The 56,660-nt window shown below is 71.6% G+C and carries 51 protein-coding genes and 1 pseudogene (2 of these 52 cut by a window edge); 27 read left to right on the forward strand and 25 right to left on the reverse strand.

Annotated features, from left to right (window positions below; all coding sequences use genetic code 11):
- On the reverse strand, positions 1-168 hold the 5' portion of the coding sequence (locus tag D1369_RS02405; protein WP_037902414.1) for an ornithine cyclodeaminase family protein. The gene continues 750 nt to the left of window position 1, outside the view; 168 of the gene's 918 nt are visible here — the first part of the coding sequence; the start codon lies at positions 166-168; its stop codon lies off the left edge, out of view.
- Between the two features lie 10 nt (positions 169-178).
- Positions 179-823, reverse strand: a complete 645-nt coding sequence (locus D1369_RS02410; protein ID WP_007386741.1) for a PAS domain-containing protein — start codon at positions 821-823, stop codon at positions 179-181.
- Positions 824-1,011: 188 nt separating this feature from the next.
- On the opposite strand from D1369_RS02410, the gene D1369_RS02415 reads away from it, so the two are divergent.
- The 4 genes from D1369_RS02415 (at position 1,012) to D1369_RS02430 (ending at position 9,827) form a co-directional block, all read left to right on the forward strand.
- Positions 1,012-4,137 carry a SpoIIE family protein phosphatase gene (locus tag D1369_RS02415; RefSeq protein ID WP_118082215.1) on the forward strand — a complete coding sequence of 1,042 codons (3,126 nt, stop codon included), beginning with the start codon at positions 1,012-1,014 and terminating at the stop codon, positions 4,135-4,137.
- An 85-nt stretch (positions 4,138-4,222) separates the two neighbouring features.
- Positions 4,223-7,015: a SpoIIE family protein phosphatase/ATP-binding protein gene (locus tag D1369_RS02420; RefSeq protein ID WP_240436046.1), complete on the forward strand. Its 2,793-nt coding sequence runs from the start codon at positions 4,223-4,225 to the stop codon at positions 7,013-7,015.
- Between the two features lie 133 nt (positions 7,016-7,148).
- Positions 7,149-8,513: an FAD-dependent oxidoreductase gene (locus D1369_RS02425; protein ID WP_007386737.1), complete on the forward strand. Its 1,365-nt coding sequence runs from the start codon at positions 7,149-7,151 to the stop codon at positions 8,511-8,513.
- 153 nt (positions 8,514-8,666) lie between these two features.
- Positions 8,667-9,827 (forward strand): NAD(P)/FAD-dependent oxidoreductase, encoded by a 1,161-nt coding sequence (locus D1369_RS02430; protein ID WP_037904013.1) that lies wholly within the window; start codon positions 8,667-8,669, stop codon positions 9,825-9,827.
- A gap of 373 nt (positions 9,828-10,200) precedes the next feature.
- On the opposite strand, the gene D1369_RS02435 is transcribed toward D1369_RS02430, so the two are convergent.
- Positions 10,201-11,175, reverse strand: a complete 975-nt coding sequence (locus D1369_RS02435; RefSeq protein ID WP_007386735.1) for an ABC transporter substrate-binding protein — start codon at positions 11,173-11,175, stop codon at positions 10,201-10,203.
- Positions 11,176-11,328: 153 nt separating this feature from the next.
- On the opposite strand from D1369_RS02435, the gene D1369_RS02440 reads away from it, so the two are divergent.
- On the forward strand, positions 11,329-12,714 hold the full coding sequence (locus tag D1369_RS02440) for a hypothetical protein (protein ID WP_007386734.1): 1,386 nt from the start codon (positions 11,329-11,331) through the stop codon (positions 12,712-12,714).
- Positions 12,715-12,724: 10 nt separating this feature from the next.
- On the opposite strand, the gene D1369_RS02445 is transcribed toward D1369_RS02440, so the two are convergent.
- Positions 12,725-13,627 (reverse strand): peptidoglycan-binding domain-containing protein, encoded by a 903-nt coding sequence (locus D1369_RS02445; protein ID WP_007386733.1) that lies wholly within the window; start codon positions 13,625-13,627, stop codon positions 12,725-12,727.
- A gap of 284 nt (positions 13,628-13,911) precedes the next feature.
- Between D1369_RS02445 and D1369_RS02450 the strand changes: the two genes are divergently transcribed.
- The 3 genes from D1369_RS02450 (at position 13,912) to D1369_RS02460 (ending at position 17,373) form a co-directional block, all read left to right on the forward strand.
- Positions 13,912-15,252, forward strand: a complete 1,341-nt coding sequence (locus tag D1369_RS02450; RefSeq protein WP_037902411.1) for a jacalin-like lectin — start codon at positions 13,912-13,914, stop codon at positions 15,250-15,252.
- Between the two features lie 169 nt (positions 15,253-15,421).
- The gene (locus tag D1369_RS02455; protein WP_037902408.1) at positions 15,422-16,798 is read left to right on the forward strand and encodes a glycoside hydrolase family 43 protein; all 1,377 of its coding nucleotides are present in this window, start codon (positions 15,422-15,424) and stop codon (positions 16,796-16,798) included.
- 83 nt (positions 16,799-16,881) lie between these two features.
- Positions 16,882-17,373 (forward strand): lamin tail domain-containing protein, encoded by a 492-nt coding sequence (locus D1369_RS02460; protein ID WP_007386730.1) that lies wholly within the window; start codon positions 16,882-16,884, stop codon positions 17,371-17,373.
- On the opposite strand, the gene D1369_RS02465 is transcribed toward D1369_RS02460, so the two are convergent.
- A complete protein-coding gene (locus tag D1369_RS02465) occupies positions 17,357-18,361 on the reverse strand; it encodes a hypothetical protein (RefSeq protein WP_007386729.1) in 1,005 nt (334 codons plus the stop codon). The two genes, D1369_RS02460 and D1369_RS02465, sit on opposite strands and share 17 nt — an antisense overlap.
- Positions 18,358-18,738 carry a PadR family transcriptional regulator gene (locus D1369_RS02470; protein WP_007386728.1) on the reverse strand — a complete coding sequence of 127 codons (381 nt, stop codon included), beginning with the start codon at positions 18,736-18,738 and terminating at the stop codon, positions 18,358-18,360. The genes D1369_RS02465 and D1369_RS02470 overlap by 4 nt, the downstream gene beginning before the upstream one ends.
- 348 nt (positions 18,739-19,086) lie before the next feature.
- Between D1369_RS02470 and D1369_RS02475 the strand changes: the two genes are divergently transcribed.
- Entirely contained in the window at positions 19,087-20,199 is a 1,113-nt protein-coding gene (locus D1369_RS02475; RefSeq protein ID WP_050789810.1) for a hypothetical protein, read from the forward strand.
- Here the strand turns inward: D1369_RS02475 and D1369_RS02480 are convergent.
- Positions 20,192-20,851: a maleylpyruvate isomerase N-terminal domain-containing protein gene (locus D1369_RS02480; protein ID WP_007386726.1), complete on the reverse strand. Its 660-nt coding sequence runs from the start codon at positions 20,849-20,851 to the stop codon at positions 20,192-20,194. The genes D1369_RS02475 and D1369_RS02480 overlap by 8 nt on opposite strands.
- A 110-nt stretch (positions 20,852-20,961) precedes the next feature.
- Here D1369_RS02480 and D1369_RS02485 point away from each other — a divergent pair, with 110 nt between their 5' ends.
- Genes D1369_RS02485 through D1369_RS02495 form a run of 3 tightly spaced genes read left to right on the forward strand, consistent with a single transcriptional unit; the run spans position 20,962 to position 24,648 of the window.
- Entirely contained in the window at positions 20,962-21,516 is a 555-nt protein-coding gene (locus tag D1369_RS02485) for a 2Fe-2S iron-sulfur cluster-binding protein (RefSeq protein WP_007386725.1), read from the forward strand.
- A complete protein-coding gene (locus D1369_RS02490; RefSeq protein ID WP_118082216.1) occupies positions 21,513-22,505 on the forward strand; it encodes a xanthine dehydrogenase family protein subunit M in 993 nt (330 codons plus the stop codon). Before D1369_RS02485 ends, D1369_RS02490 begins: the two co-directional genes overlap by 4 nt.
- Positions 22,506-22,515: 10 nt before the next feature.
- The gene (locus D1369_RS02495; protein ID WP_118082217.1) at positions 22,516-24,648 is read left to right on the forward strand and encodes a xanthine dehydrogenase family protein molybdopterin-binding subunit; all 2,133 of its coding nucleotides are present in this window, start codon (positions 22,516-22,518) and stop codon (positions 24,646-24,648) included.
- Between the two features lies 1 nt (position 24,649).
- Here D1369_RS02495 and D1369_RS02500 read toward each other — a convergent pair whose 3' ends face one another.
- The gene (locus tag D1369_RS02500) at positions 24,650-25,669 is read right to left on the reverse strand and encodes a hypothetical protein (RefSeq protein ID WP_118082218.1); all 1,020 of its coding nucleotides are present in this window, start codon (positions 25,667-25,669) and stop codon (positions 24,650-24,652) included.
- A gap of 211 nt (positions 25,670-25,880) precedes the next feature.
- Here D1369_RS02500 and D1369_RS02505 point away from each other — a divergent pair, with 211 nt between their 5' ends.
- From D1369_RS02505 to tgmB, 3 genes are all read left to right on the forward strand, one after another.
- On the forward strand, positions 25,881-26,198 hold the full coding sequence (locus D1369_RS02505; RefSeq protein ID WP_007386719.1) for a YkvA family protein: 318 nt from the start codon (positions 25,881-25,883) through the stop codon (positions 26,196-26,198).
- Positions 26,199-26,330: 132 nt separating this feature from the next.
- Positions 26,331-26,522: a putative ATP-grasp-modified RiPP gene (gene tgmA / locus D1369_RS02510; RefSeq protein ID WP_007386718.1), complete on the forward strand. Its 192-nt coding sequence runs from the start codon at positions 26,331-26,333 to the stop codon at positions 26,520-26,522.
- 16 nt (positions 26,523-26,538) lie between these two features.
- Complete coding sequence (gene tgmB / locus D1369_RS02515; protein ID WP_037902400.1) at positions 26,539-27,513, forward strand: ATP-grasp ribosomal peptide maturase; 975 nt, start codon at positions 26,539-26,541, stop codon at positions 27,511-27,513.
- 7 nt (positions 27,514-27,520) lie between these two features.
- Here the strand turns inward: tgmB and D1369_RS02520 are convergent, their stop codons facing one another.
- Both D1369_RS02520 and D1369_RS02525 read right to left on the reverse strand, forming a co-directional pair.
- Positions 27,521-27,736 carry a hypothetical protein gene (locus tag D1369_RS02520; RefSeq protein WP_007386716.1) on the reverse strand — a complete coding sequence of 72 codons (216 nt, stop codon included), beginning with the start codon at positions 27,734-27,736 and terminating at the stop codon, positions 27,521-27,523.
- A gap of 117 nt (positions 27,737-27,853) precedes the next feature.
- Positions 27,854-28,309, reverse strand: coding sequence for a hypothetical protein (locus D1369_RS02525; RefSeq protein WP_037902398.1), 456 nt, complete (start codon positions 28,307-28,309; stop codon positions 27,854-27,856).
- Between the two features lie 180 nt (positions 28,310-28,489).
- Here D1369_RS02525 and D1369_RS02530 point away from each other — a divergent pair, with 180 nt between their 5' ends.
- Positions 28,490-29,464 (forward strand): helix-turn-helix domain-containing protein, encoded by a 975-nt coding sequence (locus tag D1369_RS02530; RefSeq protein WP_118083107.1) that lies wholly within the window; start codon positions 28,490-28,492, stop codon positions 29,462-29,464.
- 24 nt (positions 29,465-29,488) lie between these two features.
- Here D1369_RS02530 and D1369_RS02535 read toward each other — a convergent pair whose 3' ends face one another.
- Positions 29,489-29,731, reverse strand: coding sequence for a DUF5133 domain-containing protein (locus D1369_RS02535; protein ID WP_037902394.1), 243 nt, complete (start codon positions 29,729-29,731; stop codon positions 29,489-29,491).
- 174 nt (positions 29,732-29,905) lie between these two features.
- Here D1369_RS02535 and D1369_RS02540 point away from each other — a divergent pair, with 174 nt between their 5' ends.
- Positions 29,906-30,262 (forward strand): hypothetical protein, encoded by a 357-nt coding sequence (locus D1369_RS02540; RefSeq protein ID WP_037902392.1) that lies wholly within the window; start codon positions 29,906-29,908, stop codon positions 30,260-30,262.
- 309 nt (positions 30,263-30,571) lie between these two features.
- On the opposite strand, the gene D1369_RS02550 is transcribed toward D1369_RS02540, so the two are convergent.
- Positions 30,572-31,114, reverse strand: coding sequence for a hypothetical protein (locus D1369_RS02550; RefSeq protein ID WP_007386710.1), 543 nt, complete (start codon positions 31,112-31,114; stop codon positions 30,572-30,574).
- A gap of 28 nt (positions 31,115-31,142) precedes the next feature.
- Positions 31,143-31,697, reverse strand: a complete 555-nt coding sequence (locus D1369_RS02555; protein WP_037902388.1) for an ATP-binding protein — start codon at positions 31,695-31,697, stop codon at positions 31,143-31,145.
- A 208-nt stretch (positions 31,698-31,905) separates the two neighbouring features.
- On the opposite strand from D1369_RS02555, the gene D1369_RS02560 reads away from it, so the two are divergent.
- Positions 31,906-32,136: a DUF397 domain-containing protein gene (locus D1369_RS02560; protein ID WP_118082220.1), complete on the forward strand. Its 231-nt coding sequence runs from the start codon at positions 31,906-31,908 to the stop codon at positions 32,134-32,136.
- A 129-nt stretch (positions 32,137-32,265) separates the two neighbouring features.
- A complete protein-coding gene (locus D1369_RS02565) occupies positions 32,266-33,183 on the forward strand; it encodes a helix-turn-helix transcriptional regulator (RefSeq protein ID WP_007386707.1) in 918 nt (305 codons plus the stop codon).
- A 60-nt stretch (positions 33,184-33,243) separates the two neighbouring features.
- Here D1369_RS02565 and D1369_RS02570 read toward each other — a convergent pair.
- The 3 genes and pseudogenes from D1369_RS02570 to D1369_RS02580 all read right to left on the reverse strand — a co-directional run.
- Positions 33,244-33,518, reverse strand: a pseudogene (locus D1369_RS02570) (class I SAM-dependent methyltransferase); the annotation flags it as partial.
- Positions 33,515-34,333, reverse strand: coding sequence for an SAM-dependent methyltransferase (locus D1369_RS02575; protein WP_007386706.1), 819 nt, complete (start codon positions 34,331-34,333; stop codon positions 33,515-33,517). The gene D1369_RS02575 and the pseudogene D1369_RS02570, both read right to left, overlap by 4 nt.
- Before the next feature lie 101 nt (positions 34,334-34,434).
- On the reverse strand, positions 34,435-35,292 hold the full coding sequence (locus tag D1369_RS02580; RefSeq protein WP_007386705.1) for an aldo/keto reductase: 858 nt from the start codon (positions 35,290-35,292) through the stop codon (positions 34,435-34,437).
- A 259-nt stretch (positions 35,293-35,551) separates the two neighbouring features.
- Between D1369_RS02580 and D1369_RS02585 the strand changes: the two genes are divergently transcribed.
- Positions 35,552-36,451, forward strand: a complete 900-nt coding sequence (locus tag D1369_RS02585) for a Gfo/Idh/MocA family oxidoreductase (protein WP_007386704.1) — start codon at positions 35,552-35,554, stop codon at positions 36,449-36,451.
- A 155-nt stretch (positions 36,452-36,606) separates the two neighbouring features.
- Here D1369_RS02585 and D1369_RS02590 read toward each other — a convergent pair whose 3' ends face one another.
- Positions 36,607-37,503, reverse strand: a complete 897-nt coding sequence (locus D1369_RS02590; protein ID WP_007386703.1) for a GNAT family N-acetyltransferase — start codon at positions 37,501-37,503, stop codon at positions 36,607-36,609.
- A gap of 332 nt (positions 37,504-37,835) precedes the next feature.
- Here D1369_RS02590 and D1369_RS02595 point away from each other — a divergent pair, with 332 nt between their 5' ends.
- Both D1369_RS02595 and D1369_RS02600 read left to right on the forward strand, forming a co-directional pair.
- Positions 37,836-39,026 carry a beta-1,3-glucanase family protein gene (locus tag D1369_RS02595; protein WP_007386702.1) on the forward strand — a complete coding sequence of 397 codons (1,191 nt, stop codon included), beginning with the start codon at positions 37,836-37,838 and terminating at the stop codon, positions 39,024-39,026.
- A 56-nt stretch (positions 39,027-39,082) separates the two neighbouring features.
- Complete coding sequence (locus tag D1369_RS02600; protein WP_007386701.1) at positions 39,083-40,162, forward strand: PP2C family protein-serine/threonine phosphatase; 1,080 nt, start codon at positions 39,083-39,085, stop codon at positions 40,160-40,162.
- Here D1369_RS02600 and D1369_RS02605 read toward each other — a convergent pair.
- The gene (locus D1369_RS02605) at positions 40,119-42,368 is read right to left on the reverse strand and encodes an MMPL family transporter (RefSeq protein WP_007386700.1); all 2,250 of its coding nucleotides are present in this window, start codon (positions 42,366-42,368) and stop codon (positions 40,119-40,121) included. The genes D1369_RS02600 and D1369_RS02605 overlap by 44 nt on opposite strands.
- A gap of 173 nt (positions 42,369-42,541) precedes the next feature.
- Between D1369_RS02605 and D1369_RS02610 the strand changes: the two genes are divergently transcribed.
- Positions 42,542-42,748 (forward strand): hypothetical protein, encoded by a 207-nt coding sequence (locus D1369_RS02610; RefSeq protein ID WP_007386699.1) that lies wholly within the window; start codon positions 42,542-42,544, stop codon positions 42,746-42,748.
- Positions 42,749-43,012: 264 nt separating this feature from the next.
- A complete protein-coding gene (gene sthA / locus D1369_RS02620) occupies positions 43,013-44,416 on the forward strand; it encodes a Si-specific NAD(P)(+) transhydrogenase (RefSeq protein ID WP_007386698.1) in 1,404 nt (467 codons plus the stop codon).
- Between the two features lie 6 nt (positions 44,417-44,422).
- Here the strand turns inward: sthA and D1369_RS02625 are convergent, their stop codons facing one another.
- Positions 44,423-44,905 (reverse strand): DUF5709 domain-containing protein, encoded by a 483-nt coding sequence (locus D1369_RS02625; RefSeq protein ID WP_007386697.1) that lies wholly within the window; start codon positions 44,903-44,905, stop codon positions 44,423-44,425.
- A gap of 354 nt (positions 44,906-45,259) precedes the next feature.
- Here D1369_RS02625 and D1369_RS02630 point away from each other — a divergent pair, with 354 nt between their 5' ends.
- Together D1369_RS02630 and D1369_RS02635 are read left to right on the forward strand one after the other, a co-directional pair.
- Positions 45,260-46,732, forward strand: coding sequence for an APC family permease (locus D1369_RS02630; RefSeq protein ID WP_007386696.1), 1,473 nt, complete (start codon positions 45,260-45,262; stop codon positions 46,730-46,732).
- A gap of 11 nt (positions 46,733-46,743) precedes the next feature.
- Positions 46,744-47,703 (forward strand): hypothetical protein, encoded by a 960-nt coding sequence (locus D1369_RS02635; protein WP_007386695.1) that lies wholly within the window; start codon positions 46,744-46,746, stop codon positions 47,701-47,703.
- 37 nt (positions 47,704-47,740) lie between these two features.
- Here the strand turns inward: D1369_RS02635 and D1369_RS02640 are convergent, their stop codons facing one another.
- The 5 genes from D1369_RS02640 to D1369_RS02660 all read right to left on the reverse strand — a co-directional run bounded on the left by D1369_RS02640 (position 47,741) and on the right by D1369_RS02660 (position 54,229).
- Complete coding sequence (locus D1369_RS02640; RefSeq protein WP_007386694.1) at positions 47,741-48,913, reverse strand: HoxN/HupN/NixA family nickel/cobalt transporter; 1,173 nt, start codon at positions 48,911-48,913, stop codon at positions 47,741-47,743.
- Positions 48,914-49,086: 173 nt separating this feature from the next.
- Positions 49,087-50,574, reverse strand: a complete 1,488-nt coding sequence (locus tag D1369_RS02645) for a hypothetical protein (RefSeq protein ID WP_162950993.1) — start codon at positions 50,572-50,574, stop codon at positions 49,087-49,089.
- Positions 50,575-50,705: 131 nt separating this feature from the next.
- Positions 50,706-53,060 carry a glycosyl hydrolase family 65 protein gene (locus D1369_RS02650; protein WP_007386692.1) on the reverse strand — a complete coding sequence of 785 codons (2,355 nt, stop codon included), beginning with the start codon at positions 53,058-53,060 and terminating at the stop codon, positions 50,706-50,708.
- The gene (locus D1369_RS02655; RefSeq protein WP_007386691.1) at positions 53,057-53,794 is read right to left on the reverse strand and encodes a beta-phosphoglucomutase family hydrolase; all 738 of its coding nucleotides are present in this window, start codon (positions 53,792-53,794) and stop codon (positions 53,057-53,059) included. The genes D1369_RS02650 and D1369_RS02655 overlap by 4 nt, the downstream gene beginning before the upstream one ends.
- Before the next feature lie 42 nt (positions 53,795-53,836).
- On the reverse strand, positions 53,837-54,229 hold the full coding sequence (locus D1369_RS02660; protein ID WP_037904009.1) for an SgcJ/EcaC family oxidoreductase: 393 nt from the start codon (positions 54,227-54,229) through the stop codon (positions 53,837-53,839).
- Between the two features lie 95 nt (positions 54,230-54,324).
- Between D1369_RS02660 and D1369_RS02665 the strand changes: the two genes are divergently transcribed.
- The gene (locus D1369_RS02665) at positions 54,325-54,966 is read left to right on the forward strand and encodes a nucleoside/nucleotide kinase family protein (RefSeq protein WP_007386689.1); all 642 of its coding nucleotides are present in this window, start codon (positions 54,325-54,327) and stop codon (positions 54,964-54,966) included.
- Positions 54,967-54,982: 16 nt separating this feature from the next.
- Here the strand turns inward: D1369_RS02665 and D1369_RS02670 are convergent, their stop codons facing one another.
- Positions 54,983-56,660, reverse strand: the 3' portion of a protein-coding gene (locus D1369_RS02670; protein WP_007386688.1) for a hypothetical protein. The gene runs 155 nt beyond the window's last position; only the last 1,678 of its 1,833 coding nucleotides appear in the window; its start codon lies off the right edge, out of view — the gene reads right to left on this strand; it ends in the stop codon at positions 54,983-54,985.

Below are 56,660 nucleotides of genomic sequence, written 5' to 3' on the forward strand. Positions count from 1 at the left end.
GGGGAAGGCCGGGCCGTCCACCGTCGCGGCGAAGGCGGCGCGGACCGCTTCGAGGGCCGGGTCCTCGTCGACAAGGGCGCGGGCCGCTTCGAGGGCCAGGTCCTCATCGACGAGGGGCAGGGAGCGGGCGGCCGGTGGCGGGCCGGGGTGCGGTCCGGCGGAGGTCATGAGCAGCCCTTCATTTGCTGTAGTTGTAGACGGTCGCCCGGGACACGCCGAGCAGATCCGCGATCGTCTGCGCGGCGTCCCGCGAGTCGAAGAACCCGTCCCGGTGCAGCCGCCGTACGAGCGCCTTCTTGTCCTGTCTGCTCAGCGACCGGGGCGTAGCGGCGCGTTCCGCGGCCAACTCCTCCACCGTCCGGCGCAGTTCGCGCGTGGTGCGGTCCCGCAGGGTCTCCAGGGGCTGCTGTTCGCGGTACTCGGTGTCCGTGGCCACGAGGTTCGACAGGGCGAGCGTCACGGGTGACAGGACCGACACGTCGAGATTGAGACACAGGGCCGCGATGTACTCACCGGCCTCGTTCCTGATCCCGATGGACGTGCTCTTGGCCGGGCGGCCGTCGGGGAACCGATTGGGATAGTTCTGGAGGACGCTCGGGTACTCCGGATCGGCGATGCGGGCCAGTCCCAGCTCGGTCGCCGAGTCCCCGACCCGGCGGCCGGAGAGGTTGTTCTCGATCGCCCGGATCGCGTGCCGCGGGTCCCGCAGGTCGTGCAGGACCACCTCGCACAGGCCCGGAAACATACGGCCGAGCGCGACAGCGATCTTCTCGGCCTCACCGATGAGGTGCTCGTCCGCACCGTCGCCGACTTCTTTGACCACCGGTACTCCGCTCCCACCCCGACTGGACTCATTGTCTAGATCTGGACATTGAGCCTAAGAGTCCGACCGACGGTTGTCCAGCGCAGTGGGCGAGGTGTACATATGGGCCGCCCGGGTGCGGGCTGGTGTCCTTGTGGCGCATTCTTGCTGTGTCGCCCGCGGGACGGTGCACGGACTAGGTAGGGCCGATGACTGGGAGCGTCGAGGACCCACACCCGACGGCCCGGCGGCTGACGGCACTGCTGATCGACGCTTCGACGGAGGCGGTCAGTGCGGCCGGCGGCCACGCCGGAGGGGTCTATCTGCGCTCCCGCACGCCCGGACTGTTGCGGCTGGCCGTCCTGTCGGGACTGCCCGGACCGCTGTTCCGCCCGTGGTGGCGGCTGCACGTCGACCGTCCTTTCCCCGTCGCGGACGCCTACCGGCTCGGGGTCCAGGTGGTCCTGCCGAACGCCACGGAGACCATGCGGCGCTACCCGCAGTTCGCCGCCGGACTGCCGTTCCAGTTCGGCTCGCTCTACGTGCCCGTCGTCGCCGGTTCCACGACCTTCGGTGTGCTGACCGTGCTGCGCCCGGCCGTCACCGACGCCGCGGAGGTGCTGGCCGGCCGCGACCGTATGGTGCGCCTCGCCCAGGAGCTGGGCGAGGCGCTGCTCGACCTGGAGGACGGGAAGCCGGACCAGGTCGCCTGGGAGGGCGAGCCGGTCTGTCTGCGGCCGCCGACCGCCTCCACGTCCGTGGGGCGCGCCGGGCGCTTCGCCTGGGACCCCGAGACGGCCGGTATCACCCTGGACGAGGACCTGCACACCCTCCTGGGTCTGCCGCCCAGCGAGTTCGCCGGCACCGTCGAAGCGTTCGCCGAGGCCGTGGCCCCCAACGACGCGCACCGCATCCTGGCCACCCTGCGGGACACCGCCTCCGGCCGCCCTCCCGCGCTGCCCCTCTACCTGCGGGACGAGGACGGCGCGCTGCGCCTGCTGGACCTGTGGAACGCCTACGAACCGCCCGCCGCACCAGCGGTCCGGGGCGTCGTCGTGGCCCCTGGCCCCACCCCCACGGCGGACTCGGCGGCCGACCTGCTGCCCGACGGCGTGTTCTGCGTGGACCGGCTGGGCCTGGTCGTCTACGCGAATCCGCGCGCCGCCGAGCTCCTGGGCCGCCCCCGCGCCGAGCTCGTCGGCCGCGACCTGTGGGAGGCCGTGCCCTGGCTGGCCCGCCCCGACTTCGAGGACCACCTGCGGGCGGCCCTCCTCACACCTGACCCGGTCCACTTCCATCTCGTACGACCGCCCACGCGGGAGCCCGAGCCGCAGCCGACTGCCCAGGGCACCGGGGCACTGTGGTCCGCTCAGAGCACGAACTCACCATGGTCCGATCGAGAGGGCGCGCCACCGCGGTCCGACCAGGACGACACGCCACCGCACCCCGGCCGGGAGAACGCCCCACCGCGACCCGACCCAAACCACGCGCCACCGCGGACCGGTCGCGAGGGCGCGCCACCGCGATCCGACCCAAACCACGCGCCACCGCGGACCGGTCGCGAGGGCGCGCCACCGCGATCCGACCCAAACCACGCGTCACCGCGGACCGGCGGCGAGGGCGCGCCACGGCGATCCGACCAGGACGACATGCCACCGCGCCCCGCCAGAGATTTCGGGCCACAGCAGTCCGCTCGCCACGTCGAATCACCACGGTCCGCGCGCCACGTCGAATCACCACGGTCCGCTCGCGACGCCGCACCACCGCCCTCCTGCACCCAGCCACCGCGGTCCGCGCCGGACGCCGATGCCGGGACACCACCGCCCGCCCACCGCACAGGGCCACCACCCGCCGGCCAGGACACCCAGCCACCACCCCTCGCCCGGGACCCCGAGCCACCACCCCCCGCTGGTGACGCCCAGCCACCCCCACGCCCACCCGCACTAGACACCGAGCCCGCCCCGCAGCCGCACGAAGGCGACTGGCTCGCCCTGTCCGTGCATCCCGGTCCCGACCGGCTGACCTGTACGGTCCGGCCCGCGAGCCGGGTGGCGGACAGTCCCGCGGGGCAGGAGACGGCCGAGGGCGCGAGCCCGATGGCCCCGCTGTACCGGCCGATCGCGCTGGCCATCGCCCTGACCGAGGCCGCCACCGCACGGCAGGTGTCCGCGGTCGTGATGCGGGAGCTGCTGCCCGCGTTCGGCGGCCGCCGGCTCGCGATCTACCTGCTCCAGGAGCGGCATCTGTACCTGGAATGGGAGGCCGGCTTCCCCAAGGGCTTCCTCGCCCCGTTCGACGGCGTGGACCTGGGCGCGCACCTGCCCGGCGTGGAGACCCTCACCACCGGCCGTCCGCTGTTCTTCGACTCGATGGAAGAGCTGACGGCCGCCTACCCGGGTATCGCTCTGGACGCCACCGAGGGCGCCCGGGCCTTCCTGCCACTGATCGCCTCCGGCCGGCCGGTCGGCTCCTGCATCCTCGGCTTCGACCGTCCGCGCAGCTTCAGCACCGAGGAGCGCACGGTGCTCACCGCGCTGGCCGGACTCATCGCCCACGCCATGGAGAAGGCGCAGCGCTACGAGTCGGAGACCGTGCTCGCCCGCGGCCTGCAGCAGGCGCTCCTGCCACGCCGCCTCTCGGCGCACCCGCTGCTGGAGACCGCCGGGCGCTATCTGCCGGGCACCGCGGGGATGGAGGTCGGCGGGGACTGGTACGACGTCGTCGAGTCAGGCGACGGGCTGGCCCTGGTCATCGGGGACGTCCAGGGGCACGGCGTGCAGGCGGCGGCCACCATGGGCCAGCTGCGCATCGCGGTCAGGGCGTTCGCGCTCGGCGACCGGCCACCGGACGAGGTCATGAGCAGCACCAACCATCTGCTCATCGACCTCGATCCCGGCCTGTTCGCCAGTTGCTGCTACATCCGCCTCGACCCCGCCACCGGGGTGGCCAGAGCCGCCCGCGCCGGTCACCCGCCGCCCCTGCTGCGCAGCGCCGACGGCCGCACCCGGGTCCTGGACCTGCCCGGCGGCGTGGTCCTCGGGGTGGCCCCACGGGCCCGCTATCCGGTCACCGAGCTGCACATGGAGCCCGGCGCGATCCTGGCGCTCTACACCGACGGGCTGGTGGAGCGGCCCGGCAGCGACATCGACGAGGGGATCACCGCACTGCGGGTGGCCCTCGCGAAGGCGGGCGCTCCGGCCGCCCGGCCCGGCAGCCGGTTCCTCGGGGGCGTGGCGGACCGGCTCACCGCGACCGCCCGGCACGCCCTGGACCGCCCCGACGACATCGCGCTGCTGCTCGCCACCCGGCGCGCGGCACCGTCCGGGTCCCTGTGAGCAGGGTCTGGCGGGTTTGTTCATGTTCTGTCACACCGCGTGACGCCCCTCGCCTCCTGGGGCGCGGCAGTGTAGACATGGGCACATGGTCCGACTCCTGGGCCGCTTCGGGGGCGGATCGGCCCGTCGCCCCAGCGGTCCCCGCCCACCGCAGACACCCGACCACGCTCACGACCGGCACGAGGGCCCGCTGAAGGGCAGTTCGCCCACGCGGGCGGAACGCGACGGGGACCGGACGCGACGGCGGTCAGGAGCCCTGCGGGCCGTGGTCGGCGGTCGCAGTGTGGCCGGACAGGTGTTCGTCCTCCAGGTCGTGATCGTCCTGCTGCTGGTCGTGGCCGCGGTGGTGGCCCTGGTGCTCCAGGTGCGGCACGACAGCACCATCGAAGCCCGCAACCGCTCGGTGGCCGTCGCCCAGGCCTTCGCCAACGCCCCCGGCACCGCGGAGGCCCTCAACAGTCCCCACCCCACCGCGGTGCTCCAACCGCGCGCGGAGGCGGCCCGCAAGGCGACCGACGTGGACTTCATCGTCGTCATGGACACCAACGGCATCCGGTACACGCACCCCAAGCCGGACCGCATCGGCAAGAAGTTCGTCGGGAACATCGCCCCCGCGCTGGCCGGACGGGTGGTGACCGAGGACATCAACGGCACCATCGGACCGCTCGTGCAGGCCGTCGTCCCGATCAAGGCGGACGACGGCAAGGTCGTGGGCCTGGTGTCGGCCGGCATCACCACCGCCAAGGTGGGCGGCACCGCCGACCAGCAGGTGCCGCTGCTCCTGATGGCCGCCGCGGTGGGACTCGCCCTGGCCACGGCGGGCACGGCCCTGGTCAGCCGACGGCTGCTGCGCCAGACGCACGGTCTGGGCCCGCACGAGATGACCCGCATGTACGAGCACCATGACGCGGTGCTGCACGCCGTACGCGAGGGCGTCCTGATCGTCGACGGCGAGGGCCGGCTGCTGCTTGCCAACGACGAGGCCCACCGGCTGCTCGACCTGCCCGCCGACGCCGAGGGCCGGCACGTCCTCGACCTCGCGCTCCCCGCCGACACCGCCGGGCTGCTGGCCTCCGGACGGGTCGCCACCGACGAGGTGCACCGGGTCAAGGACCGCCTCCTGGCGGTCAACCAGCGGCCCACCGACATCCAGGGCGGCCCGCCGGGCAGCGTCGCCACCCTGCGCGACTCGACCGAGCTGCGGGCCCTGTCCGGGCGCGCCGAGGTGGCCCGCGAGCGCCTCGACATGCTCTACGACGCCACCATGGGCATCGGCACCAGCCTGGACGTGACCCGCACCGCTGAGGAGCTGGCCGAGCTCGCCGTGCCGCGGTTCGCGGACTTCGCCACCGTCGACCTGTTCGACGCGGTGCTCAGCGGGGGCCAGCCGGAGGCGGCGACCACCCTGCGCCGCGTCGCACTCAGTGGCATCCGTGAGGACGCCCCGCTGTACAAGGTCGGCGAGCGCATCCCCCTGGTCGACTCCGCTCCGCAGGCCCGCGGCATGAGCAGTGGCCGGGCCGTCCTGGAGGCGCGTCTCGCCGAGGCCACCGGGTGGCACGCGCAGGACGAGCAGCGCTCCGCCCACGTCCTCGAGTACGGCATCCACTCGCTGATCGCCGTTCCGCTGCGGGCCGGCAATCTCGTCCTGGGCACGGTCAGCCTCTGGCGCTCGGACAAGCCCCAGCCCTTCGACACCGAAGAGGTCGCGCTCGCCGAGGAGCTCGTCACCCGGGCCGCGGTCTCCATCGACAACGCCCGCCGCTACACCCGCGAGCACACCATGGCGGTGACGCTCCAGCGCAGTCTGCTGCCGCGTCGGCTGCCCGAGCAGGACGCCCTGGACATCGCCTACAAGTACCTGCCCGCGCAGGCCGGGGTGGGCGGTGACTGGTTCGACGTCCTGCCGTTGTCCGGTGCCCGGGTCGCGCTCGTGGTCGGCGACGTAGTGGGCCACGGGCTGCACGCCGCGGCCACGATGGGCAGGCTGCGCACGGCGGTGCACAACTTCTCCGCGCTCGACCTGCCGCCCGACGAACTGCTCGCCCTGCTCGACGAATTGGTCGCCCGGATCGACCAGGACGAGGCGGAGGAGAGCGGCAACTCCCCCGTCACGGGCGCGACCTGCCTGTACGCCGTCTACGACCCGGTGTCCCGGCTGTGCACGGTCGCCCGGGCCGGCCATCCGCCGCCGGCCGTCATCCACCCCGACGGCAGCGTGGAGTACGCCGACGTGCCCGCGGGGCCCCCGCTCGGCCTCGGCGGCCTGCCGTTCGAGACGGCCGACCTCGAACTCGCCGAGGGCAGCCGCCTGGTGCTCTACACGGACGGCCTCGTGGAGGACCGGGAGCGTGACATCGACGTGGGTCTGGAACTGCTGCGCACCGCCCTGGAGCAGGCGGGACCCTCGCCCGAGGACACCTGCCGGGCCGTACTGGACGCACGGCCGCCGTCCCGGGCCACCGACGACATCGCCCTGATCGTGGCCCGCACCCAGGCGCTCGCGGCCGACCGGATCGCCGAGTGGCAGGTGCCCGCGGACCCGGCGGCCGTCTCGAACGTACGGGCGTCGGTGTCCCGGCAGCTCGCCCGCTGGGGACTGGACGACCTCGCGTTCACCACGGAGCTGATCCTGAGCGAGCTCGTCACCAACGCGATCCGTTACGGCGGCGACTCCATCCACGTCCGCATGCTGTTCGACCGCACCTTGATATGCGAGGTGTTCGACACCAGCAGCACCTCACCGCATCTGCGGTACGCGGCCATGACCGACGAGGGCGGCCGCGGACTGTTCCTCGTCGCCCAGCTCAGCGACCGCTGGGGCACCCGGTACACGCCGGCGGGCAAGGTCATCTGGGCCGAACAGCCGCTGCCCTGACCCGAATCAAGGGCTTTCCCCACTCATAAGGCGATCTTATGAGCTCATAGATTGGACCCGCGTACCGACTTAGGCTTGCCTTAGCTTAGGCTTCCCCCGAGTTGATCTGCCACCGCTCGAAGGGAACCTGATCATGCCCCGCCCCCTGCGGGTAGCCATCGTCGGAGCCGGCCCCGCCGGGATCTACGCCGCCGACGCGCTGCTCAAGTCCGATGCGGCCGCCGAACCCGGTGTGTCCATCGACCTCTTCGAGCGGATGCCGGCCCCGTTCGGACTGATCCGTTACGGCGTGGCTCCGGACCACCCTCGGATCAAGGGCATCATCACGGCCCTGCACCAGGTGCTCGACAAGCCGCAGATCCGCCTGTTCGGCAACGTCGACTACCCGACCGACATCAGCCTGGACGACCTGCGCGCGTTCTACGACGCCGTGATCTTCTCCACGGGCGCGACGGCCGACCGCGAGCTGCGCATACCGGGCATCGAGCTCGACGGCTCCTACGGCGCCGCCGACTTCGTCTCCTGGTACGACGGCCACCCGGACGTCCCGCGCACCTGGCCCCTGGAGGCCGAGAAGGTCGCCGTGCTCGGTGTCGGCAACGTCGCCCTCGACGTGGCCCGCATCCTGGCCAAGACGGCCGACGAACTCCTGCCGACGGAGATCCCGCCGAACGTCCACGAGGGCCTCAAGGCCAACAAGGCGCTGGAGGTCCACGTCTTCGGCCGCCGCGGTCCGGCGCAGGCGAAGTTCTCCCCGATGGAGCTGCGCGAGCTGGACCACTCCCCCAACATCGAGGTCATCGTCGACCCCGAGGACATCGACTACGACGAGGGCTCGATCGAGACCCGGCGCGGCAACAAGCAGTCCGACATGGTCGCCAAGACCCTGGAGAACTGGGCGATCCGCGATGTCGGCGACCGCCCGCACAAGCTGTTCCTGCACTTCTTCGAGTCGCCCACCGAGATCCTCGGCGAGGACGGCAAGGTCGTCGGCCTGCGCACCGAGCGCACCGCCCTGGACGGCACCGGCAACGTCAAGGGCACCGGCGAGTTCAAGGACTGGGACGTCACCGCGGTCTACCGCGCGGTCGGCTACCTCTCCGACAAGCTGCCCAAGCTGCCCTGGGACATCGACTCGGGCACGGTCCCCGACCAGGGCGGCCGGGTCATGCAGGAGAACGGCGAGCACCTACAGTCGACCTACGTCACCGGCTGGATCCGGCGCGGCCCGGTGGGTCTGATCGGCCACACCAAGGGCGACGCCAACGAGACGGTGTCGAACCTCCTGGACGACTTCGCGAACGACCGCCTCCAGACCCCGGGTTCGCCCGAGCCGGAGGCCGTGGACGCGTTCCTCGCCGAGCGGAACGTCCGCTTCACCACCTGGGAGGGCTGGTACAAGCTGGACGCCGCCGAGAAGGCGCTGGGCGAGCCGCAGGGCCGCGAGCGGGTGAAGCTCGTCGAGCGCGAGGACATGCTGCGCGAGAGCGGCGCCTGATCCGCCTGATCCGCACGTGACGCCGGTCGCACCGAAGCCCCGCAGGGGCGGTACGGCCGGCGTCGCGCTGTGCACGGAACCCCCGTCGCCGTCCCGTCGTTCCCTTCGTGTCCGTACGACCGTGCGGGCCGACGCGGGACGAACGGGGTGGGTGTGGCACGCGTACTGGTCATCGGCGGCGGAATCGCCGGTACGGCGACGGCTCTGGCGCTGCACAAGGCGGGTTTAGAGGCCGTCGTGCACGAGGCCCATCCCGACTCGGCCGAGGACATCGGCGCGTTCCTCACCCTGGCGAGCAACGGTATGCGTGCCCTGGCCCAGTTGGACGCCTCCGCGGCGGTCACCGCGATCGGCTTCCCGCTGACCTCGCTGCGGGTCCTCGACGACACGGGCACCGAGCAGGCACACGCCCCCATGGGCGAGGTCTCCGACCCGCTCCTGCAGTACCGGTGCCTGCGCCGCGGCGACCTCAACACCGCGCTCCAGGCGGAGGCCCGCCGCCGGGGCGTCCCCGTCCGGCACGGCGCCCGCCTCGCCTCCGTCGAGGACGGCCCCGACGGGGTCACCGCGCGCTTCACCGACGGCACCACCGCGACCGGCGACCTGCTGATCGGCGCCGACGGCCTCAACTCCGCCGTACGACGGTCGGTCTCCCCGGGCACGCAGCCGTGCTACGCCGGCCAGTACGTCTTCTACGGCTACACGCGCTCCGCGTCTCCGCCCGGCACGGACGCGTGCATCACCATGGTCCGCGGCAGCGGGGCCGCGTTCGGCTACGCGGTGTCGCCCGACGGGGAGGCGTACTGGTTCGCCCGGGTCACCGGCGATCCGCTGCCCGCCGAGGAGTTGGCGCAGGGCACGCCCGCCGACTGGCGCGAACTGCTGCTGCCGCTGCTGCGCAAGGACACCACACCGGCCGCGGACCTCGTCGCGGCCACCGGCGACGAGCTCCTGGTCACCAACGCCACCGAGATCCCCACCGGCACCCCGTGGCGCTCCGGACGGACCCTGCTCATCGGCGACGCCGCCCACGCGGCCTCCCCCGCGACCGGCCAGGGCGCCTCGATGGCCCTGGCGGACGCGGTCGTCCTCGCCAAGTCCCTGCGGGACGCACCGGACCCGGACAGCGCGCTCGCGCTCTACGAGACGCTCCGCCGCCCTCGCGTGGAACACAACACCACCGTCAGCGGCAACATCTCCCGGGGCACGCCCAGCTCCTCGGCCGCCTCCCGCCCCTCCGACGAGGATCTCGCCCGGCTCCTGGAATGGGGCGGAAACCTCTGGGCCGAGCGGCAGGTGGAGAAGGGCTACTGAGGGCGAGAGCGCGACGCCCTCCGGAGCAGCTCGCGGCCGAGAGGCTCGGTGGCTTCCCGGTGCGCCGGAACCGGTTGGCGGCCGGGGCGCACAGCTGCCGGGCCGCGTCCGCGGTGCGCCGCCGCCTGGAGAACTCCGTGCGGCGCGGCCCCGACCTGACCTGACGGCGTTCGTCATGCGAGTCGGAGGCCCCTGCTGAGCCGGGCCGGTCACCCCCCGTGATGGGCTCTTGTGACGGCCGGCCTCAGCCACACCGACTGCCACGGCCTCGCGGTGCGCCCCAGCGAACTCCTCGGCGGCTCCGAGCCCGCCCGCCCCGCGGCTCATCGGCCGGCGCCCCAAGGCCTGGCCCCGGCCCCTCAACCCGGCCCCCTCAGGAGAACAGCGCCTGGATGTCCGGCTTCTTGCCGCCGAAGATGCCGTCCTCCTCACCGAGGGCGGCCAGCTTCTCCAGCGAGGCCACATCGACCTGGGGCGGCCAGCTCGGGAGGATGAGCTTGGCCAGCACATCGCCGCTGATCTTGGTGTAGGCGGTGAGGATCTGCCGTGCCTCGTCCGGGTGGCCGGTGGCGTACTCCAGCGACTCCGTCATGGCCTCGGTGAACTTCTTCACCAGCTCCGGGTTCTGCTGTGCGATCTTCGTCGAGGTGAACCAGGTCGCGACGGTGAGCTTCGGGTCGGTCTCGGCGAAGGGCGAGGCGATGACCCGGGCGCCCTGCGCCTTGGCGACCGTCTGGGCCGGCTCGCCCATCCACGCGGCGTCCACGCGACCGCCGTCCAGCGCGGCCGGCATCTGGTCGAAGGGAATCTCGACGAACTTCACCTTCGCCGGATCGCCGCCGTCCTCGCGCACCGACTCGCGAACCGTGGTGTCCCCGATGTTCTGGAGGGTGTTCACCGCGACCGAGCGTCCGGCCAGGTGCTTCGCCGACTTCACCGGGCTGTCCTTCTTCACCAGGACACCGGTGACGTCGGCCCCCACCTTCCCGTTGGAAGCCGCCCCGTTGACCACGGACTTCACCGGAACGCCCTTGGTCTGCGCGAGCATCAGGGACGTGGTGTTGCTGAAGCCGAACTGGAACTGACCGCTCACCACTCCGGGGATGATGGCCGCACCGCCCTGCGCGGTCACCATCCTCAGCTCGATCCCCCGACGGGCGAAGAAGCCCTGCTTCTGCCCCAGATAGAGCGGCGCCACGTCGACGATCGGGATGACACCGACCGTGACCTGTGTCTTCTTTCCTCCGCTCGCGGACGACGTGCCGCCCCCGGAGTCCGACGACCCACATCCGGCGGCGCCCGCCAGGGTCACCACCGCAACAGCAAGTCCGAGCACGCGCCTTCGCATGGGGCCCTCCTGACGAGGTGACAGAACACCTCACGACCCGTCCACTGATGTTGTGCACATCATTGACGCCCGCAATGTACACGCCTACTTTCGCCGGTGTCAGTCCCCCCGACCGCAGGAAAAACGGACTGCCCAAGGAGCCCACGTCTCGTGATGCACCGCATCCGCACCCGTACGCTCGTCACCGCCGCGGCTCTGCTGCTCGCCGCCCCCCTCGCACCGGCCGCCCACGCCGCCGAGGGCGTCCATGTCGAGGGCCGGCTGCCGTCCGGCGCGACCTACCTCATGGACGTACCGGCCGGCTGGAACGGCACGGTCCTCCTCTACAGCCACGGCTACACACCGCCCGGCGTCCCCAACCCGGCCCGCAACGCGCCCGACGACACCACGAAGTCCCTTCTCCTGAAGGAGGGTTACGCGCTCATCGGGTCCTCGTACGCCACCACCGGCTGGGCCGTCACCGAGGCCGTGCCGGACCAGCTCGCCACCCTCGACACCTTCACCGCCCGCTTCGGCAGCGCCGGCCGGACCATCGCCTGGGGCACGTCCTACGGCGGCCTCGTCACGACCGCCCTCGCGGAACGCCACGCGTCCCGCCTCGCGGGCTCACTGTCGATGTGCGGGCTGGTCCAGGGCGGTGTCGCCAACTGGAACAGCACGCTGGACCCGGTGTTCGCGCTGAAGACGCTCCTCGCGCCCGGATCCGGCATCCGGCTGACCGGGCTGCCGAGCCCGGCCGCCGCGACCCAGGCCTCCGACGCCATGACGGCCGTCCTCGCCGAGGCACAGGAGACCGCCGGGGGACGGGCCCGGATCGCGCTCGCCGCGGCCCTGCACAACATCCCCGGCTGGAACGACCCTTCCCAGCCCCGGCCCGCGTCCACCGACCGGGACGCCCAGCAGTCGAACCAGTACCAGGCCGTCGTCGGGCTGGTGAAGTTCCCCGCGTTCGTCTGGCGCCAGGAGGCCGAGTCGCGGGCCGGCGGCACCATGTCGTGGAACACCGGGGTCGACTACCACGCCATGCTCCGCAACTCCCCCTACCTCAAAGAGGTCAAGGAGCTGTACGCCAAGGCCGGCCTCTCCCTGAAGTCCGATCTCCGCGCCCTCGACAGGGCCCCGCGCTCCCGAGCCGACACGAACGCCGTGGACTGGATGAGCCGTACGAGCTCCTTCACCGGGCGCCTCACCAAGCCCCAACTGAACATCCACACCACCGGCGACGCGCTGATCCCGGTGCAGTCCGAGAGCGCCTACCGCCGGGCCGCCACGACCGCGGGCTCGGCTCCGCTGCTGCGGCAGCGCTTTGTCGACAACGCGGGCCACTGCACCTTCAGCCCCGGCGAGCAGATCGCCGCCCTGCACACGCTGGAGGACCGCATCAGGAGCGGCCGCTGGCTCGGCAGTGACCCCGCCGCGCTCAACTCCCGTGCCACCGCAGCCGACCCGGCCTCACCGGCCCGCTATCTCCCCTACTCCCCGACCGCCTACCCCCGCTCCTACGACCGGGCACACCCTGGCGACGGACACCGGACGTAGCTCGCGGCCGTCACGGCTCCGAGGTCTCGGACTCCAGCGAAGCGCGCGTCGCCCTGCCGTAGACGCCGGAATCGTCCTGAAGGACGAAGCGGGTGACCTGGTAGGTGCGCACGGCACTTTGGACCTGCTGGTCGAAGTCGCCGTCGGCTTCCCCGTCGTAGAGGCCGACCTGCCGGAGCCGGAGCTGGAGTTCGACGACCTCGGGCCCCTTGTCGCCGAGGCTCAGCACGGGAGGCAGGCCGCTCGACACGGTCGGGCCGGGGGCCACCGTGGCGGTGGCGGCGGCACTGGACGGGGCCCCGGTCGGGGTGGCGGCGCCCGTAGGTGACGCACTGTCACTGGACTGCACGCTCGATGAGGAGGAAGGCGATGCGGACGACTGCGTCGAGGACGCCGTAGGAGAAGAAGCGGTCACGGACGGGCCGCTCGACGACGGCGGCGCCTCCGGCACACCCGCGCGTACGCCGCCGGTCACGGAACCGTCCCGTGAAGGTGGGTCGTAGGTGAAGAGTCCGCCGACGAATCCGCCCGTGACGAGGGCGGCGACGGCCGCTCCCGTCCCGGCGAGGAGCACCGTCCGCCGCCGACGGTCCGGGGCGCTGCCTGCCGGGAACACCACGGCCGGCGGCTCGACAGGCTCCTGTCCCGCGTCCGTCCCGACCAAGGTGACGTCGGCCAAGTCCCCTGTGACGTGCGGCAGTTCCGACTCTCCGGCCGGGTCGGCCGGTTCCTCGCCGACCTCCACGAAGGGCCGGATGCGCACCGGGTCGAAGTCCTCCGCCGCGGCCGCCTCTGCCGTACGGGACTCGCGGTGGGCCTCGGAGGCCCGGTGCGCGCAGGCGCAGGCGGGAGTGCCGTCCGCCGCCCTGGGCGCCCCGCACTCCGGGCAGACGAGGACTGGTGGTTCACTCACGCGCGTTCCCTCTCCCTACGACCTTCATATCGTAGACAGATATGCCACGCAGAAATTCCACAACTCGTGTCCCTCGGAAACCCCGGCACCCACAGGGCCGAGATTCAGCCACCGTGCGTGACGGAGAGATGAACGGGGGCGGGCGCGCGGCCCCAACGGCCCGTCAGACGCAGAGCACTTGACGGCCCGGTGCCCTACAAGACCGCGACAACGAGGGGTAACCAGCGGTAACTTCTGTCTCGCCCCGCCCCTCCACCCGCGCCACCCCCCAGGAGACACTCCCCATGCGCAGACTCCTCGCCGCTCTGGCGGCGACCACCGCTGTCCTCGGCGGACTCACTGCGGCCGCCCCCTCCGCCACGGCGGCCGACTCGGGCACCTTCAGCGTCCTCAGCTACAACGTGGCCGGCCTGCCCTCGGCCATCTCCAGCGCGTCGACGCCCCGCGAATCGAGCACCACGGCGATCGGCCAGCGGATCGCGCCGTACGACATCGTCCATGTCGAGGAGGACTTCAACTACCACGCCTATCTCTACGCGGCCGACACGAACCACGCCTACCGCACCCCCACCAGCGGTGGCGCCGGGATAGGCAGCGGCCTGAACACACTGTCCAAACTCCCCTACGACGCCGACGACTTCGAGCGGGTGCGCTGGAACTCGTGCCAGGTGGACTCGGGTGACTGCCTGACCCCCAAGGGCTTCACCTTCATACGCGAGCGGCTCGCCGAGGGCGTGTACGTCGACTTCTACAACCTGCACACCAACGCGGGCACCAACGACGGGGACCTCGCCTCCCGCGCGGACAACCTCAACCAGCTCAGCGCGTTCATCAAGACCCACTCCGCCGGCAACGCCGTCGTGGTCATGGGCGACACCAACACCCGCTACACCCGCTCCGGCGACACCATCGCCGAGTTCGCCGCCGCCAACGGCCTGACCGACCCCTGGGTCCAGCTGATCCGCGGCGGCACCCCGCCCGCCAAGGGCAGCGACGCCCTGGTCTGCGACCAGACAGGGACCACCGTCCCGAACACCTGCGAAGTCGTCGACAAGGTCCTCTACCGCAGCAGCAAGCTGGTCTCGCTGAACGCCACCTCGTACAACAACGAGCACGCCAAGTTCCTCACCAGCGACAACCTGATGCTCTCCGACCACGACCCGATCACCGTCGGGTTCACGTGGTCGCGCAACGCCGCCTACCAGCTCAGCGACCAGTTCGGCGGCCCGCACGGCGACTACTACAACGACATCACCGGCGTCCCCGCCGGCGCCCGCGCCACCAGCATCGGACTGCGCAGCGGCTCCCGGGTCGACCAGATGAGCCTCACCCTGGCGAACGGCACCACACTCGCCCACGGCGGGACCGGCGGCACCGCGTCCTCCCTGACCCTGGGCAGCGGGGAGTACGTGACCGCGGCCCAGCTCTGCCAGGGCGACTACAGCGGCCACACGCGGATCTTCTACGCCAAGTTCACGACCAGCCTCGGCCGCACCCTGTCCGGCGGCACCACCACCGCCGACTGCGTGACCCGCACCGCCCCCTCCGGCTGGCAGATCGCCGGATTCCACGGACGCTCGGGAGACGCCGTCGACAAGATCGGCTTCATCTACACCCAGCGCTGACCCACCCGCCCCGGGGCGCTCCCCCGCGCCCCGGGTGCACAGGAATCACAAAAGAGTGACAGGACGATTGACGCGCTCACGGCCAGGCCCTACTTTCTGATCGATTTACCGAACCTCGTTCGAAATACCGGTCATTGAGGTGCCCCCGCACGCCACCTTGGAGAGCAAGATGAGCGCAAACCCCCACCTGTCCCGCCGCGGCCTCCTGGGCATGACGGCCGCCGTGCCGCTCGCCCTGGCGCTCGGCGCGGGCACCGCGCAGGCCGCCGACTCGGCGTACGCGATGGTCTACTTCACCGAGTCGACCAACCTCGGCGACGGCACCGACTACGGTCTCCACCTGGCCGTGAGCCCCGACGGCCTCAACTGGACCCCGCTCAACCAGAACAACCCCCTGGTCACCCCCACCGCCGGCGCCCTCGGCCTGCGCGACCCGTTCCTGATGCGCAAGCAGGACGGCACCTTCGTCGTGCTCGCCACCGACCTCAAGGGCACCGACTGGAACTACAACAGCCAGTACATCCACGTCTGGGACTCCACCGACCTGCGCACCTTCACCGGCTACCGGCGCCTGAAGCTGCACGACATGACGACCCACAGCTGGGCGCCCGAGGCATTCTGGGACGCGGGCCGGGGTCAGTACGCGGTCATCTACTCCGCGGTCAACTCCAGCGGCCACAACGTCATCATGGTCAACTACACCAGCGACTTCGTCACCGCCTCGGCCCCGCAGGTCTTCTTCGACCCCGGCTACGACGTCATCGACGGCGACATGGCCGTGGGCGTGAACGGCTACAACTACCTCTTCTTCAAGAAGAACCAGACGCTGGTGAGCGCCAGGTCCACCACCCTGAACCCGGGCAGCTTCACCGAGTACAGCGCGGGCGTGGCCCACGGCGGCACCGAGGCCCCCACCGTGGTCAAGTCCCTCACCTCCGGCACCTGGTGGCTGTGGGGAGACACCTACACCCCCAACGGCGTCTTCTACGCCTGGCAGTCGAGCAGCCCCGCCACCGGCACCTGGACCGCCCTGGACCAGAAGACCTACACCCAGCCGGTCAACTCCAAGCACTGCGGCATCGCCACGATCACCACGGCCGAGTACAACAACCTGCTCGCGAAGTGGGGCGCGCCGGCCTGGAACCGGCTCAAGTCCTACAACTACCCGGCCCGTTACGTCCGCCACTCCAACTACGTGGGCCGCATCGACGAGTACCCGATCGAGCCGTACAAGGACTCCCTGTGGACCCTCGTGCCGGGTCTCGCCGACAGCTCCGGCGTGTCCTTCCGGTCGGTCAACTACCCCGACCGCTATCTGCGGCACTACAACTACCAGCTCCGGCTCGACACCAACGACGGCACGTCGACCTTCGCCGGGGACGCGACCTTCTACCGTACGACGGGCCTCGCGGACGCGAGCTGGGCCTCCTTCCGCTCGTACAACAACCCCACCCGCTACATCCGGCACTCCGACTACGGGCTGCGCATCGACCCGGTCTCCACCACCGCCGAGAAGCAGGACGCCACATTCCGAGTCGGTTACTGATTCAACCGAAAAGCCCCCCTGGCGCCCCGCGTTTGTATACGCTCCAGGTCGTCTTCACCAGTTCTTCACAGGGGGGCTTTTCCATGCACAAAGGACACATAGCCGCCGTCGCGGCCGCGGGCGCGCTGACCGTGCTGGCCACGATCCCGGCCCACGCCGCCGAGTACTCGTCGGCGCTGAAGATCAAGGGCGTCCAGTACGACGCCCCGGGCCGGGACTCCAACAGCTGCGCCACCGGCAACACCGACGAGGAGTACCTGACGATCAAGAACTACTCGTCGAGCGCGACCGTGAACCTCAAGGGATACGTCGTCAAGGACGCCACCGGCAACAAGTTCACGTTCACGAAGAACCACACGCTCCAGCCCGGCGACTACGTGAAGCTGCGCGGCGGCCGGGGCACCGACTCCGACGCGCACAACGTCGTGTACCGCAACAACTGCAACTTCATCTGGAACAACGACAAGGACACGATCTACCTCTACAAGCCGTCGGGCGCGCACGCCGACACCCACGCGTACACCGCGAGCGCCAACGACCGGGACGGCAACGGGTACATCACGTACCACGGCTGAGCAGGTCACGTCCGCTCACGACGGCCAGCACGGCGGTCAGTGCGACCAGGGCCGCCGCCTGGGTCAGGACGCCCACCCGCAGCGCCCCGGGCAGGAGGTCGAGCCACGGGTAGACCGCGGTGATCCGGACCGCCAGCAGGAGCAGACCCAGCGCCGCGAGGGCGGCGGCCTCCGCGGCGGGGACGCGGTTCCCGCCGCGGGCGCGGTACAGCAGCCAGGCGAGGGCCGTCACGAGGTAGCACGTCACGAGCGCCCAGACGGTGTCGACCCCGCCGGGCAGCGCCACGACGGAGCCGCCCATCAGCACACAGCAGGCGGCGAAGACCAGACCGGGCGCGCCCGCGGGCAGAGCCGCCGCAGGCGCGTCGCGGTGGTGGGCCGCGCAGAGCGCCAGCGCGGAAGCCCAGGCCAGCACGGCGGCCGCGACGACGTAGGCGGAGTCCGAGGGGGCGAAGTCGCGGGCCCAGAGATCCACCAGCGGCCAGAGCGTGGGCAGGGCCGCGACGAGCGCCGACACCTGGGCGAGGCGGCGGTGGTCGCGCAGCAGGGCGAAGTAGGCGACCGTCCACAGCAGCGGGAAGAACCACTGGGCGACCGCGCCTGCGCCGGCCCACGCTCCGTGGCCGGTGAAACCGTCCGTGAACAGGGCCCACTGGCTTCCGCCACGGGTGGATGCCCAGGTCAGTCCCAGGGCCCGGTCGACGACGGCGGACGCCGCCTGGAGCAGGACGGCGAACAGGGCGAAGAGGCGGACGGCCGAGCCGAGCACGGCGTACCGGCGGGGCGCGCCGCCCGCGCCGAGCCTGCTGCGCACGGCCAGCGCGACGATGCTCGCCACCTCGCCGAGGGTGGGCCGGCTCTGCTCCTGGGTCTCCTGGTCGACGTCCCAGAGGTAGGTCTCGACCATCTCCTCCTCGCGCTCGCGCCGGTAGTAGGCGGGCAGCAGGCGCAGCACGGCGCGGTAACGGGATTCGAGCAGCGTCGTCATGCCAGACCTCCGGCGAATCCGGGCCGCGTGGCGGGCTTGTCGGTCGTTCCAGGTGCACTCGCGGGGGTACGGCGCCCTTCGGCGATCCGCTTCTTCGCGGCGCTCGCTCCGGCGGCCAGCCGCTCCGCCTCGGCGGTCAGGGCCGCGGTCCCCTCGTCGGTGAGGCGGTAGTAGCGCCGGAGTCTGCCCTGCTGCACCTCCTCGCGGTCCAGCACGATCAGCGCGTCGGCGGTGAGCCGGTCCAGTACGCCGTAGAGGGTGCCGACGCGCATCTGGACGGCACCCCCGGAGAGTTCCTCGACCTCGCGCAGGATGCCGTAGCCGTGCCGCGGCTGATCGGCGAGGGCGGTCAGAACGAAGAACGCCGCCTGCGTCATGTTCCTGGGTGCCATGAACACGAATATATCGGCTCCCGATATATTCAGCCAGCCGAATCACGGAGGCGGGCAGGGACGAACAGGGCCCGCCCCAATGCGGATGGTGGGCGGGCCCTGTTCGAGAGGTCATTTTGGCGTGCCGGGTGGCGAACCGGGCACGAGTGAACTGCGGCCACTCGGTGCGAAGCGTGTGCGCCCCGTGTGCGCGGGGCAGATCACGGTAGCGTCCCGTGTCGGCGGACGCCCCCACGTCGTACGAGTCCGCCTGCCGGACCCGCCTGGTCCGCACGGGCCGCCGACGACGATACTTGGCCCTGGCACGCACCACTCCTTCTCACAGATGGACCCATGTCAAGCACTCCCACGGCAGACCCCACGGCACCCTCCACCGTCTGGCTGGCCCACGGCCGCCATCTCGGATCCGACGCGGCCGACGTCCTGCGCCGGAACCTGGAGCTACTGAAGGAGAGCGCGACCCTCGACGACTTCCAGGAACCGCCCGAGACCGGGGACGCCCCGGAGCGGATCTTCGAGGCCCGCTGGCGGGTCGCCGACGAGGTGACCGTCCGGGCCCGGCTCTCCCTCGCCCCCGTGTCGAGCGGCGGACAGGAGTGGGTACTGGCGGCCGAGGCGGAGCAGCCGTGGGATCTGCGGTGGCCGTCGCCCGCGACCATGTTCTGGCCCGACAGCGGGGACGTCTTCTGGGACCGGGACGCCGCCACCGGGCTTCGGCTCAGGGACCTGAGCGTGCTGCCCGAGGAGGACAAGGACGTACGGCGGGTGCTGCGGCAGGCTGTGCGCGGCAGTTGGGCGGTGCATGTCGTCGTCCACGAGGCCATGACCACCGACCAGCGCGGCCGCCGCCCGCTGGCGGACATGATGCCGCCCGGTCTGCGCCACCGGATCGTCGAGCACCGGGCGCTGCCGCACCAGCTGCGGGTCCTGAACTGGGCCGTGAAGGAGTTCGGCGTGGAGGTGCCGCGCGGCGGTGCCGTGGTGCTGCCGGGGACGCCGGTGCCGCCCGGCTACGACGGCCAGGACTTCTCCGTACGCAGCGTGTTCCTCGACGGCTCGGAGCCCACCGAACTGATCGCGACCGTGACGCGCTACGCGGCGATGCCCAAGCCGCTGCCGCAGGGCGGCGAGGCGGCCGTGACCGCGCTGCGGGAGCAGTGGCAGCTGCTGACTCTGGAGGAGGAGCTCGAACGCGAGCGCGCGCTGGTGGCGATGTACGCCGAGGCGCTGGAGGCCATGACGAAGTCCCGGGACCTGTACCGGGAGGCCGCCGAGCGGGCGAACGAGGCGCTGGCGATCTACCGCGAGAACGCCCCGGCACCGGAGCCCCGGACGGATCCGGAGGCCACCTCGCCGTTGCAGCAGCTGTCGAAGACGTTCGGGCGCTGGAAGGGCACCCTGCGGCCTCCGGCCCGCGACGAGGACCCGGACCGGCAGATCAGCTGAAGAGCGGGAAACGGTCCGCGTCCGCCCCGAGAGCGAGTCGTTCGGCCTCCGTGAGCGTCGCGCGTCCGGTGGCCGCGCGGGCGTAGTGCTCGTCGCTCCAGTCGAGCGGGACGGGCCGGCCCAGGAGCCCGTCCAGGGTGGCGCGCACCGCGGCCAGGCCCGCCGCGGACGGTCCTGCGGCCTGAGGCAGGTCGACGACGAGGTCGAGGTGGTGGACGGTGGCCTCGACGGCGAGGGTGAGCATGAGGTCCCCGGCCGTCAGCACCTGTCCCTGAGTGAGGACGGGCAGCTCCGGCGCGGTGTCCGCGACGGCGTTCACGGTGGCCGCGGTGGTCTCCAGGTACAGCTCGCGCAGCTGGCGGAAGTCGAGGAACATGCTGGCGCTCACCCGGTTCCAGCGCCGGCCGTTCGCCGCGCCGACGGGATCCGGCGCCCAGTCCCGCCAGTAGGTCACCGCGTCCCGGTCGGGTGGTCCGGCCGCGGGTGTGTGCAGGGCGACCAGGGCCCGCTGGGCGTCCCCGGCACAGTGGAAGACCAGGTCGCGCACGGCCCAGCCCGCGCAGCCGGTGGGCCGCCAGGACTCCTCGTCGCCGAGGGGGCGTACGACGGCCGCGAAGGCCTCGTAGGCGGCGCGCAGCACGTCGGCGTTCATGGCGCCAGCCTAGGCGGGGCTCCTCCCCGGGTGACAGGAGGTGTCGGAGGGCCGACTGTGGATACGCGAGGGGGACAGCACTTCGGCCCGTCCGGAAGGTCACCGTCATCATGAGCGGCGAGAACAGCGACAGCGCCACCTGCTCGGAGACGACACTCACGGTCAACGGCAAACCCCACACCCTCCTCGTCGACCACCGGCGGGTCCTGCTCGACGTGCTGCGCGAGGACCTGGACCTGTGGGGTGCGAGGAAGGGCTGCGACCACGGGCAGTGCGGGGCCTGCACGGTCCTGGTGGACGGGCGCCGGGTCAACAGCTGCCTGCTGCTCGCGGTCGCCCTGGACGGCAGCGAGGTCCGCACCGTCGAGGGCCTCGGCGGCGACGGGGGCGAACTGCACCCCCTCCAGCAGGCCTTCCTGGACCGCGACGCCTTCCAGTGCGGCTACTGCACCCCCGGCCAGCTCTGCTCGGCGCTCGGCATGCTCGACGAGGCGGCGGCGGGCCACCCCTCGCGCGTCACCGGCGACACGCGCCACGGCGGTCCCGAACCCGGCCGTCCCGTGCAGCTCGATCGGGACGAGATCCGCGAGCGGCTCAGCGGCAACCTGTGCCGCTGCGGCGCCTACCCACGCATCGTCGACGCGGTCGAGGACGTGATCCGGTGAAGACCTTCGACTACGTACGGGCCACCAGCCCCGAACACGCGGCGGAACTCTTCGCCGCCCGGCCCGGCGCCCGCTACCTCGGCGGCGGCACCAACCTGGTCGACCTGATGAAGCTCGGCGTCGAGCGGCCGGACGCGCTCGTCGACGTCAGCCGGCTGCCCCTGGACGAGGTCGAGGAGCTCCCCGACGGCTCGCTGCGCGTCGGCGCGACGGTCCGCAACAGCGACCTGGCGGCCCATCCGGCCGTCCGCACCCGCTACCCCGCCCTCTCCCAGGCCCTGCTCGCGGGCGCCTCGGGCCAGCTGCGCAACGCGGCCACCACGGGCGGCAACCTGCTCCAGCGCACCCGCTGCCCCTACTTCCAGGACGTCTCCAAACCGTGCAACAAGCGGGCGCCGGGCAGCGGTTGCGGTGCACGCGAGGGCGTGCACCGGGACCACGCCGTGCTCGGACACTCCCCGCACTGCATCGCCACGCACCCCTCCGACATGGCGGTCGCGCTCGCCGCACTGGACGCCCGCGTCGAGGTGTACGGCACCGAGGGCGCCCGGAGCCTGCCCGTGGCCGACTTCCACCGGCTGCCGGGTGCACATCCGGAGCGGGACACCGAGCTCCTTCCCGGCGAACTCATCACCGGAGTGCTGCTGCCGGCGGCCCCGGCCGGGCTGCCGTCCGCCTACCGCAAGGCCAGGGACCGGGCGTCGTACGCCTTCGCCCTCGCCTCGCTGGCCGCCGTGGTGCGGGTGACGGACGGGGTGGTCGACCATGCCGGGATCGCCTTCGGCGCGCTGGCGCACCGGCCGTGGCGGGCCCGGCGGGCCGAGCAGGCGCTGCTGGGCGCCGCGCCCACGACGGCCGCGTTCGAGCACGCGGTCGACCTGGAGCTCTCCGCGGCCGAGCCGCTGCGGGACAACGCCTACAAACTGCCCCTGGCGCGCTCGCTCGCCCTGGACGTCCTGACCCGGCTCACCGTGGCCGCCAGGACCTGAGGAGGACGCCATGGATGCCACCACCCGGGACACGACCGCCCCTTCCTCCGCGACCGCGCTGGGCGCTTCCGTCGAGCGCCGCGAAGGGCGGGAGAAGGTCACCGGCACCGCCCGCTACGCAGCCGAACAGCCCTGTCCCGGCCGTACGCACGCCTGGCCGGTGCCCGCCTCGATCGCCCGGGGCCGGGTCACCGGCATCGACACCTCGGCCGCCCTGGAGCTGCCCGGTGTCCTGGCCGTGCTCACCCACGAGAACGCGCCGGAACTGTCCGAGCCGGACGACGCCACGCTCGCCGTGCTGCGCGACTCCCGTGTCCCGCACCGCGGTTGGTTCGTCGCCCTGGTGGTGGGCGAGACGCTGGAAGCCGCCCGCGCCGGTGCCACCGCCGTCCACGTCACCTACGCCGTGGAGGACCACGACGTCACCCTGACCGCCACGCACCCGGACGCGTACGCGCCCGAGCAGGCCAACGGCGGCTACCCGGGGACCCGGGAACACGGCGACCCCGAGGGCGCGTTCGCGTCCGCCCCGGTCCGGATCGACGCCGACTACCGGGTCCCCCCGCTGCACAACCACCCGATGGAACCGCACGCGACGACCGCCCGGTGGCACGACGGCCGGCTCACGGTGCACACCTCCACCCAGGGCTCCACGGCCGTACGCGCCGTCCTGGCCGGCCTGTTCGGCATCCCGGAGGATCACGTCACCGTCCACGCCGAGCACGTGGGCGGCGGTTTCGGGTCCAAGGGCACGCCCCGTCCGGACGTGGTGCTCGCCGCGATGGCGGCCCGGCACACCGGACGGCCGGTCACCCTGGCACTCCCGCGCCGCTTCCTGCCCGCCGTCGTGGGACACCGCGCCCCCACCCTGCACCGGCTGCGCCTCGGGGCCCACCCCGACGGGCGGCTCGCCTCCCTGATCCACGAGGTGACCACCCACACCTCGCGCGTCAAGGAGTTCGTGGAGCAGGCCGCGGTGCCCGCACGCGTGATGTACGCAGCCCCCGACTCCCGTACGGCACACCGCGTGGCGCCCCTCGACGTGCCCAGCCCGTCCTGGATGCGGGCCCCGGGCGAGGCGCCCGGCATGTACGCGCTGGAGTCGGCCATGGACGAGCTGGCCACCGAACTCGGCATGGATCCGGTGGAGTTGAGGGTCGTCAACGAGCCGGACGCCGAGCCCGACAGCGGCAAACCCTTCAGCAGCAGGCACCTGGTCGAGTGTCTGCGTGAGGGCGCCCGGCGCTTCGGCTGGGCCGGGCGGGACCCGCGACCGCGCTCCCGCGCCGAGGGCCCGCTGCTGGTGGGCTCGGGGGTGGCGGCCGCCATGTATCCCGTGCTGGTGCAGCCGTCCACGGCGGCGGCACGGGCGCTGCCCGACGGGACCTTCCTGATACGGATCAACGCCACCGACATCGGCACGGGCGCCCGGACCGTCCTCACGCAGATCGCCGCGGACGCGCTCGGCGTGCCCGTGGACCGGGTGCGGACCGAGGTGGGCAGCAGCGACCTGCCCGCCGCGTCGCTGGCCGGCGGCTCGTCGGGCACCGCGTCCTGGGGCTGGGCGGTGCACGAGGCCTGCGTCCGGCTCGCGGAGCGCCTGGCCGAAGGGCCGCTGCCCGCGGAGGGAATCGACGTCCGTGCCGACACGGCCGGCCAGGCCGACGCCGACAGCCCCTTCGCCCGGCACGCCTTCGGCGCCCACTTCGCGGAGGTCGCCGTCGACACGGTCACCGGCGAGACCCGGGTCCGCCGCCTGCTGGGGGTCTATGCCGCCGGACGCATCCTCAACTCCCGTACCGCACGCTCCCAGTTCGTCGGCGGCATGACCATGGGGCTCGGCATGGCGCTCACCGAGGGCAGCACCATGGACGCCGCGTTCGGCGACTTCGCCGAATCCGACCTGGCCGCGTACCACGTGCCCGCGCACGCCGACGTCCCCGACATCGAGGCGCACTGGATCGACGAGGACGACACCCGGCTCAACCCCATGGGCAGCAAGGGCATCGGCGAGATCGGCATCGTGGGGACGGCGGCCGCGATCGGCAACGCCGTCTTCCACGCGACCGGCGTGCGCCTGCGCGAGCTGCCCCTCACACCGGACCGCGTGCTGAGCGGGCTCCGGGAGCGGGGCGGCTCCTAGGCTAGGGGGCCAGCGGAGCGTCGGCCGCCTTGCGGAGGGCCTCCGCCGTCCGCCGTTCCGCCAGGACGCGTTCCGGCGACGGCGGCGAGGCGAGCTGCACCACGAGGGCGGTCAGTGCGGCCAGCGACGCGCACACGGCCACCGTCCCCAGGAGCCAGGCCGGCGCCAACGGCAGCTCCAGGGCCCGGGAGAGCCCGGCCGAGCGGAACCGTCCGTCGAGCAACTGGCCCGCGGCCACCGTCGCCGGTACGGCGACCGCGAGAGCCAGGACCGGAACGACGGGCCGGACCGTCAGCAGGGCGAGCAGGACGCACAGGACCGACACCCCGAGCGCGAACCCGTACACCTGCACGGACGCCCCGTCCCGGTGTGCGGGGAAGCACAGGACGCCGCAGACCAGCAGGGCCAGGGCGGCGATCCCGCTCGGCCAGGCCGGTGCCCTTCGGGTCGGCGTCGACGCGGGCGGATGCGCCGGCGGGGCCGGATAGGGATCCGCCCCCGGCACCTCCGGTTCGGGCCGCCCCTCCTCGTCGTACAACTCGTGCTCCTCGAAAAGCGGCTGCGGAGGTTCTTCCGTCGCCAGGCGTCCGATGAGCTCGACGAGTTCCTCGACGGGCCTGCCGGTCGCTATCGCGCGCACCGCCTCCTGCCCGCAATGGGGCCGCAGTTCGGACCGGTTCAGCAGGGCCACCAGACGGGTCACATCCTCGACGGGACGGGACTCGACGGCGGCCCGGATCGCCTCGTCGGCGCTGTCCGCGTCCCGCGGCGGCCGGGTCAGCAGGGAGACGAGCCGGGTGACGTCCTCCACGGACCGGTCCACGCCGACGGCACGGAGGGCCGCGACGGTGGCCTGCGCGTACTCGGGCGACTGTTCCAGCAGGGTGATCAGGTGGACGACGTCCTCCAGGGGACGGTCGGCCACGGCGGCACGCACCAGGTCGCCGACGGGATCGCCGTACGACCGGTCCGTCGGTATGGCGGGTTCGTTCGGGTGAGCTGCTGTCGGGCCGGTGGTCATGCTCTGCTCCAGACAAAGAGAGCGGTCACTCCCCTGCGCCCCCGTCGTGCGACCGCGACATTGAGATGACCCATTCGTAAGCGGGTACCCGACGGCGTGCCACTCGGATGAGCCACGGGTGTGAGTGCGGCCCCGGTGAGCCATAGGGCGACCGGAAGCGGGAATCCGTCAGAGAGCGGGCCGTTCGGCGCCCGGAGGAGGAGGTCGGCCCGTGGATTCGACCACAGCACTGATCGTCGTCGTCGTGGTGCTCGCGGCGCTGGCGCTCGCGGTGGCCGTGGGGCTGCTGGTACGGCTCGTGAGAACCCGGCGCGGTCTGCGGCGGGCGGGACTTCCCACCGGGCCCCGCTGGGTCTTCTGGGGTGCCCTGTTGTACTTCGTCCTGCCCACCGATCTGGTGCCGGATCCGGTCTACCTCGATGACATCGGTGTCCTGCTGCTCGCCCTGCGCACCCTGCGCGGTTCCCCGGCAGACCGGGCCGCGCTGCGGCTCGACGAGCGGGGCCCGGAGGCGTCCCGCCGACCCTGATTACGCAGGGTAAGGAAACCAATCACTCGTTCGATTCGTATAAGTCTCTGGAAGCCGAAGGAAGTCGGCTGACCTGACGGCGTCGTGGGGTGGCGTCCGTCTGCGAGAGGCAGTACCGGCGAGGGAGAGACGATGCAACCGTTCGCGCTCAACTACGCACGTCCGGCAGCGACGTTGGAGGCGACCGCTCCGTACGTCTACGACTCCGGCATGCAGTTGAACGTGCTCATGGACGGCCGGGTCGCGGCCCGCGACCACGCGCTGATGAGGGAGCTGGGGACCACCACGAGCACGGCGGGCTCCAAGACACACTTCGACGACTGAACACGGCCGACTGTCGATGACCGTGTTGATTCTTACCTGCGAAGAGGACGTGACGGCCGACATGGTCGTGGTGCACCTCAACGCGACGGGGGTACCGGTGGTCCGGCTCGACCCGGCCGACCTGACCGACGGGGTCGCGCTGTCCGGGGAGTACGTGCACGGCGGCTTCCGCGGCCACCTGTCGGCCGGCGGCCGTCTGGTGGGCATCTCCGGGCTGCGCTCGATCTGGGTCCGCCGCCCGGGTGTCCCGGCGGCGCGGGCGGCCGAGCCCTCTCAGTGGCTGACCGAGGAGTCCGCCCAGGCGCTGTACGGCATGCTCCGGGGCAGCGACGCCCGCTGGATGAACCACCCGGACGCGGCCCGCCGGGCCCGTCACAAGCCCTGGCAGCTGCGGCTCGCCCAGCGCTGCGGCCTGCCCGTCCCGGCCACGATCGTGACGACGTTCCCGCAGGCGGCCCGGGAGTTCGCCGAGCGCTACCCCGACCTGGTGGTCAAGCCGGTCTCGGGGGCACACCCGCAGGACCCGCCGCGGGCGGTGCCGACCAGCCGGGTCGCACCGGACACCGACTTCGCGGCCGTCGCGTTCGGCCCGACCCTGCTGCAACGGCGGGTGGCCAAGCGGGCCGACATTCGCCTGACCGTCGTGGGCGAGACGCTGCTGGCCGCCCGGAAGGTCACCGGGGCGGACGACGAGGTGGATGTCCGTTTCGCCCCGTCCACCTCCTCCTGGCAGCCCACGGAAGTCCCGCCGCGGGTGGCCGCGGCCGTCCGGGACTATCTCCGGGCGGCCGAACTGGCTTACGGGGCGTTCGACTTCGCCGAGGACGGCGACGGGACCTGGTGGTTCCTGGAGTGCAACCAGTCGGGGCAGTTCGGCTTCGTGGAGGTGGAGACGGGCCAGCCGATCGCGCACAGCATCGCCGAATGGCTGGCCCGGCCCGGTCCGGACCCGCGCTCCCGCGCCAACGGCGCCGACTCCGCGGTGTTCTGAGGCCGGATCAGTAGGGCCGCGGGGCGGCCGGCGGCAGGGCGGGCACCCATCCCTGCCCGGGCGAGGCCGGGCGCTCGGGGACGGGCGGGGGCATCAGGGACTGCAGCGGCCGCATGACGTACTCCAGTTCCCTGCGTACGCGCTCGGCCTCCCTGCGGACTAGAGCGGGGACGTCGCCGCGCTCGGCGACGAGTCGGTCGTAGATGGGGGAATCCTGGAACACCCGTCAACGCGCCTTTCGTTTTCGCGGGCCCACGCGCATGGGCACGGCTGACGAGTCTAGGCGCCTCCACGCACCGACGTGCGAATTCCGGAGTCGGGCTTGACGGCCTGCGGGGGGTCATGCGCCGGTGGTGGACCCCGGACGGACGATCATCAGGACGGTCACGGTCGCCCACAGGAGGTTGAAGATGCCCGTGAACATGGCCAGTTGGGCGGTCGCGCGGTGTTCGACGCTCCCCTGCCCGGTCAACTCCTCGAGGAGTTCGCCCTGCCGGGGAAGCACGAAGGCGGCGAGAACTCCCGCGGCCGCGGCCGTCAGAGCCATGGACGTGGTCAGCCAGGCGTCGCCCAGGACGCCCATCGCGGCTCCGGTGGCGATGCCGAGGACGGGGACCGCGATGCCGATGCCCGCGTAGACCCGGCAGATGCGGTGCAGCAGCCGTACCGTGCCGACGTCCGCCTCCTCCGCGTGGGCCCGGCGGGCCGCGGGCGGGAACATGCTGGCCGCGACGGTCACCGGTCCCACGGCGACGATGGCGACGAGGACGTGCAGGGCCAGCAGGAACTTGGTCATGGGGTGGCGTGTCCTTCTGCGGTGCGGTCGGCGGTGCCCGTCCACGCTAGGTACCTGCCGGATGATCACACAGGGGCTGAAACGACAGCTTCCAACGGATTCCCGCCAACGCCCCCGACAGCGAGTTCCGCCTGATCCCGGGTTCCTGGCCGTGGCGGGAATCCGCCTATCGTGGCGGTCATGCATTCCGTGGCGATCCTGGTTCTCGACGACGTGGTGCCGTTCGACATGGCGGCGCCCATGCAGGTGTTCGACTGGACGCGGCTGCCCGACGGCCGCCCCGCCTACCGGGTCCGGCTGTGCGCCGAGTCGCCGGAGGTCCGCGCGGACGGCGGTTTCACCCTGCGGGTCGAGCACGGCCTCGAAGCCCTCACGGAGGCGGACACGATCGTCGTGCCGGGACGCTCCCCGGTGGCCGGGCCGCCCTCCCCGCGCGTCCTCACGGCGTTGCGCGAGGCCGCGGCGGCCGGCACCCGGATCGCGTCCGTGTGCGTGGGCGCCTTCGTGCTGGCGGAGGCCGGGCTCCTGGACGGGCTGCGCGCCACCACGCACTGGGTGGCCGCGGACGACCTGGCGCGCCGCTTCCCCGCCGTCGAGGTCCAGCCGGACGTGCTGTACGTCGACAACGGTCAGATCCTGACCTCCGCGGGTGCGGCCGCGGCCCTCGACATGTGTCTGCACATGATCCGCCGGGACCTGGGCTCGGCGGTCGCCGCGCATGCCGCCCGGATGTCGGTGATGCCACTCGAACGGGAGGGCGGCCAGGCCCAGTTCATCGTGTACGACCATCCGCCGGTGCCCCGGGGTTCGACGCTGGAGCCAGTCCTGGAGTGGGTCGAGGACAACCTGGCCCACGAGATCACCCTCGGGGCGATGGCGGCCCGTTCGGGGATGAGCGAGCGCACCTTCAGCCGCCGTTTCCGCGAGCAGACCGGCAGCACGCCGCTGCAGTGGCTGCTGCGGGCCCGGGTACGGCGGGCCCAGTACCTGCTGGAGAACACCGGTCACCCGGTCGAGCGAATCGCGCGGCAGGCGGGGTTCGGCTCGCCCACGGCCTTCAGGGAACGCTTCCGCCGGGTCGTCGGCACCACCCCGCAGGCGTACCGCGCGGCCTTCCACGCGAAGGACGCCGTCCCGGCGGCGGCGCGCTCCTGACCGCTCGCCGGGTCCGGCGTGGCCTCAACCGGCCAGCGGCAGGCTGCTCTCACCGTCCGGGTCCGCGCATCCGGCGGCCGGCAGCAGGGCGTCGGCCCTGGCGACCGCTTCGCGGACATCGGCGGTGCCCATCATCACGCACAGTGTGTAACTGACGTCCTCCAGCTCACGAGCCGTCGACGGCCTGTCCCTTTCCGCCTGGGCGATCCTCAGTGACGCGTAGCGGGTCAGCAGGGTTCTGACGGACTTCGGGTCCGGAATGAGCACGAAGCGCCCCTCTCTCGAATTTTTCGCTGCGTATGCCCCCTCCGCACCGGCCCAATCCCCTTCACCGCTCCCCGGCACGCGATTGGCGCAATACCGTGCGGGCGGACCCGCTTCCCCAAGGCCCGCAAACCGTTGAACAAGGGGCATCCCTCGCACAGTGAACGGTATACGCCCATGAACCGCTCCGCAGGTCTCCTCAGTGCCCTCTATCTCGCGACGAGCACCGGCCTCGCCTGGACCGCGGTCCAGACACTGCGCTCCGGCCCGCCGTGGGCCGTGTGTCTGTTCGCCGCCGCGAGCCTGGTCCCGGTCATCGCGCTCGTGCGCGAGAGCGTGCTCTGCGACCAGCGGCGCGCTCTGTCCGAAATGCGCATCCGGCCCGCCGCCCCCGACGGGCCGGGTGCGGGGGCCGCCGACGACATCGTGCGCGCCGAACTCGACACCGCGTGCTGCGAACGCTGGTGGACGAGCTGCGGCACCCACCACGATTCGACATGCCCCCGCCGGGTCCCACGAAGCAGCGCGGCATGACGCCCGGCAGCCGGGCCGGGGTGCGGGCGACCTGTCCGGCGTGCAGCGCGGTTTAGGTCCCGCCGCGGCGCAGGCGCTGCCCGCCCGGCAGCAAGGCGCCGCGCTCGCCGACCAGCGTGTCCAGACCCTGCGGCGGCCGTTCGACCAACTCCGGCGCGTTCGCGTCGCGTAGCGCCGCGCGTACGCCGGCACGACGGTGTCGATGACGGACGCGGCGATCAGGGGCAGCAGCCTTCCGGTTGCCGAGTCGAGAGCGAGCGCTGTCCACCCTTCGTCGGCAAGGAGTACACCAGGCGCCGACGAGCACTCCTACTCGCCCAGAGTGCGGGCGAGCTCAGTCGTGGCGTGGGCGATCTCGCTGTCGTCGTCGGCCATCAGCCGACCGAGGACGCCGCTCTTGGCGCGGACGGCCTGGCGGGCCCGGCGCTCCCACACCACGGGGTTCTCACGGTGGTTGAGCAGCTTGGGGTAGACGGCCGCCGTGCTCTCCCACTGACGGGCGCCCGCGATGCTCCTGAGCAGCTGGATGATCTCCGCCCGGCAGGTCACCTGCGGCAGTTGTGCCAGCTCCCAGAGGAAGGGGACCGTGGCGGCGGTGGCCTGCTCGACGACGAAGCCGTACTGGCAGATGCGCCTGCGCAGGTCGCTCAGTGCGGCGCCGGCGGTCTCGCGGTCCCCCCAGGCCACGCTGTTGAGGAGCAGGGGGATGGCGGCGGCGCAGCCGGTGGAGTCCTGGATCTCGCCCCAGGGCACCCGGCTCAGCGCCGCGAGGGGCGTGGTCCGCGCCACCCCGGTCGTGGGCACGGGGCAGCTGGTGCGCTCGTTGCTCGGCTGGTCCGGAGCGGTGCGCATGGCGTGAAACCTTTCCGCGGCGGTCATGTCAAGGAGGAGGAGTGGTCGACAGCTTGGCCCAGACGGTCTTGCCGGCCGGGGGCCGGGAGGTCCAGCCCCACTCCTGGGCCAGGGCGTCGACGATGTACATGCCTCGGCCGTGCTCCCGCAGGGCGGTGACATCACCGGGCGTGTACGCGGGCGGCTCGTCACCGGGATCGGAGACAGTCACCAGCAGATGGGTGGGATCGAAGGACAACCCCAGCCACACCTCGGCCGAACCTCCCGGCGCGGGCCGGAGCACCGCGTGGGCCACGGCGTTGGCCGCGAGCTCGGTGATCACGAGGGTGGCGTCGTCGCTGCGGTGGCCCAAGGACCAGCAGCTGAGCGTCTCGCGGGTGAAAGCTCGGGCCCGGGCGAACCCCTCCGCGCTGCAACCGATGAGCAGCGCGGCGGAGACGACAGGGCCGTGCCCCAGCGGCCGCCGCCGTCCGCCAGCGGCGGGACCCGGGCGCCGCAGGGTCTCACCAACCGGGCCCGCATCACCCACCTCCGGCACAGCCTGGCTCGGCGGCCGGAGCGCGTGGTTCGCAGGTGACGACACGGCATCTCCTTGATGCGACGTCAAGACGGGGCGCAACCGCAGGGGTTGACGCTGGAGCTATTATCCACGCTGAAGGCGTCCGCGTGCAATTGCACGAGAAATTGCGCCAATGACGGATGGGGCCACGGAGGTTGCCGTTGCGCCTCTGACCGTCCCGCACGACCGGGCACAGCGCCCGGCACAGAACGTGAACAGCAAGGAGACTGCAGTGCCAGCAGTGCAGAACGGAGTGCGGGCGAGTTCGCTCGACGCCCGCTGGGTCAAGAGCCGTCACAGCAACGCCGAGGGCAACTGCGTCGAAGTGGCCTCACTGGTCGACGGATGCGTCGCGCTGCGCAACTCCCGTGATCCCGACGGCCCCGCGCTGGTCTACACCCCGGCCGAGGTCGCCGCGTTCCTCGCCGGCGCGAAGGACGGCGAGTTCGACCACCTGCTGTGAGGAGGCCGGGGCCGGGGCGAAGTCGGCCCCAACTCCCGTGACCGCACCGGCATCTACGGAATGATGCGGTACGGCCACACTGCGTGCGATAGTGTGAGTCGTCTCTGTGTCGGTTTACTGGGAGTCAGGATGTCCGCCGCGTCCCACCGCATCTCCCGCCTGGAACCGTATCTGGACCGGTCCGAACCGGCTCCCACCCTGCTGAAGCTGCTGGTCGGCGTCCAGTTGGCCGGATTCCGCGAGGATGCCGGGCTCGCCCAGGACCAGGCGGCGCGGGCTCTCGGGTTCAGCCCCGCCAAGCTGTCCCGCATCGAGTCCGGCAAGGGCCGCAAGCCCCCGTCGGAAAGCGATGTCCGTGCCCTCCTGGAGCTGTACGGCACCGAGGACTACGAGTCCTCGGTGCTCCTCAAGCTGCTCCAGCGCGCCGGGGACCCGGGCTGGTGGCAGCGGTACGACAAGCGTCTGATGCCCGAGTGGTTCGACCGCCTGGTCGGACTCCAGGAGGCGGCCGCGGCCATCCGTACCTTCGAGATCCAGTACGTCCCCGGCCTGTTGCAGACCCCGGACTACACACGGGCGGTGGTCCAGCGCGGTCTGCCGGCCGCGGCGGCGAGCGAGGTGGACCGGCGCGTCGAACTGCGCATGCAGCGCGCGAAGTTGCTGCTGCGTCCGGATGCCCCGCAACTGTGGGCGGTGATCGACGAGTCGGTGCTGCTGCGGGTGCTGGGCAGCCGGGAGGTCATGCGGGCACAGCTGGCCCACCTCGTGGAGATGGCCCAGCGCCGCAATGTGACCTTGCAGGTCATCCCCTTGGACGTGACCAACGCCTCCGCCCCGGCCATTCCGATCACGTACCTGCGCTTCGGCGGGATCGACCTGCCGGACGTCGTCTACTTGGAGCACATCAAGAGCGCCAACTTCCTGGAGGACCGGGACGAGACGGAGGAGTACCGGCTCGCCCTGGACCGGCTGGCGGACGACGCCCTCGAACCCCGGGCCTCGCTGGAGCTGTTGGAACAGACGATGCAGCAGCGGTACGGCGGCTGAGGAGCCCCCGGTCGATCAGTCGTCGCGGCCGAACAGACCTGTCCACAGGAACGGTTCGCCGAAGCAGGCGATGCCGAAGTGGGCGCCGGGCGCGAGATGCTGTTCGAGGAGCGCCGGACGGCTGACCCGGCGGTGCGGCGGCAGATGAAGGCGTCGCCGCACACGAAGCGGACCTCGGCCGCCGTCTCGTGCGCACGCTCCCTGCCCCAGGCGACGGAGGCGAGGTGCAGCGCGTTGCGGCCCGGCCGGCAGCCCAGATCGAGAGCACGGCCAGCGTGCACGCCCCCGGCGCGGGGCCTTCGCGGTCGTGCCGGAGGCGTTCGTGGGCGGGTCAGACGATTCGGGCGACCCCGCCGAACTCGATCCACTCGTGCGTGAGTTGACGCGGGGCCACCTCGGTGTCGGGACGCCAGGTGGAGACCTCCACGAGACCCGGGTCGAGGATCTCCAGGCCCTCGAACCACTCGGCGACGTCCTTCTCCTGACGGACCCGGCCCCAGTGGCCCTGGGTCGCCTGGTCCATGAAGTCGGTGACGAAGTCGCGCACCTCGGGGTCCTCGCTGACGAGCTGGCACATCACCATGAAACTGCCCGGAGCGAGCCGCTCGCGCACCCGGCGTGCCAGGGCGGCCGGACCGTCCGTCTCGCTGTCGGGGATGCAGTGCATGACCGAGTTGAACAGCACCGCGACGGGCTGCGAGAAGTCGATCAGCCGCTGGGTCTCCTCGTGGCCGAAGATCGCATCGGTCTCCCGCATGTCCGCGTGGATCACGGCGGTCCGCTCGTCCTGCTCCAGCAGCGCGCGGCCGTGGACGAGGACCATCGGGTCGTTGTCGACGTAGACCACGTGTGTGGTGGGGTCGATGCGCTGGGCGACCTGGTGGACGTTGTCCTGGGTGGGCAGGCCTGAGCCGTGGTCCAGGTACTGCCGGATGCCGAACTCCGTCGAGAGGGTCCGCACCACCCGCTGGAGGAAGTGCCGGTTGTTGACCGCGAGCCTGCGGGTGCTCGGGACGACCTTGTCGAGTTCCTCGCAGGCCGCCCGGTCGGCCGCGTAGTTGTCCTTGCCGCCGAGGTAGTGGTCGTACATGCGCGCGGCCGTGGGTACCGAGGCGTCGATCGACGTGGACAGGTTCTTTCCGGTGCTCATCTTTCCCCCAGCTTGTGCCGCCAACTGGCCCGGCAGGACAGGGAGTCCATCCTAGGGACACCACGATCGCCGGTGCCAGTCCGCGCTGGGCGAGCGAGGAGTCAGGCGGCGTCCAGCTCCGCGAGTTCGTCCTCGGCGAGCACGAGATCGGCCGCGGCGAGCGAGTCGCGGATAGTCTCGGGGCGGCTCGCGCCCGGGATCGGCACGACCACCGGCGACTTGGCGAGCATCCACGCCAGGCAGACCTGCTGCGGGCTCACCCCGTGCTTCTCGGCGATCCGCGCGAACGGAGCGTGTGCCGAACCCAGTTCACCCGCCCGGGAGATGCCGCCGAGGGGGCTCCAGGGCAGGAAGGCGATGCCGAGTTCGTCGCACAGGCGCAGTTCCGGCTCGCTGGAGCGGAAGGCCGGGGAGAACTGGTTCTGCACGGAGACCAGCCGGCCGCCGAGGACCTCGTTGGCGAGCCGGATCTGGTCGGGGTTCGCGTTGGAGATGCCCGCCCGGAGGATCTTTCCCTCGTCGAGGAGGTCGCGCACGGCACCGACCGACTCCTCGTAGGGAACCCGGTGGTCGGGGCGGTGGAACTGGTAGAGCCCGATCGCCTCCACACCGAGCCGGCTCAGCGAGGCCTCGCAGGCCTCCTTCAGGTGGCGGGGGCTGCCGTCGAGCGTCCAACTGCCGTCCCCGGGACGCAGATGCCCGCCCTTCGTGGCGACGAGGACGTCACCGCCCCGGTCGTGGGAGGCGAGGGCCTTGGCGATCAGGGTCTCGTTGTGACCGACCTCGTCGGCGTCCCGGTGGTAGGCGTCGGCGGTGTCGATCAGGGTCACTCCCGCGTCGATCGCGGCGTGGATGGTCGCGATCGAGCGTTCCTCGTCCGGTCGCCCCTCGATGGACATGGGCATCCCGCCCAGACCGATCGAGCTCACTTCGACATCACCGATACGGCGGGTGTGCATGACCTTGGACCTCTTTCGCCTGTCCCGCGGATCTGGGCTCCTCTCAGCCTGGCCGCCGCACACACCGAGGTCCAATAGAAGAACGAGAACGCATTCAGCGACTGGAGTGCTGAATCCCTGACCTTGCCACCCCCGCGTCGACCGGGGGGCGAGACGGGGTTGCGCCTCCGCACGGTCGGTGTGACACCCTCGCCTCGACCGGCAGATGGTCCAGACCGGTCATCGTGAGGTTCGGCAGCACGGCGAGAGAGGCGACGGCATGCGTATCGGACTGCTCGGCACCGGCCCCTGGGCCAGGATGGCCCACGCCCCCGCGCTCGTCGCGCATCCGGAACTGGACTTCGTCGGGGTGTGGGGCCGCCGTTCGGAGGCCGCCAAGGAGCTGGCCGACGAGCACGGCACGCGCGCGTACGACGACGTCGACGCGCTGCTCGCCGACGTGGACGCCGTCGCCGTGGCCCTGCCGCCGGCCGTGCAGGCCGGCCTCGCGGCACGGGCCGCACGGGCGGGGTGCCATCTGCTGCTGGACAAGCCCCTCGCGACGACGGTCGAGCAGGGACGGGCGGTGGTCGAGGCCGTCCGGGAGACCGGGGTCGCCTCGGTGGTGTTCTTCACCTCGCGCTTCCTCACCGAGACCGAGGCGTGGATCGCTGAACAGGCGGGCGTGGAGGGCTGGTTCACGGGGCGGGCCGAATGGCTCGGGTCGGTGTTCACCGAGGAGAGCCCGTTCGCCGACTCGCCCTGGCGGCAGGAGAAGGGCGCCCTGTGGGACGTGGGTCCGCACGCCCTGTCGGTGCTGCTGCCGGTGCTGGGCGAGGTCCGTGAGGTGGCGGCGGCCGCGCACGGTCCCGGGGACACCGTCCACCTGGTCCTCCGGCACACCGGCGGCGCGTCGAGCACCCTGACCCTGAGCCTCACGGCTCCGCCCGCGGCCGCGGGAGCCGGCGTCGAACTCCGGGGCACGGGCGGAGTCGCCCTGCTCCCGGAGTCCTCCGAAGGCGTCGTACCGGCCGTGCTCCGAGCCGCCGACGGCCTGCTGGCCGCCGCCCGCACCGGCCGGCCCCACCCGTGCGACGCCACGTTCGGTCTGCGGGTCACCGAGATCCTCGTCGAGGCGGAGACCCTGCTGAACAGCGGGACCCCGACAAGCACGGCGTAGACACCGGCCGACGCCCTGCCGGCAGGCCCACTACGCACACACCGGACAGGCCCGCCCGCCGCGACACCACGTACAGCATGCGGGCGGCCCTCACCCGCCCGTCCCGTCCTCGTCGAACGGTTCGTCGCCCCACCGGAACCAGGCCGGACCAGGGCTCAGGCGGTGCGCGTCGGCCAGTAGTTCAGGCGCTCCCGGACGACGGGATAGCCGGCCTTGGCGAAGTTCGCGGCCATGGGGAAGTTCCCCTGGTCCGTGGCGCCGGTGACGAACTCGGCGCCCTGCTCGACCAGATAGTGGGTGCACTCGGCGAGCAGGTCGTAGGCGTAGCCGTGTCCGCGATGTTCCGGTACCACCCCGATGAACCCGACGCAGGGCCCCGACGGGTTGTGCAGCGGAATGTGAACCCCGGCCGCCTCCCCCTGCCTCGTGTACGCGATCTGCCACCACTCGCGGGGCGAGGGGCACCAGTGGAAGAAGTCGAGTTCCTCCTGGGCGGCCCGGTCGAGTCCACCCTCCTCGATGGCCTTGAGGGAGTGCGCGTCGAGAGTGGCGGAGTGGATGCGGCGCAGCAGGTCGAAGAAGACCGCGTCGTCGGGTTCGGGCCGGAACTCCAGGCGTCCGGGCTGCTCGGGCAGCCCGTGCTCCGGGGTCCATCGGTACAGGTACCGCTCGACCAGGAGCTCGTATCCGGCCTTCTGCGTGGCGGTGAAGCGGGCCTCGGCGGCGGCCCGCAGCCGGGGTTCCTCGCGCCAGCCCGCGGGCAGGTTCATCTCCAGCTCGACCTGCCAGGGCGCGGTGCGCAGGAGTTCGGCGCCGGCCTCTTCCTCCCCTTCGGCCACGTCGAACCAGTTGATGTTGAGGGGCGCGGTGTCGTCGGGCCCGCCCCACCAGGCGCCGCGTGCCACGACCTTGCCGTCGCGCAGGGCGACGCGCTTCCAGTCGGGGCGGTGCCGGGTGAGCCGGTGGGACTCACGGGCGTCGAGAGGGTCGGGAAGGGTGTCGAAGAGGTGGGCTGTGCGCTCGTCGAGCGCGCGAATGACCAGATCGGTCATGGGTGGATTCCTCCGGAAGGCGTACTGCGTGGAGCGCTCCCGGTCAGACGAGGCACGCCGGGACGACGGAGAGGGAGCGCTGGACGGTTGTGAACTGCATGGCACTCGCCTCCTTCCGCTGGTCTCGAGGCGTGGCGGCTCACGCTACGGGATCCCCGGGGCCGCGTCCACCGGCTTTCCGCGGCCAACTGCTGCGCCTATGGCGCCACTTAACCGGGCCTCAAGACCGGATTAAGCGCTGTCCGACGTATGGGCCGCGGCACCCATGGTCCGTACCATCAGGCCTCACCCCCCACATGAGAGCGCTCTCAAGAATCCGAGGAGACCCCCACATGACCTCTCGTCACCCGCGCCGGCTCGGCCGCCGCAAGGTCCTCTTCGCCCTCGGCGGCGCGATGGCTGCCGCCCCGGCCGTCGCCTCACTGGCCCCCCACGCCCTCGCCGACAGCAACCGCACCACGGCGGCCGGGGCGCTGCCGCTGACCGTCGTCAACGACACGGGCGCCTTCGACAACGCGAACGTCCACGTCTACATCGTGGGCAACCAGGACGGCAGGCAGGTCCGTGTCACCCCGGACGGCACGCTCGCTCCGGTCGCCCTCTCCGACAACGGCGCCGACGGGTACACCGACTACGCGATAGACCTGGCCGCAAGCGGCGAGACCAGCCTGTCCCTCCCCCACCTGTCCGGCCGGATCTACGTCTCCCTGGGCGCGAAGCTCAAGTTCAAGGTCGTCACCGACGGCAACGGCAACCCGGCCCTCCAGTACCCGGCCGGCTGGGTGGCCACGGATCCCAACTACCCGGTGCTGCACGACTGCGCGGAGTTCACGTACAACTCGGCGGGCATGTTCTGCAACACGACCATGGTGGACATGTTCAGCGTGCCGCTCAGCATCCGGCTGACCGGCGCCCAGGACCAGACGACGGGCACCCTGCGCGCCGCCGGGCGGGACGGTGCCTTCGCCGCCGTACGCCAGGTGGAGGAGTTCGCGCCGCTCGTCGTGGACGACACGCGGATCATCGCGCCCGGTCACGGGCTGGACGCCGGCCTGTTCCCGGCGGACTGGTTCGCGCCGTACATCGACGAGGTGTGGAGCACGTACACCGGCAAGGACGTGACCGTCACCACGAACGCGGGCACCTTCACCGGCCGGGTGCGCGGCGGGCAGCTCGTGTTCACCGGGCCCGCGCAGGTCTCCTTCGCCCGGCCGTCGACACGGGACGTGCTCTTCTGCGACGGCGCGCTCGCCGCTCCCAACAACGGCACGACCGGGCCGGTCGCCGCGGTGCTCGGTGCGGGGTTCAACCGGTCGACCCTGGTGAGCACCTCCGCGCAGCCGACCACCGACCCCGCCTCCTTCTACCGGAGCGCGCTCACCAACCACTACGCCAGGGCCGTGCACGCGGCCACGGCCGACGGCAAGGCGTACGGCTTCGCCTTCGACGACGTGGCCGACTTCGCCTCCTACGTCCAGGACACGGCACCGACGGGGATCCGGCTGACGCTCACCCCGTTCTAGCCACGGTTCGGCGTGCGGGGCCGGGCGGGTCGTAGCAGCGTGGTGGTGTGAGCAGAGTGCGCGACCGGGACCGGAAGAGCTGGCTGCGGGGCGCGCCGCCGCCGGGCTGGGTGCGGGTGCTGCCCGTCGCGCTGCTGGCGGGGGTGTGCGCGGCCACCCTCGCGAGCCCGGATCCGCTCGACATCGGGTTCCTGCTGGGAGCCATCCCGCCGCTGGCCGTGCTGTCGTACCGACCGCTGGCGACCGCCGTGCTCGGTGGGCTCGTCCTGGTCGTGCTGAGCGTGCCGGTGTTCCGGCTGAACGATCCGGGCAGCACCGATGTGCTGACCGTCGGCTTCGTCGCGGCGCTGAGTGTGGTCGTGTCGTTCGTCCGGAGCCGGCGGGACGCCCAGCTGGTGACCGAGCGAGCGGTCGCGGAGGCCGCGCAGCGGGCCGTGGTGCCGCCGCTGCCCGAGCGGGTGGCGGGCGTGCGGTGTGCGGGGCTGTACCGGGCCGCGCAGCACGGGACGCTGGTCGGGGGCGACTTCTTCGACGTGCGGGAGGGGCCCTGCGGGGTCCGGGCGGTGATGGGCGATGTGCAGGGGCACGGGCTGTCGGCCGTAGCCACCGTGGCCTCCCTGCTGGGGGCGTTCCGGGAGGCGGTGCTTGACCTGCTGGATCCCGAGTCGGTGGCCGCGCGGCTGGATCGCCGGCTGGTGGTGGACTCCGCGGCCGTACGGCACTCGGAGCTGTTCGCGACGGCGGTGGTGCTGGAGTTCGGCGCCGGCGAGACGGCCGTACGGATCGTGGCGTGCGGGCAGGCCGGTCCGGTTCTGCTGCGCGACGGGCGGGCCGTGGCACTCGACGTCCCAGTGGGCACCCCGCTCGGCCTGGGCCTCTCCGACGTCTCACCGCCGACCGGGGTCACGGTCCCGCTGCGGCCCGGGGACCGGCTCTTCCTGGCCTCGGACGGGGTCTGGGAGGCACGCGACGCCTCCGGGGCCTTCTATCCGCTGCTCGACCGGATCACCGGGTTCGCGGGTGACCTCCCGGATCTCATCGAGCGGGTCTGGGCCGACCTCGTCCGCTACACCCCGGCGCTCCAGGACGACGTCACGATGCTCGTTCTCGCGCCCGTCGCCCCGGAGACCCGCTGACCGTCCCCTCCTCGTCCTGCTCACCCTCGGCGTCGATGTGCGGGAGCATCCGGTCCAGCCAGCGGGGCGTCCACCAGGCGTGCCGTCCCAGCAGGGTCATCACGGCCGGGACCATCAGCAGCCGTACGACGGTCGCGTCGATCAGCACGCTCACCGCGAGGCCCAGTCCGAGCATCTTGACCACGATGTTGTCGCTGACGATGAAGGCGGCGAAGACGCTCACCATGATCAGGGCCGCGCAGGTGATGACCCGGGCGGTGATCTCCAGGGCGTGGGCCACGGAGCCCTTGGCGTCCCCGGTGCGCAGCCAGGCCTCGTGCACCCGGGAGAGCAGGAAGATCTCGTAGTCCATGCTCAGTCCGAAGATGATCGCGAACATCATCATCGGCACATAGCTCTCGATGGGCACCTTGCCGGAGACGCCGAGCGCGGGACCGCCCCAGCCCCACTGGAAGACGGCGACGACGACGCCGTAGGAGGCGGCGATCGACAGGACGTTGAGGACGGCCGCCTTCACGGCGACGAGCAGTCCGCGGAAGACGGCCAGGATGATCAGGAAGGCGAGGGCGACGACCACGCCGATGATCAGGGGCAGCCGGCCGGCGACGATGTCGCGGAAGTCGACCTGGGCGGCGGTGGTGCCGGTGACGTACCCCTTGGCGTCGGTGCCCTTGACCGCGGTCGGCAGGGTGGTGTCGACCAGGCGGTTGGTGAGATCCGTGGTCGTGGCGTTCTGCGGGGACTGCTTCGAGTAGACGGTGGCGAGCAGGACGTCCCCGTCCTTGGTGGGGGTCAGCTGAGTCACCGCGGCGGCGCCGGACACACCGGAAAGGGTCTTCTGCGCCTGGGAGGACAGGGCCGAGCGCTGGGAGGACGGTACGGACGTCTGGTCGATGACGACGGTGAGCGGGCCGTTGGAGCCGGGCCCGAAGGCGTCGGTCATGAGGTCGTAGGCCCGCCGGTCGGTGAAGGAGGTCGGGTCGGCGCCGTCACCGATGTGGCCCAGTTGGAGGGAGAAGACCGGGATGGCGAGGACGACGACGGCCGTCACGCCCGCGGCCAGGTAACGCCACGGACGCCGCTCGACCCGCTGGGCGTACCGATGCCAGGTCCCCTGCGCCGTCTCACCCCCGGCGGCGTCGGTCTCGGCGACCGGCTTGCGCACCCGGTAGCGGTCGATCCGCTTGCCGATCAGGCCCAGCAGCGCCGGGACCAGGGTGAGGGCGCCCAGGACGGCGGAGACGACCGTCACCGCGGCGGCGAGTCCGAGCAGCCCGATGAAGGACACCCCGGACGCGGACAGCCCGGCCAGGGCGATGATCACCGTGCAGCCGGAGACGAGTACGGCACGTCCGCTGGTGGCGGTGGCCCGGCCCGCCGAGTGGACCGGATCCTGGCCGTCCATGAGGCTCTGCCGGTGACGGGTGAGCTGGAAGAGCGCGTAGTCGATCCCGACGCCGAGTCCGATCATCGTGGCCAGGGTGGGCGAAACGGTGGCGAACGTGAACGCCGACGCCAGCAGCCCCAGGCACGCGAGCCCCCCGATCACGCTGATCAACGCGGTCACCAAGGGGATCCCGGCGGCGATGACACTGCCGAAGCCCACCAGCAGCACGACGATCGCCACTCCGAAGCCGATCAGTTCGCTCACCCTGTCGTCGGCTGCGGGCCGGGCGAGTTCACCGAGCGGACCGCCGTATTCGACGTCCGCGCCTGCCGACCGCAGGGGTTGCACGGCCTTGTCGACGCCGTGCAGGTAGCCGTCGCCCAGGGTCGAGGGCTGGACGTCGAAGCGGATCGTGATGTACGCCGTCTTCCCGTCCGAGGACAGCGGGCCGACCTTCGAGGCGGGCGTGGACAGCGGGTTCTGCGCCGACAGGACGTGCGGCAGTTTCTGCAGGTCGGTGACGGTCGTGGACATCTGCGAGCTCAGCGAGGAGAGCGCCTTGTCACCGTCGTGCAGCACGATCTGGCTGCCGTAACCCCCGGCCGCCGGGTCGTGCTTTTTCAGTACGTCGAGGCCCTTCTGCGACTGGACGCCCGGCAGGGAGAAGTTGTCGGAATAGTCGCCGCCGAAGGACCGGTTCAGGAACTGGAGGGCGACCAGTGCCACGAGCCAGGCCACCAGGACGATCACGAAGTGCCGGGCGCACCACTCCCCCAGTCTGCGCAGGCCGCCCTTGGGACTGTTTCGCGTACTGGCCATGGCATCGTCTTCCCTGCCGTACCCGGGAAAGCAGTACTCCCATTACACGCCTTTCGGATCATCAGGGCATCCCGTGCGCTTCCGGATGCAGGGTCGGCCCAGGCGTTGAATGGTGATATCGGACCCGTTGACACCACCGGGACCGCACAGCGATCCGGATCCGAGGAGCACTCATGCCGACGTCACAGCCCGACGTGTCCGGGCCGTCCGAGGACCGCGCCACCCCGGACGACCTGCTCCACGCCCGTACCGGCACCGAAGTGTCGCCGGAGGACGTCGTCCTTGCCTCGGGCAAGGACATCACCCCGCACAGTCTCGAATGGGCCCGGCGCAAGCTGGCGGCGGAGGGCCCGGCAGCGCTCGACAAGCTGCTGCCCTAGCCATGACCGGGTGCTCGGCTGTCCAGGGCAGCCGAGCACGCACAATCCCCCGGTCCCGCACGCCAGTCGAAGCGACGGCGCCGCCATGCCCAGCGGTGACCGGTGTCCGGTGCGAGGTCCGCCTCGTGCCAGGGGTGTCCCCCCGCCCGTGCTCACCTCTGCCCGGGCCCGGCGGCAACTCCCCGTGTTCCGCGCCGCTGCGGAGTTCGAACGGTTTGCCGCCCGCCCTATCGAAAGGGGCCCCGCGACTGCCAGACTTCCGAGGTGCCCGACTTCGACATGCTTGTCATCGGATCAGGTCCGGGTGGCCAGAAGGCCGCCATCGCCGCGGCCAAGCTGGGCCGCCGGGTCGCCGTCGTCGACCGCCCCGACATGGTCGGCGGGGTCTCCATCCACACCGGCACCATCCCCTCCAAGACCCTGCGCGAGGCGGTGCTGTACCTGACCGGCCTCACCCAGCGCGACCTGTACGGCCAGAGCTACCGGCTCAAGGAGGACATCACCGTCTCCGATCTGACCGCGCGCACCCAGCACGTGGTCGGCCGCGAGGTCGACGTGATCCGCAGCCAGCTCTCCCGCAACCACATCGCCCTCCACGCCGGCACCGGCCGTTTCGTCGATCCGCACACCGTCGCCCTGCGCGAGGTCACCGGTCACGAACGGCTGCTCAGCGCGGAGAACATCGTCATCGCCACCGGCACCCGCCCGGCGCGGCCGGACAGTGTGGAGTTCGACGGCCGCACGATCATGGACTCCGACAACGTCCTCGCCCTCGAACGCGTCCCGCGCTCCATGGTCATCGTCGGCGCCGGGGTCATCGGGATGGAGTACGCCTCCATGTTCGCCGCGCTCGGCAGCAAGGTGACGGTCGTCGAGAAGCGGCCCGGGATGCTCGACTTCTGCGATGTCGAGATCATCGAAGCGCTGAAGTACCACCTGCGGGACCTCGCGGTGACGTTCCGGTTCGGTGAGACCGTCGCCGCGGTCGAACGCCACCCCCGCGGCACGCTCACCATCCTCGAGAGCGGCAAGAAGATCCCTGCCGACGCCGTGATGTACTCGGCGGGACGGCAGGGCCTGACCGACGAACTCGACCTGGACAAGGCCGGGTTGAGCGCCGACCGGCGCGGCCGGATCACGGTCGACGAGCACTACCGCACCGAGGTGCCGCACATCTACGCCGTGGGGGACGTGATCGGCTTCCCGGCGCTGGCGGCGACCGCCATGGAACAGGGCAGGTCGGCCGCCTACCACGCCTTCGGCGAGCCGGTCGGGCAGATGCACCATCTGCAGCCCATCGGCATCTACACCATCCCGGAGATCAGCTTCGTCGGACGCACCGAGGACCAACTCACCGAGGACAGCGTGCCCTTCGAGGTCGGCATCTCCCGGTACCGCGAGCTGGCCCGCGGCCAGATCATCGGGGACTCCCACGGCATGCTGAAACTGCTGGTCTCCCCCGAGGACCGCACCCTGCTGGGGGTGCACTGCTTCGGCACCGGGGCCACCGAACTGATCCACATCGGGCAGACCGTGATGGGCTGCGGCGGCACGGTCGACTACCTGGTCGACGCGGTGTTCAACTACCCGACGCTCGCGGAGTCCTACAAGGTCGCGGCCCTGGACGCCACCAACAAACTCCGCCAGATCGACCGGATCGGGGACTGACGCCCGTCACAGTTCGTCGGGGTCCTCGACCACGTGCATGGCGGCCTCCTCCGCGCCGGCCGCCCCCGCGTCGATGCCCACGTCGGTGGCGACCTCGTCCTTCGTGGTGGTCGGGTGGGCGCCCTCGTCGGGGGCGACGAGGCGTCCGGCGCGGTCGGCACCGGCCTGCGGGTCGACCGGTTCGCCCTCCCCGTCCGGAACGTCACCGATCTCGTCGCCGAGGGGCGCGGTCGCCTCGGGGACCTCCTGGGCGAGGCGTTCGTCGAGGGTCTCGCCCTCGTGCTGTTCGGCCGCGGTGGTGCCGTGCCGGGCGACGCCGAGGGGTTTCTCCGGCGGCGAGTAACCCTCGTCGAGGGTGTCGTCGTAGGTCCGTTCGTCGAGGGCGTCCTGGAGGTCCAGCGGGGCCGCGTCCTCCTGCTCCTCGTTGGTTCCGGTGGGCTGGTAGGCGTCGTCGGCCATCGGCTCGGCAGGTGTCGGTTCGGTGCCCATGGGCTGCCTCCCTCGCGCGTCGCGTGCGGTTCCGTGCGGTGTCCTGATCCGCGTTTCCCCGTATGCGCTCTCCAACCTCAAAAGGCTGCCGGAGTAAGGCATTCCACAGCCGGAAGGTTACCCCCCAGTTAATCTTGAAGGGTCAAGGAATACGGCTATCATCACTCGCATACACGGAGTGACCGGTCGTCCACGCAGCGGCCGCACGGATCTCCGTGCCCCCTTGATCCCTCCCTTCACCGCCCCAGCCCGAGGCCATCCCTCTCGAGGTCCGGAGCGGAGCCACCCCCCACCCCCTTTGCGCCGCCCGGTCCCCTCCGCCGTGCGTCGTGCCCTACCGAAAGCAGCACAACCATGAGCATCAGCAGGGGCAGAGGGCTGCAGGCCAACGCCCTCGGTACCTTCGACACGGTGGTGATGGCCGTCGCGGGCAGCGCGCCGGCGTACTCGATCGCCGCGACCACCGCGGTCCTGGTCGGCTCGGTGGGCCTGGCCAGTCCGGCGGCTCTGCTGTACTGCGCGATACCCATGCTGGGCATCGCACTCGCGTTCAGCTATCTCAGCCGGATCGACGTGAACGCGGGCGCCAGTTACTCCTGGGTGGGCCGTACGCTCCATCCCTTTCTCGGCTTCGTCTCCGGCTGGGCGCTGGTGATCTCGGCGACCATCTTCATGGTGGCTGGTTCGCTGCCCGCCGGTTCGATGACGCTGGCCCTCTTCGACGAGGGCCTCGCGGACAACACCGCGCTGTCGACCGTCGTGGGCGCGGCCTGGTTCGTGCTGATGCTGCTCGTGGTGCTCGGCGGCGCCCGGCTCACCGTGCGCGCCCAGCTCGTCATGTCGGGTGTGGAACTGGCGATACTGGCCCTGTTCGCGGTGCTCGCCCTCTTCCACACGGGCAACGCACGCTCCTTCGAGTGGTCCTGGCTGGGCTTCGGCCACTTCGACGGCATGCAGGGCTTCGCCTCGGGCGCGCTGATCGCCGCGTTCTACTACTGGGGCTGGGACGTCACCAGCAACCTGAGCGAGGAGACCCGCAACAGCCGCCGCACGACGGGACTCGCGGGCCTCATCGGCGTCGGCATCGTCTTCCTCCTCTTCGAGGTGTTCACCATCGCGGTGAACGTCATCCTCACCTCGCAGCAGATCGAGGAGAACGACGCCAACGTGCTGGCCGTGCTCGGGGAGGAGGTCTGGCCGGGCTGGGGCGGCAAGCTGCTGATCGTCGCGGTGATGCTGTCGACCATCGCCACGCTGGAGACCACGCTGATCCAGGTCACACGCTCGCTGTTCGCGATGGGCCGGGACCGCACGATGCCGTCCGCGCTGGGCAAGGTGCACCGCCGCTGGAACACCCCATGGGTGGCGATCGTGGTCGTCGGCGCGGTGGCGCTGCTGATGTTCATCGCCTCCAACGCCCTGGGCTCGGTGGGCGACATCCTCTCCGACGCGATCTCGGCGATCGGTCTGCAGATCGCCGTCTACTACGGCCTCAGCGGCCTCGCTGTCGTCGTCGCCTACCGCAAGATGCTGCTGAAGTCGCCGTCCGACTTCCTGCTGGGCGGGCTCTGGCCACTGCTGGGCGCCCTGTTCATGTTCTGGATCTTCGTCGAGTCGCTGGGGGAGCTGAGCACCGCCGCGATCACGATCGGCGTGGGCGGCCTGGCCGTGGGGCTGGTTCCGATGCTCTGGTACTGGAGGCGGGGCAGCGACTACTACCGGCCGGCACGGCTTGACGCGAGCCGTACCGTCGAGACGGACTACCTGCCCGAGGGCGCGACGGCCGGGCCCTCGCTCGTCCACGAGGGTCTCCCCACCGACTTCTGAGGGGTTGCGCGATGGCGAGAGACCGTTTCACCCCCGAATTCGATCCCGACTGCGGGGACTTCCCGCTCACCAGCGCCCGCCAGGACATCGTCATCGGCCGCTGGCAGGGCCTGCGCGAACTGCTGCGGGCCACCGGGCCCGACTGGCTCTCGCGGGGCCACCGGGTGCGGATGCTCGCCCAGGCCTGCGCGGGCAGTTCGACGGTCGAGTCATGGCTGGCCGCCGAGCCGCACAACGGGGACGCCCTCGTGCTGCGGGCCGCCACCGAGACGGCCAGGGCGTTCAACCTGGCCATCGCCGCGGGCCGGGGTGTGCCGATCGACCAGCGACGTGTCGACGCCGCGGTGATGGCCTGTCTCCAGGCGTCGGAGGCGTTCTTGGACGACCCCACGCCCTGGATCAGCCTCATCTCGGTGGCGCGGCTGTACCCGGCCGGCGTGCGTCGGCAGGAACTGGGGCGCTGGTGGGACGAGTTGCACGGGCGCGACCCGTACAGCGTCGAGGGCCACCTCCAGGTGCTGCACTACTATTCGGCCCGCTGGCACGGCTCGAACGGCCTGATGTACGACTTCGCCCGGGACGCGGCCGGAGTGGCACCGCCGGGTTCCGCGCTGCCGGTGCTGGTGCAGTACGCGCGGGTCGAGGAGTACCGGACCGCCACGGACGCCGCCGAGGACAGACGCACGTCCGTGGGGCTCGGGCAGCACTGGAAGAACGACGGGGCCATCAGTGACGTACGGCGCACCTGGCAGCGCTGGATCGTGGGCCGCGCGGACCACTCGGTGACCCCCGGAGAGCTCCGCGACCTCAACTACCTGACCCACGCGGCCTGCCACGCCGGCCTGGCGGAGGTCGCCGTCCCGCTCCTGCAGTTGCTGGACCGGCGGGGCACCCGTACGCCGTGGTCCTACACCGGGGAACCGGAGCAGGAGTTCACCAAGTGGCGCAAGGAGTTCAGAGTGCGGGCGTGAATCCAGCGACGCGTCAACAGCGCGCCACTTGGAACGGTCACGGTGTGCTGGTCTGTTCCGCGGCGGCCTGGCTCGCCGTCCCCGCCGTCCACTTCTCCTCGATCCGGCCGACCTTCCACACCACCAGCGCGACGATCCATGTGGCGAAGAACAGGGCCACGATGACGAAGCCGAGGAGGTTGAGGTCGAGGCCGCTGATCCAGTCCCAGAAGGGGCCGTGGAGGCCGAGCCTGTCGGCGAGCAGGCCCAGGAGTTCGGCCGTGCCGATGAGGAGGGCCACCGCGACCGACAGGCCGGTGATCGTGAGGTTGTAGTAGACCTTGCGGACCGGCTTCGAGAACGCCCAGCCGTAGGCGAAGTTCATGAAGGAGCCGTCGATCGTGTCGAGCAGGGACATGCCGGCGGCGAAGAGAACGGGCAGGGTGAGGATCGCGTACCAGGGCAGCCCGGAGGCCGCGCCCGACCCGGCCAGGACCAGCAGCGCGATCTCCGTCGCCGTGTCGAAGCCGAGGCCGAACAACAGACCCAGCGGGTACATCTGCCAGGGCTTGGTGATCGACTTCATGACACGGCCGAGCAGGCGGTTCATGAACCCGCGGTTGTTCAGCTGCTCCTCCAGCGCGGCCTCGTCGTAGCAGCCGGAGCGCATCCGCCGGAACACCTTCCAGATGCCCACCAGGACGACCAGGTTGACCGCGGCGATCAGATAGAGGAACGCGCTCGAGACGGTCGTACCGATCAACGCGGTCACGTCATGCAGACGGGAGTCGTCGTCGCGCACCGGTCCCGCGAGGGCCTTCACGCCGAGCGAGAGCAGCAGCGCGAGGACGAAGACCACGCTGGAGTGGCCGAGCGAGAACCAGAAGCCCACCGACAGCGGCCGCTGCCCCTCCCCCATCAGCTTGCGCGTGGTGTTGTCGATGGCCGCGATGTGGTCGGCGTCGAAGGCGTGCCGCATCCCGAGGGTGTAGGCGGTCACGCCGATGCCGATACCGAAGGACTTCTCGCCGACGCCGTAGTGGTGCGGGGCGACGATGGCGACGAGGACGAACCAGCCGATCACGTGCAGCGCCACCACGACCGCGGCCATGCCGCCCGCCCTGACCCACTCCTGCCGCGTCATGGAGCCACGGACGCGGTGCCATACCGAGCCCCTCGCGGGGACGGTGGCGGGGAGGAGGGGCGGAGCGGAGTCAGGGGCGGCCGTCATCGGGCGGAGAATCCTTCTGCAGGGGCTACGGCCGCGATCAGCAGCCTTGTGCCATCCTGCGGTACCTGCAAGTCATGTGCAGTAAAGGCCGTGACAGAACTTTCCCACGAGTGGGGAAAACGCCCCGTCAACGGGGCGGCGGGCCGCCGGGTCGACCTCGCCTTGCTCGGCCGTCATCCCGGCCCGTGTGCGCTCACGTTCGGCGCGACGTGGAGGTCCATCCCGGCGGCCGGCGCGGTGGGCCAGTCGCGGGCGTAGGCGGGTGGCGCAGCGCCGGGCCGGGTGAGGACGGCGACGGGCATACGGCGGGACGCCCCGGCGATCCCCGACTCGGTGCTGTTGGTGTTGTGGCCGAATGCCGCCGCGGAGGTGCATCCCGCGTAGTACGCGACGGGGACCGACAGATGGCCGGTGAGCAGACAGGGCGGGCGCACTCCGAGGCGGTTCAGCTCGGCCGCGGTGCGGGCCCAGTCGCGGTGATGGCCCGTGGTGCGGTCCACCGTGCGCTTCAGCACGGCGAACTGCACCGCCAGGTGGCCCGTCAGCCCGATCGCGAGCAGCACCGCGGCGACCGGACGCCACCGCCCCGCCGGGGTGGTGGCGAGGTGGAACAGCGCGTCGGCGACCGGGATCGCGAGCAGGGCGTAGGCGGGCAGCAGGAAGCGCGGGGCGGCGTACCCGATCAGGAAGAGATACGGCACGGCGGCCGTGGTGGCGCAGGCCAGCGGGACGAGGCTGGCCCGGGCGCGCCCGGCGCGGACGGCGACCACCAGTCCGACGGCGGCCAGCAGCGGGAGGATCACCCACCAGGCCATGACGGCGGGGTCCGGCAGCGGCCCGGTGCAGGGGCGGCACAGGGCACGGCCGCCCAGGCTGCGCAGCTGGTCGTCGACGGCGAACTGCGGGCCGAGTCCGCCCTGGATGCGGGAGCCCTCGTGCAGGCGCTCGGGCAGGCCGCCGTAGCTGACGTACGCCTCGATCACCCACTGCGCGCCGCCCGCCACGAGTCCGGCGACGAGAGCGAGGGCGGGCCGTGGGCGGCGGCGGACCGCGGCGACGACGAGCAGCGGGAGGGTGACCCACACGGCGTCGGTGGGCCGCATCCACGCCATGAGCGCTGTACCCGCCACGACCCCCCACAGGGCCCTCGGGTGCGCGCGGGCCCGTAAGAAGCAGCCGGCCGCGGCGAGCCCGCCGACGGCCACCCAGTAGTTGGGCATGGCCTGCGGGCCGTAGAAGAGAGTGACCCACAGGGACGCGAACAGGGCGCCGCCCGCGGCGAGGACGCGGGCCGGGAAGAGGCCGCGCCAGGCGCGCAGGGCCAGGTAGAGGCCGAGGCCGGACAGCACCGCGAGATAGACGCGCAGGAGTTCCGTCGAGGTCGACCAGCTCGCGATCGGCGCCACCAGCAGGGACACACCGCGGGCGCGCGGGGCGCTGAAGAAGGCGGCCGGAGCCTGCGCACCGACCTGGCTGACGTACACGGTCTCGTCCCAGCCGAGGCCCATGCCGGGGCGTACGAGGACGAGTTGGGCCAGGGTGAAGGCGGCGGCCACCGCCACCAAGGACCAGTTGCCCCGAGCCCACCGGGAAGCGTCGGAGGCGACCGACGGTGTCCGTCGGTCGCCTCCGACGAGCAGGACACTGTCGCCGTGGGCCATCGTCCACCCCTCACCCCGTATGCCGCGGGGACTTGTCCGATCCACAAAGGCCTGGACAAGGTAACCCGCCGCTGGAGGAAGTGCGGGACGGAGTTCGGCCAACCGGCGCCGGTGCGAGCCGCCCGTCCGGGTCAGCGGGCGTGCGGGGCGCGGTGCGGAGGCTGGCTCGGGGCCGCGCGGTCCCGCGATGCCGGGACGGGGCGGACGACAGGACCGTCCCCGTTCACGGTGAGCGCGGCGCCGTGGTGGCGGATCGTCAGAGGAGCGCCCGACATCAGGGTGTACGTCGCCTTGTCCGGACCGATCTCCACCCGCAGGCTGCGGCCCATGAACTGGAGGTTGAAGGCGAGGCGGCTGAACCGCTCGGGCAGACGGGGCGCGAAGCGGAGGGATTCGCCGTCGCGGCGCAGACCGCCGAACCCGGCGACCAGAGCCGTCCAGGTGCCGGCGAGGGAGGCGATGTGGAGCCCGTCGCGGGTGTTGCTCTCCAGGTCGGCGAGGTCCATCAGCGCCGCCTCGGCCGTGTAGGCGTAGGCGAGGGACAGATGTCCCGCGCGGGCGGCGACGACCGCCTGGACGCAGGCCGACAGGGAGGAGTCCCGTACGGTCAGGGGCTCGTAGTAGGCGAAGTTGCGGGCGATCTGCTCCTCGTCGTGGAACTCCTCGAACCAGCCGCTGCACAGGTACATCGCCAGCACCAGGTCCGCCTGCTTGACGACCTGCTTGCGGTAGATGTCGAAGTAGGGGAAGTGCAGCATCAGCGGGTACTGGTCGGCGCGGGTGTCGGCGAAGTCCCACTGCTGGTAGCGGGTGAAGCCCGCGTGCTGTTCGTGCACGCCGAGTTCGTCGTTGTAGGGGATGTGCACGGCCTCGGCGGCGTCCCGCCAGGCGGCGCTCTCCTCGTCGTCGACGCCGAGTGCGGCCGCCCGCTCCGGATGCCGGGCGCAGACGTCGGCGGCCGCGAGGAGGTTCGCGCGGGCCATGAGGTTGGTGTACGTGTTGTCGTCGGCGACCGCGCTGTACTCGTCGGGGCCGGTGACGCCGTCGATGTGGAAGACGCCGTGGTGGTCATGATGGCCGAGCGAGCGCCACAACCGGGCCGTTTCCACGAGGAGTTCGACGCCGGTGTCCCGTTCGAAGTCCGTGTCGCCGGTGGCCTCGGTGTAGCGCACCGCGGCGTCCGCGACGGCGGCGTTGACGTGGAAGGCGGCGGTACCGGCGGGCCAGTACGCCGACCCTTCCGAGCCCTCGATGGTCCGCCACGGGAACGCCGCGCCGTTCAGGCCGAGTTGCACGGCCCGCTCTCGGGCGGCGGGCAGTGTCTTCTGCCGCCAGCGCAGGACCTCGGCAACGGCACCGGGCTCGGTGTAGGTGAGCAGGGGCAGCACGAAGGTCTCGGTGTCCCAGAACGCGTGCCCGTCGTAGCCGGAACCGGTCAGTCCCTTGGCGGGAATGGCCCGTTGCTCGGCGCGGGCGCCTGCCTGGAGCACGTGGAAGAGTGCGAAGCGGACTGCCTGCTGGATCTCCTCGTCGCCGTCGACCTCGACATCGGCACGGGCCCAGAAGTCGTCGAGGTAGCCGCGCTGTTCGTCCAGGAGGCCGTCCCAGCCGCTGTGGGCCGCGGCTGCCAGAGCCGCGTCGACCTGGTCGCTCATAGCGGGCCGGGAGCGGGCCCCGGACCATCCGTGGGCGACCAGCTTCTCCACGCGCAGCCGCTGCCCCGGCTCCAGGACGGAAGTGACCGTCAGCCGGGCCAGGTCCACCGTCTCCTCGCTGCTCGTGGTGGTGCGTTCGGGCCCTTCGATCACGTGGTCGGCGGCCACGGCGACGCGCAGTCCGCTCTGCCGGGTGCGGTGCACAAGCCGCAGCCGGGTGCCGTCGGCGAAGCCCTCCTCGTGCTCCAGCGGTGACTTGAGAACCTTGGACGCGCGTGGGTCACCGTTCGTCCCGGGCAGGCTCTCGTTGGTGACGAGTTCGGACTGGATCACCACCCGGGTGCGGCTGTCGACGGGCTCCACCTCGTAGGCCACGGCGGCGACCGCCCGCTGGGTGAGCGAGACAAGCCGGGTCGAGCGCACCCGTATCCGCGAGCCGGCGGGCGAGATCCACTCACAGGACCGTTCAAGGACGCCCCGGCGCAGGTCCAGGGTGCGTTCGTGGGCCACCAGAGTGCCGTAGCGCAGATCGAAGGGCTCGTCGTCGACGAGGAGCCGCACGATCTTGCCGTTGGTGACGTTGATGGCGGTCTGGCCGGACTCCGGATAGCCGTATCCCGCCTCGGCGTACGGCAGCGGGTGCAGTTCGTGGACGCCGTTGAGGTAGGAGCCGGGCAGGCCGTGCGGTTCGCCCTCGTCGAGGTTGCCGCGCCAGCCGACATGGCCGTTGGACAGAGCGAACACGGACTCGCTCTGGGCCAGGACGTCGAGTTTGAGGGAGGTCTCGCGGACGGCCCAGGGCTCGACGGTGTAGGAGCGCTGGGTGATCACGCGTGTCCTCCGAGCTCGGCGAGACCCTTCACGACGATGTCCGCGCCGTGCTCGTACAGGGCGTCGGCCTGTCCGACGCGGTCGAGGCCGACGACGTATCCAAAGCCTCCGGCGCGGCCCGCGTCCATGCCGGCGAGGGCGTCCTCGAAGACGGCGGACCGCGGTGCGTCCAGACCCAGGTCGTGAGCGGCGGCGAGGAACGTGTCGGGGTGCGGCTTGCCGGGCAGCCCGCGCTCGGCCGCGACCACGCCGTCGACGCGTACGTCGAAGAGGTCCTCGGCGTCGATCGCGCGCAGCACGTCACGGCAGTTGGCGCTGGAGGAGACGATCGCGGTGCGCAGACCCTGGGCACGGGCCGCGCGGATGTAGGTCAGGGTGTCGTCGTAGGCCTCGACGCCGTCCGTGCGGATCTTCTCCAGGACGAGGGCGTTCTTGCGGTTGCCGAGGCCGTGGACCGTCTCCGCTCCCGGTGGATCGTCCGGGTTCCCGTCCGGCAGTTCGATGCCGCGGGAGGTGAGGAAGGTGCGCACCCCGTCGGCCCGCGGCAGGCCGTCGACGTACTTGTCGTAGTCGTGGTCGTCGAAGGGCCGGAAGTGTTCGCCCTCGCGTTCGCGCAGGAACGCGTCGAACATCTCCTTCCACGCGGCGGCGTGTACGACGGCCGTCCTGGTGACGACCCCGTCGAGGTCGAACAGGCAGGCCTTGATCTCTTCTGGCAGACCGAGCTCCGTCATACAGAACCCCGTTCCCTGCCAGGCGCCGTTCAACAGACGGATTCAGTCGTGCGGGAACGAGTGGTGCTCGTGGGCCACCAGCCAGCGGCCGCGCTCCTTGCGCAGACCGAAGGTGAGCCTGATCCGGAGACCGGGGTGGGCGGCGAGTTCCTCCGGGGTGGCGCAGCGCACCAGGGCGTGCGCGTAGGCGACATCGGTGCCCGCGATGATGTGAAGGGACTCGATGTCGAAGCAGCCGCCCTGGGCCTGCCACGCGAAAAGGGGCGGCCATGCGGCACGGTACGCGGCGAGGCCACGGATGCCGTCATGGGGCGACGCCACGTCGAACATCACGATGTCCTGGGCGTGGTCCGCGCTCACACCGGCGAGGTCGCCGCGGTGGACGGCGGCGGCCCAGGCGGTGATGAGGGCGCGGATCCGCGCCTCGTCGGGCATGTCGGAGTCGTGGAGCACGGCGTGCCCTCCTTTCTCCCCCTTCCCCGTCCAGGGTGCCTGGCCGGCCCGAAGTCCTCGAATGACAGACTCGGCGTGTGCCACTGACCTTCGACGACCTTGTGACCCGCGCCCGCTCCCTCACCGTGCCCGGCAGGCGGACCGTGCTCGGTGTCGCCGGCGCCCCCGGCGCGGGCAAGACGACCCTGGCCGAGCACTTGGTGCGGGCGCTCAACGGCTCCGGGGAACCCTGGGTGGCGCACGTCCCCATGGACGGCTTCCACCTCGCGGACGTGGAACTCGACCGGCTCGGGCTGCGCGACCGCAAGGGGGCGCCGGAGACCTTCGACGCGGCCGGGTACGCGGCGCTGCTGCGGAGGCTGCGCGAGGAGACGGACGACGTGGTGTACGCGCCGGGCTTCGAGCGGGTCCTGGAGCAGCCGATCGCCGGGGCGATCCCGGTCCAGCCGACCGCGCGTCTGGTCGTGACGGAGGGCAACTATCTGCTGGTGTGGCCCGGGGTCCGGCCGCAGTTGGACGAGGTGTGGTTCTGCGAGCTGGACGAGGACGAGCGGGTGCGCCGGCTGGTCGCCCGGCACGAGGAGTTCGGCAAGTCCCACGACGAGGCGGTGGCGTGGGTACGGCGCTCGGACCAGCGCAACGCGGAGCTGGTCGCGGCCACCCGGGAACGGGCCGACCTCGTGGTGCCGGTGTCGGCGCTTTCGCGATGGGACGCGTGACCCCCTCCGTCGTGCCTCAGCAGGCGGAGAGCTTCAGTTCCGGCTCCCCCTGTGCGTCACCCGCCGGGGCGCCGATCCTCGCCGTGAACGCCTCGGTGCGTACCGTCAGTCCGTCGCCGTCGCGTGCGAAGGCCGCCGTGAGAACCGCTCCGGGGCCGTAGCGGACGGCGAAGGCGTGCAGGTCGTCCGGTGCGTCCGGGACGGGGTCGGCCTCCAGGGCCGTGGAGCTGACCAGGTGGCGCCAGCCCTCGTCGGGGTTGCCGTAGCCGCGGGGGTCGGCGGCCAGGGCGAAGGCCGCCTGCTCCTGGGTCGTCTCCGAGCGGGCGTCGAAGTGGTCGAGGCCCGCCGTCTCGGGGTGCGTCAGCCTCAGGGCGCCCACGGCGGTCACCTCGCCCTCGGCCGTCCGGCGTACCTTGTCGCCGTCGTCCTCGGCGTACGGCAGCCCGGCCAGGAGGTAGGGCCTGCCGGGGAGCCGTTCCACGGTGACCGTGGTCCACAGGCTGGTGCCGTCGGTGACGTACAGGGACTGGAGGTGGCGCAGGACGTGGTCGCGGCCGACGACCGGCTTGGTGACCAGCTTGGCCGTGAGGCCGTCGGCGCGCACGTCACGGACCCGGACTTCCCCCATGGGGCGGCACAGCAGGAAGCCGTCGACGACGGGGCCGAAGCCGTGCTGGCGGTTGACGGCCGCGGGCAGGTAGTAGGTGCCCGCGGCCTCGACGACCGCCGGGGTCATCGCGGAGTCGAAGGCCACCGAGACCGTGCCGGCCCGCAGTTGGTGGCGTGCGACGGCGGTGGACGGCTCCCGGTGCCAGCGTGCGGTGTCCTGGATCTGCCAGATCAGCATCCAGGCGAAGTGGCCGTCCACCCCGCCGTCCTCCTTGACCGCGTGCCGGCCCCAGCGGCTGTCGCCCCGGTAACGGCCGAGGTCGGCGCCGATGCGGGCGCCGAAGTAGCGCAGGCCGAGGACCGACTCGAAGGCGGAGTGCTGCTCGCTGTAGCGCGGGCCGCCGTTGTCGAAACCGCCGTTCGTCAGCCGGGCGTCGAGGTAGCGGGCCAGGGTGTCGCCGTCCTCGGCGAAGATCTCCTCGCCGCTGACCCGGTGGGCCTGGGCGAGGAAGGACAGGGAGATGGGGCCGTAGTTGTTGTCGTAGGCGCCGCCGTGCTCGGGGGGCAGGGCCGCGCCGCGGTCGGTGACCCGGTGGGCGCGGATCTCCTCGCGGTACAGCTGGAGTGCCCGCGCGCGGACCGACTCCCCTTCCGCACCGGGCAGATGGGCCGCCAGCATCAGGCCGCCGACCACACAGCCGATCGCCTGGTTGCCGGCCTCCTGCGGGTTGAAGAAGGTCGCCTCGGTCAGCCAGCGCCAGTATCCGCGGGCCACGTCGAGGAGTTCGGTCCGCTGCTCGTCGTCGACGAGTCCCTCCGCCGCGTCCAGCACGTTGACCGCCTGGAGCAGCGCCCACACCGTGCTCGGCCAGTCGCCGATGGGGTGGGCGCCCGCAGCCAGGGTGTAACGGGCGTACGGCAGACCGGAGTCGCGTACCTTCAGGTTCGGATAGCCCGGGTTGTCGTCGGTGTACACCCGCTCGCGCAGATGGAAGGCGAGGCTGCGGCCGACCGCCTCCGGCAGTCTCGGGTCCTTGCCGCGCTGCCAGGCGAAGGCGAGCAGAGAGGTGATGCCGAGCGAGGTG

Origin of the sequence: Streptomyces sp. CC0208, assembly GCF_003443735.1 — a bacterium.
GTDB classification, from domain to species: Bacteria; Actinomycetota; Actinomycetes; order Streptomycetales; family Streptomycetaceae; genus Streptomyces; species Streptomyces sviceus.

Bases quoted from the DNA above. Each gene is read 5' to 3' on its own strand.
- D1369_RS02415 (WP_118082215.1), top strand. From the start codon at position 1,012: ATGACTGGGAGCGTCGAGGACCCACACCCGACGGCCCGGCGGCTGACG.
- D1369_RS02420 (WP_240436046.1), top strand. From the start codon at position 4,223: ATGGTCCGACTCCTGGGCCGCTTCGGGGGCGGATCGGCCCGTCGCCCC.
- D1369_RS02425 (WP_007386737.1), top strand. From the start codon at position 7,149: ATGCCCCGCCCCCTGCGGGTAGCCATCGTCGGAGCCGGCCCCGCCGGG.
- D1369_RS02435 (WP_007386735.1), bottom strand. From the start codon at position 11,175: ATGCGAAGGCGCGTGCTCGGACTTGCTGTTGCGGTGGTGACCCTGGCG.
- D1369_RS02440 (WP_007386734.1), top strand. From the start codon at position 11,329: ATGCACCGCATCCGCACCCGTACGCTCGTCACCGCCGCGGCTCTGCTG.
- D1369_RS02450 (WP_037902411.1), top strand. From the start codon at position 13,912: ATGCGCAGACTCCTCGCCGCTCTGGCGGCGACCACCGCTGTCCTCGGC.
- D1369_RS02455 (WP_037902408.1), top strand. From the start codon at position 15,422: ATGAGCGCAAACCCCCACCTGTCCCGCCGCGGCCTCCTGGGCATGACG.
- D1369_RS02460 (WP_007386730.1), top strand. From the start codon at position 16,882: ATGCACAAAGGACACATAGCCGCCGTCGCGGCCGCGGGCGCGCTGACC.
- D1369_RS02465 (WP_007386729.1), bottom strand. From the start codon at position 18,361: ATGACGACGCTGCTCGAATCCCGTTACCGCGCCGTGCTGCGCCTGCTG.
- D1369_RS02470 (WP_007386728.1), bottom strand. From the start codon at position 18,738: ATGACGCAGGCGGCGTTCTTCGTTCTGACCGCCCTCGCCGATCAGCCG.
- D1369_RS02475 (WP_050789810.1), top strand. From the start codon at position 19,087: ATGTCAAGCACTCCCACGGCAGACCCCACGGCACCCTCCACCGTCTGG.
- D1369_RS02480 (WP_007386726.1), bottom strand. From the start codon at position 20,851: ATGAACGCCGACGTGCTGCGCGCCGCCTACGAGGCCTTCGCGGCCGTC.
- D1369_RS02485 (WP_007386725.1), top strand. From the start codon at position 20,962: ATGAGCGGCGAGAACAGCGACAGCGCCACCTGCTCGGAGACGACACTC.
- D1369_RS02495 (WP_118082217.1), top strand. From the start codon at position 22,516: ATGGATGCCACCACCCGGGACACGACCGCCCCTTCCTCCGCGACCGCG.
- D1369_RS02500 (WP_118082218.1), bottom strand. From the start codon at position 25,669: ATGACCACCGGCCCGACAGCAGCTCACCCGAACGAACCCGCCATACCG.
- tgmA (WP_007386718.1), top strand. From the start codon at position 26,331: ATGCAACCGTTCGCGCTCAACTACGCACGTCCGGCAGCGACGTTGGAG.
- tgmB (WP_037902400.1), top strand. From the start codon at position 26,539: ATGACCGTGTTGATTCTTACCTGCGAAGAGGACGTGACGGCCGACATG.
- D1369_RS02525 (WP_037902398.1), bottom strand. From the start codon at position 28,309: ATGACCAAGTTCCTGCTGGCCCTGCACGTCCTCGTCGCCATCGTCGCC.
- D1369_RS02530 (WP_118083107.1), top strand. From the start codon at position 28,490: ATGCATTCCGTGGCGATCCTGGTTCTCGACGACGTGGTGCCGTTCGAC.
- D1369_RS02540 (WP_037902392.1), top strand. From the start codon at position 29,906: ATGAACCGCTCCGCAGGTCTCCTCAGTGCCCTCTATCTCGCGACGAGC.
- D1369_RS02550 (WP_007386710.1), bottom strand. From the start codon at position 31,114: ATGCGCACCGCTCCGGACCAGCCGAGCAACGAGCGCACCAGCTGCCCC.
- D1369_RS02565 (WP_007386707.1), top strand. From the start codon at position 32,266: ATGTCCGCCGCGTCCCACCGCATCTCCCGCCTGGAACCGTATCTGGAC.
- D1369_RS02575 (WP_007386706.1), bottom strand. From the start codon at position 34,333: ATGAGCACCGGAAAGAACCTGTCCACGTCGATCGACGCCTCGGTACCC.
- D1369_RS02580 (WP_007386705.1), bottom strand. From the start codon at position 35,292: ATGCACACCCGCCGTATCGGTGATGTCGAAGTGAGCTCGATCGGTCTG.
- D1369_RS02585 (WP_007386704.1), top strand. From the start codon at position 35,552: ATGCGTATCGGACTGCTCGGCACCGGCCCCTGGGCCAGGATGGCCCAC.
- D1369_RS02590 (WP_007386703.1), bottom strand. From the start codon at position 37,503: ATGACCGATCTGGTCATTCGCGCGCTCGACGAGCGCACAGCCCACCTC.
- D1369_RS02595 (WP_007386702.1), top strand. From the start codon at position 37,836: ATGACCTCTCGTCACCCGCGCCGGCTCGGCCGCCGCAAGGTCCTCTTC.
- D1369_RS02605 (WP_007386700.1), bottom strand. From the start codon at position 42,368: ATGGCCAGTACGCGAAACAGTCCCAAGGGCGGCCTGCGCAGACTGGGG.
- D1369_RS02610 (WP_007386699.1), top strand. From the start codon at position 42,542: ATGCCGACGTCACAGCCCGACGTGTCCGGGCCGTCCGAGGACCGCGCC.
- D1369_RS02625 (WP_007386697.1), bottom strand. From the start codon at position 44,905: ATGGGCACCGAACCGACACCTGCCGAGCCGATGGCCGACGACGCCTAC.
- D1369_RS02630 (WP_007386696.1), top strand. From the start codon at position 45,260: ATGAGCATCAGCAGGGGCAGAGGGCTGCAGGCCAACGCCCTCGGTACC.
- D1369_RS02635 (WP_007386695.1), top strand. From the start codon at position 46,744: ATGGCGAGAGACCGTTTCACCCCCGAATTCGATCCCGACTGCGGGGAC.
- D1369_RS02640 (WP_007386694.1), bottom strand. From the start codon at position 48,913: ATGACGGCCGCCCCTGACTCCGCTCCGCCCCTCCTCCCCGCCACCGTC.
- D1369_RS02645 (WP_162950993.1), bottom strand. From the start codon at position 50,574: ATGGCCCACGGCGACAGTGTCCTGCTCGTCGGAGGCGACCGACGGACA.
- D1369_RS02655 (WP_007386691.1), bottom strand. From the start codon at position 53,794: ATGACGGAGCTCGGTCTGCCAGAAGAGATCAAGGCCTGCCTGTTCGAC.
- D1369_RS02660 (WP_037904009.1), bottom strand. From the start codon at position 54,229: ATGCCCGACGAGGCGCGGATCCGCGCCCTCATCACCGCCTGGGCCGCC.